Origin of the sequence: Janthinobacterium kochi (genome assembly GCF_051380715.1) — a bacterium.
GTDB lineage: Bacteria > Pseudomonadota > Gammaproteobacteria > Burkholderiales > Burkholderiaceae_D > Janthinobacterium.
Genome location: NZ_JBNYXO010000001.1, coordinates 453946 through 508909, shown reverse-complemented (window position 1 = coordinate 508909; position 54964 = coordinate 453946). Strand labels below are relative to the sequence as shown.

At 63.4% G+C, this 54964-nt stretch carries 53 protein-coding genes and 4 tRNA genes (1 of these 57 cut by a window edge); 17 read left to right on the top strand and 40 right to left on the bottom strand.

Going from position 1 to position 54964, the window contains the following annotated elements:
* Positions 1-120 precede the first annotated feature (120 nt).
* The 3 genes from ACQ4WL_RS02425 to ACQ4WL_RS02415 are packed head-to-tail and all read left to right on the top strand — an operon-like array spanning position 121 to position 2093.
* Entirely contained in the window at positions 121-885 is a 765-nt protein-coding gene (locus tag ACQ4WL_RS02425) for a CPBP family intramembrane glutamic endopeptidase (RefSeq protein WP_436507830.1), read from the top strand.
* A gap of 9 nt (positions 886-894) precedes the next feature.
* Positions 895-1545 (top strand): hypothetical protein, encoded by a 651-nt coding sequence (locus ACQ4WL_RS02420; RefSeq protein ID WP_436507829.1) that lies wholly within the window; start codon positions 895-897, stop codon positions 1543-1545.
* A 41-nt stretch (positions 1546-1586) separates the two neighbouring features.
* Positions 1587-2093, top strand: coding sequence for a P-loop nucleotide/nucleoside kinase family protein (locus tag ACQ4WL_RS02415; RefSeq protein ID WP_436507827.1), 507 nt, complete (start codon positions 1587-1589; stop codon positions 2091-2093).
* Here the strand turns inward: ACQ4WL_RS02415 and ACQ4WL_RS02410 are convergent.
* Both ACQ4WL_RS02410 and ACQ4WL_RS02405 read right to left on the bottom strand, forming a co-directional pair.
* Positions 2090-3235 (bottom strand): alpha-hydroxy acid oxidase, encoded by a 1146-nt coding sequence (locus ACQ4WL_RS02410; protein ID WP_436507825.1) that lies wholly within the window; start codon positions 3233-3235, stop codon positions 2090-2092. The two genes, ACQ4WL_RS02415 and ACQ4WL_RS02410, sit on opposite strands and share 4 nt — an antisense overlap.
* A 92-nt stretch (positions 3236-3327) precedes the next feature.
* Complete coding sequence (locus ACQ4WL_RS02405; RefSeq protein WP_436507823.1) at positions 3328-4284, bottom strand: phytanoyl-CoA dioxygenase family protein; 957 nt, start codon at positions 4282-4284, stop codon at positions 3328-3330.
* Between the two features lie 115 nt (positions 4285-4399).
* Here ACQ4WL_RS02405 and ACQ4WL_RS02400 point away from each other — a divergent pair, with 115 nt between their 5' ends.
* Positions 4400-5272: a helix-turn-helix domain-containing protein gene (locus ACQ4WL_RS02400; protein WP_436507821.1), complete on the top strand. Its 873-nt coding sequence runs from the start codon at positions 4400-4402 to the stop codon at positions 5270-5272.
* An 85-nt stretch (positions 5273-5357) separates the two neighbouring features.
* On the opposite strand, the gene ACQ4WL_RS02395 is transcribed toward ACQ4WL_RS02400, so the two are convergent.
* From ACQ4WL_RS02395 to ACQ4WL_RS02380, 4 genes are all read right to left on the bottom strand, one after another.
* Positions 5358-5434, bottom strand: a tRNA-Arg gene (locus ACQ4WL_RS02395).
* A 171-nt stretch (positions 5435-5605) separates the two neighbouring features.
* Positions 5606-5682: transfer RNA gene (locus tag ACQ4WL_RS02390), tRNA-Arg, on the bottom strand.
* Between the two features lie 78 nt (positions 5683-5760).
* Positions 5761-5837, bottom strand: a tRNA-Arg gene (locus ACQ4WL_RS02385).
* 82 nt (positions 5838-5919) lie between these two features.
* Positions 5920-5996 (bottom strand) — tRNA-Arg (locus ACQ4WL_RS02380).
* Positions 5997-6421: 425 nt separating this feature from the next.
* Between ACQ4WL_RS02380 and ACQ4WL_RS02375 the strand changes: the two genes are divergently transcribed.
* Positions 6422-8875, top strand: coding sequence for a hybrid sensor histidine kinase/response regulator (locus ACQ4WL_RS02375; RefSeq protein ID WP_436507819.1), 2454 nt, complete (start codon positions 6422-6424; stop codon positions 8873-8875).
* A gap of 312 nt (positions 8876-9187) precedes the next feature.
* Entirely contained in the window at positions 9188-10171 is a 984-nt protein-coding gene (locus ACQ4WL_RS02370) for a response regulator (protein ID WP_436507816.1), read from the top strand.
* A 75-nt stretch (positions 10172-10246) separates the two neighbouring features.
* On the opposite strand, the gene ACQ4WL_RS02365 is transcribed toward ACQ4WL_RS02370, so the two are convergent.
* The gene (locus tag ACQ4WL_RS02365; protein WP_436507814.1) at positions 10247-10642 is read right to left on the bottom strand and encodes a hypothetical protein; all 396 of its coding nucleotides are present in this window, start codon (positions 10640-10642) and stop codon (positions 10247-10249) included.
* Positions 10643-10949: 307 nt separating this feature from the next.
* On the opposite strand from ACQ4WL_RS02365, the gene ACQ4WL_RS02360 reads away from it, so the two are divergent.
* A complete protein-coding gene (locus tag ACQ4WL_RS02360) occupies positions 10950-11663 on the top strand; it encodes a sensor histidine kinase (RefSeq protein ID WP_436507812.1) in 714 nt (237 codons plus the stop codon).
* 18 nt (positions 11664-11681) lie between these two features.
* Here the strand turns inward: ACQ4WL_RS02360 and ACQ4WL_RS02355 are convergent, their stop codons facing one another.
* Positions 11682-12089, bottom strand: a complete 408-nt coding sequence (locus ACQ4WL_RS02355; protein ID WP_436507810.1) for a hypothetical protein — start codon at positions 12087-12089, stop codon at positions 11682-11684.
* A gap of 157 nt (positions 12090-12246) precedes the next feature.
* Here ACQ4WL_RS02355 and ACQ4WL_RS02350 point away from each other — a divergent pair, with 157 nt between their 5' ends.
* Entirely contained in the window at positions 12247-12762 is a 516-nt protein-coding gene (locus ACQ4WL_RS02350) for a DUF6265 family protein (protein WP_436507808.1), read from the top strand.
* A gap of 43 nt (positions 12763-12805) precedes the next feature.
* Here the strand turns inward: ACQ4WL_RS02350 and ACQ4WL_RS02345 are convergent, their stop codons facing one another.
* From ACQ4WL_RS02345 to ACQ4WL_RS02270, 16 genes are all read right to left on the bottom strand, one after another.
* Positions 12806-14104, bottom strand: coding sequence for an NAD(P)/FAD-dependent oxidoreductase (locus ACQ4WL_RS02345; protein WP_436507806.1), 1299 nt, complete (start codon positions 14102-14104; stop codon positions 12806-12808).
* Between the two features lie 15 nt (positions 14105-14119).
* Entirely contained in the window at positions 14120-14611 is a 492-nt protein-coding gene (locus ACQ4WL_RS02340; protein WP_436507805.1) for a hypothetical protein, read from the bottom strand.
* Positions 14612-14704: 93 nt separating this feature from the next.
* A complete protein-coding gene (locus tag ACQ4WL_RS02335; RefSeq protein WP_436507804.1) occupies positions 14705-14881 on the bottom strand; it encodes a hypothetical protein in 177 nt (58 codons plus the stop codon).
* 87 nt (positions 14882-14968) lie between these two features.
* A complete protein-coding gene (locus ACQ4WL_RS02330; protein WP_436507802.1) occupies positions 14969-16618 on the bottom strand; it encodes a methyl-accepting chemotaxis protein in 1650 nt (549 codons plus the stop codon).
* 191 nt (positions 16619-16809) lie between these two features.
* Complete coding sequence (locus ACQ4WL_RS02325) at positions 16810-18189, bottom strand: multicopper oxidase family protein (protein WP_436507801.1); 1380 nt, start codon at positions 18187-18189, stop codon at positions 16810-16812.
* A gap of 2 nt (positions 18190-18191) precedes the next feature.
* Entirely contained in the window at positions 18192-19562 is a 1371-nt protein-coding gene (locus ACQ4WL_RS02320; protein WP_436507800.1) for a TolC family protein, read from the bottom strand.
* A gap of 1 nt (position 19563) precedes the next feature.
* Complete coding sequence (locus tag ACQ4WL_RS02315; protein ID WP_436507799.1) at positions 19564-19929, bottom strand: hypothetical protein; 366 nt, start codon at positions 19927-19929, stop codon at positions 19564-19566.
* A gap of 114 nt (positions 19930-20043) precedes the next feature.
* Positions 20044-20478: a hypothetical protein gene (locus ACQ4WL_RS02310; RefSeq protein WP_436507797.1), complete on the bottom strand. Its 435-nt coding sequence runs from the start codon at positions 20476-20478 to the stop codon at positions 20044-20046.
* A 41-nt stretch (positions 20479-20519) separates the two neighbouring features.
* Positions 20520-21050 (bottom strand): hypothetical protein, encoded by a 531-nt coding sequence (locus tag ACQ4WL_RS02305; RefSeq protein WP_436507795.1) that lies wholly within the window; start codon positions 21048-21050, stop codon positions 20520-20522.
* Positions 21050-21187, bottom strand: coding sequence for a DUF2474 domain-containing protein (locus tag ACQ4WL_RS02300; protein WP_436507794.1), 138 nt, complete (start codon positions 21185-21187; stop codon positions 21050-21052). Before ACQ4WL_RS02300 ends, ACQ4WL_RS02305 begins: the two co-directional genes overlap by 1 nt.
* Positions 21187-22194, bottom strand: a complete 1008-nt coding sequence (gene cydB / locus ACQ4WL_RS02295) for a cytochrome d ubiquinol oxidase subunit II (RefSeq protein WP_436507792.1) — start codon at positions 22192-22194, stop codon at positions 21187-21189. Before cydB ends, ACQ4WL_RS02300 begins: the two co-directional genes overlap by 1 nt.
* Positions 22184-23599 carry a cytochrome ubiquinol oxidase subunit I gene (locus ACQ4WL_RS02290; RefSeq protein ID WP_436507790.1) on the bottom strand — a complete coding sequence of 472 codons (1416 nt, stop codon included), beginning with the start codon at positions 23597-23599 and terminating at the stop codon, positions 22184-22186. The genes cydB and ACQ4WL_RS02290 overlap by 11 nt, the downstream gene beginning before the upstream one ends.
* A gap of 141 nt (positions 23600-23740) precedes the next feature.
* On the bottom strand, positions 23741-25309 hold the full coding sequence (locus ACQ4WL_RS02285) for a diguanylate cyclase (RefSeq protein ID WP_436507789.1): 1569 nt from the start codon (positions 25307-25309) through the stop codon (positions 23741-23743).
* A 141-nt stretch (positions 25310-25450) separates the two neighbouring features.
* Entirely contained in the window at positions 25451-26008 is a 558-nt protein-coding gene (locus ACQ4WL_RS02280; protein WP_436507787.1) for an NADPH-dependent FMN reductase, read from the bottom strand.
* Between the two features lie 204 nt (positions 26009-26212).
* Positions 26213-27322: an alanine racemase gene (gene alr / locus ACQ4WL_RS02275; RefSeq protein ID WP_436507785.1), complete on the bottom strand. Its 1110-nt coding sequence runs from the start codon at positions 27320-27322 to the stop codon at positions 26213-26215.
* A 13-nt stretch (positions 27323-27335) separates the two neighbouring features.
* Positions 27336-28625, bottom strand: coding sequence for a D-amino acid dehydrogenase (locus ACQ4WL_RS02270; RefSeq protein ID WP_436507784.1), 1290 nt, complete (start codon positions 28623-28625; stop codon positions 27336-27338).
* A 106-nt stretch (positions 28626-28731) separates the two neighbouring features.
* On the opposite strand from ACQ4WL_RS02270, the gene ACQ4WL_RS02265 reads away from it, so the two are divergent.
* From ACQ4WL_RS02265 to ACQ4WL_RS02255, 3 genes are all read left to right on the top strand, one after another.
* A complete protein-coding gene (locus ACQ4WL_RS02265; RefSeq protein WP_034754979.1) occupies positions 28732-29232 on the top strand; it encodes an Lrp/AsnC ligand binding domain-containing protein in 501 nt (166 codons plus the stop codon).
* A gap of 148 nt (positions 29233-29380) precedes the next feature.
* The gene (locus tag ACQ4WL_RS02260; protein WP_436507782.1) at positions 29381-29728 is read left to right on the top strand and encodes a hypothetical protein; all 348 of its coding nucleotides are present in this window, start codon (positions 29381-29383) and stop codon (positions 29726-29728) included.
* 77 nt (positions 29729-29805) lie between these two features.
* Positions 29806-30666, top strand: a complete 861-nt coding sequence (locus tag ACQ4WL_RS02255; protein WP_436507780.1) for a tetratricopeptide repeat protein — start codon at positions 29806-29808, stop codon at positions 30664-30666.
* On the opposite strand, the gene ACQ4WL_RS02250 is transcribed toward ACQ4WL_RS02255, so the two are convergent.
* Positions 30643-31611, bottom strand: a complete 969-nt coding sequence (locus ACQ4WL_RS02250; protein WP_436508342.1) for a GlxA family transcriptional regulator — start codon at positions 31609-31611, stop codon at positions 30643-30645. The genes ACQ4WL_RS02255 and ACQ4WL_RS02250 overlap by 24 nt on opposite strands.
* A 142-nt stretch (positions 31612-31753) precedes the next feature.
* Here ACQ4WL_RS02250 and ACQ4WL_RS02245 point away from each other — a divergent pair, with 142 nt between their 5' ends.
* Together ACQ4WL_RS02245 and ACQ4WL_RS02240 are read left to right on the top strand one after the other, a co-directional pair.
* Positions 31754-32398 carry a cysteine hydrolase family protein gene (locus ACQ4WL_RS02245; RefSeq protein WP_436507778.1) on the top strand — a complete coding sequence of 215 codons (645 nt, stop codon included), beginning with the start codon at positions 31754-31756 and terminating at the stop codon, positions 32396-32398.
* 54 nt (positions 32399-32452) lie between these two features.
* Positions 32453-33013: a YdcF family protein gene (locus ACQ4WL_RS02240; RefSeq protein WP_436507777.1), complete on the top strand. Its 561-nt coding sequence runs from the start codon at positions 32453-32455 to the stop codon at positions 33011-33013.
* A gap of 30 nt (positions 33014-33043) precedes the next feature.
* Here ACQ4WL_RS02240 and glpK read toward each other — a convergent pair whose 3' ends face one another.
* The 8 genes from glpK to glpD form a co-directional block, all read right to left on the bottom strand.
* Positions 33044-34537, bottom strand: coding sequence for a glycerol kinase GlpK (gene glpK / locus ACQ4WL_RS02235; RefSeq protein WP_436507775.1), 1494 nt, complete (start codon positions 34535-34537; stop codon positions 33044-33046).
* Between the two features lie 80 nt (positions 34538-34617).
* A complete protein-coding gene (locus tag ACQ4WL_RS02230; RefSeq protein WP_436507774.1) occupies positions 34618-36345 on the bottom strand; it encodes an ABC transporter substrate-binding protein in 1728 nt (575 codons plus the stop codon).
* A gap of 72 nt (positions 36346-36417) precedes the next feature.
* On the bottom strand, positions 36418-36723 hold the full coding sequence (locus ACQ4WL_RS02225; protein WP_436507773.1) for a DUF2160 domain-containing protein: 306 nt from the start codon (positions 36721-36723) through the stop codon (positions 36418-36420).
* 1 nt (position 36724) lies between these two features.
* Positions 36725-37531 (bottom strand): carbohydrate ABC transporter permease, encoded by an 807-nt coding sequence (locus ACQ4WL_RS02220; RefSeq protein WP_436507772.1) that lies wholly within the window; start codon positions 37529-37531, stop codon positions 36725-36727.
* Entirely contained in the window at positions 37528-38412 is an 885-nt protein-coding gene (locus ACQ4WL_RS02215; RefSeq protein WP_034754965.1) for a carbohydrate ABC transporter permease, read from the bottom strand. Before ACQ4WL_RS02215 ends, ACQ4WL_RS02220 begins: the two co-directional genes overlap by 4 nt.
* The gene (locus ACQ4WL_RS02210) at positions 38412-39503 is read right to left on the bottom strand and encodes an ABC transporter ATP-binding protein (RefSeq protein WP_436507771.1); all 1092 of its coding nucleotides are present in this window, start codon (positions 39501-39503) and stop codon (positions 38412-38414) included. Before ACQ4WL_RS02210 ends, ACQ4WL_RS02215 begins: the two co-directional genes overlap by 1 nt.
* A gap of 1 nt (position 39504) precedes the next feature.
* Positions 39505-40599 carry an ABC transporter ATP-binding protein gene (locus tag ACQ4WL_RS02205; RefSeq protein WP_436507770.1) on the bottom strand — a complete coding sequence of 365 codons (1095 nt, stop codon included), beginning with the start codon at positions 40597-40599 and terminating at the stop codon, positions 39505-39507.
* Between the two features lie 74 nt (positions 40600-40673).
* Positions 40674-42245 carry a glycerol-3-phosphate dehydrogenase gene (glpD, locus tag ACQ4WL_RS02200; protein WP_436507769.1) on the bottom strand — a complete coding sequence of 524 codons (1572 nt, stop codon included), beginning with the start codon at positions 42243-42245 and terminating at the stop codon, positions 40674-40676.
* A gap of 194 nt (positions 42246-42439) precedes the next feature.
* On the opposite strand from glpD, the gene ACQ4WL_RS02195 reads away from it, so the two are divergent.
* The gene (locus ACQ4WL_RS02195) at positions 42440-43201 is read left to right on the top strand and encodes a DeoR/GlpR family DNA-binding transcription regulator (RefSeq protein ID WP_436507768.1); all 762 of its coding nucleotides are present in this window, start codon (positions 42440-42442) and stop codon (positions 43199-43201) included.
* A gap of 60 nt (positions 43202-43261) precedes the next feature.
* Here ACQ4WL_RS02195 and ACQ4WL_RS02190 read toward each other — a convergent pair whose 3' ends face one another.
* Entirely contained in the window at positions 43262-44266 is a 1005-nt protein-coding gene (locus ACQ4WL_RS02190) for a zinc-dependent alcohol dehydrogenase family protein (RefSeq protein WP_436507767.1), read from the bottom strand.
* A 124-nt stretch (positions 44267-44390) separates the two neighbouring features.
* On the opposite strand from ACQ4WL_RS02190, the gene ACQ4WL_RS02185 reads away from it, so the two are divergent.
* From ACQ4WL_RS02185 to ACQ4WL_RS02175, 3 genes are all read left to right on the top strand, one after another.
* The gene (locus tag ACQ4WL_RS02185) at positions 44391-45272 is read left to right on the top strand and encodes a LysR substrate-binding domain-containing protein (protein WP_436507766.1); all 882 of its coding nucleotides are present in this window, start codon (positions 44391-44393) and stop codon (positions 45270-45272) included.
* A 320-nt stretch (positions 45273-45592) separates the two neighbouring features.
* Complete coding sequence (locus ACQ4WL_RS02180; protein ID WP_436507764.1) at positions 45593-46093, top strand: MarR family winged helix-turn-helix transcriptional regulator; 501 nt, start codon at positions 45593-45595, stop codon at positions 46091-46093.
* Positions 46094-46172: 79 nt separating this feature from the next.
* Entirely contained in the window at positions 46173-47090 is a 918-nt protein-coding gene (locus ACQ4WL_RS02175; protein WP_436507762.1) for a pyridoxal-phosphate dependent enzyme, read from the top strand.
* 6 nt (positions 47091-47096) lie between these two features.
* On the opposite strand, the gene ACQ4WL_RS02170 is transcribed toward ACQ4WL_RS02175, so the two are convergent.
* The 6 genes from ACQ4WL_RS02170 to nirB all read right to left on the bottom strand — a co-directional run.
* Entirely contained in the window at positions 47097-49097 is a 2001-nt protein-coding gene (locus tag ACQ4WL_RS02170) for a diguanylate cyclase domain-containing protein (protein WP_436507761.1), read from the bottom strand.
* Positions 49098-49116: 19 nt separating this feature from the next.
* The gene (gene cysC / locus ACQ4WL_RS02165) at positions 49117-49647 is read right to left on the bottom strand and encodes an adenylyl-sulfate kinase (RefSeq protein ID WP_436507759.1); all 531 of its coding nucleotides are present in this window, start codon (positions 49645-49647) and stop codon (positions 49117-49119) included.
* 61 nt (positions 49648-49708) lie between these two features.
* On the bottom strand, positions 49709-52378 hold the full coding sequence (locus tag ACQ4WL_RS02160) for a molybdopterin-dependent oxidoreductase (protein WP_436507758.1): 2670 nt from the start codon (positions 52376-52378) through the stop codon (positions 49709-49711).
* 11 nt (positions 52379-52389) lie between these two features.
* Entirely contained in the window at positions 52390-53628 is a 1239-nt protein-coding gene (locus ACQ4WL_RS02155) for an NAD(P)/FAD-dependent oxidoreductase (protein ID WP_436507757.1), read from the bottom strand.
* Positions 53625-53978 (bottom strand): nitrite reductase small subunit NirD, encoded by a 354-nt coding sequence (gene nirD, locus ACQ4WL_RS02150; RefSeq protein ID WP_436507755.1) that lies wholly within the window; start codon positions 53976-53978, stop codon positions 53625-53627. Before nirD ends, ACQ4WL_RS02155 begins: the two co-directional genes overlap by 4 nt.
* A gap of 12 nt (positions 53979-53990) precedes the next feature.
* Positions 53991-54964, bottom strand: partial view of a nitrite reductase large subunit NirB gene (gene nirB / locus ACQ4WL_RS02145; protein ID WP_436507753.1) — the 3' portion only. It continues 1591 nt past the right edge of the window; only the last 974 of its 2565 coding nucleotides appear in the window; the start codon falls outside the window, past its right edge — the gene reads right to left on this strand; it ends in the stop codon at positions 53991-53993.

Here is a 54964-nt window from a genome sequence, read left to right as displayed (position 1 = left end):
TGGCAATTTTGTGACGATGCTTTTAATGTACTATGGCAATACTTTTCACCATATCATTGATGCAACTTCATGCTCCGCCCATGTACGCAGTAACCGACGCAGCCAACACCGAAGCCCACCATGTCCATCCCTAGAATCCACCTCACCATGCCGCTCGCCGTCGGCGCACTGTCCGTCTGGCTGTGCTTGAGCCTGGGCGGCCGCTGGCTGGAATCCGCCGGCTACGCCTTGCCGGGCGCAGCCGTCACCGGCCGTATCGGCCTGTCGTGGGCGCTGGCCGCGCTGTTCGCACTGGCGCTACTGCTGGCCTCAAGCCGGCGCCGTGCGGCGGGCCTGTGCGCACCGCCGCTGAAAACGCTGTGGCTGGTCTGGCCGCCCCTGCTGTATGCCTTGCTGATGCTGTTGCTGGCCTGGGCGGGCGGCTGGCCGCAGCCGCGCGTGCTGCTGATCGTGGCCTGCAATGCGGCGCTGGTGGCCATCTCTGAAGAACTGATGTTCCGCGCCATCTTGTTGCAGGGCATGCTGGACCGGTATGCCGTCTGGCCCGCCGTCCTGATGTCCTCGGCGCTGTTCGGCCTGGCCCATACGGCCAACGGCCTGGCCACGGGCGACGTCAGCGGCGCCCTGTGGCAAGCCGTCGCCGCCACCTTGCAGGGCATCGGCTATGCGGCCATCCGCCTGCGCACCCGTTCGGTATGGCCCATGGTGCTCGTGCATGGACTGTGGGACTATGCGCTGGTGACGGCCACCTTGCCGAACCCTGCCGAGTATGGCGTGTCCATCCTGCCGTATGTCGCCCTGCTGGCCGTGCTGCCCTTGTGCCTGTACGGCATCTACCTGCTGCGCCCCAGCCAGAGGGCGGCCATATCTCAACTGCAACCATAAAGAATCCGCATGGCGTTTTTTTCCCGTGATTATGAGGTATTCCTGCTGCTGGCCGCAACCGATGCGCCGCCGCTGTGGAATGCGGCGCAATGGACGCCGTTTGCCGCCAGCCTCGATGGCCTCATGGCGCGAGCGCGGAGCAAGGCCGGCGTGCGCAGCCATCAATACAATCCCAAGGGCAAACCGATTGCGTTTGGCCGCCTGGGCTGGGACGCCAAATCGCACGCGAAATGGACGCACACGGCGGCCACGACGCAAGCGCGCTTCATGAGCCTGGAAGCGTGGGCGCCCACCTGGACCATTTGCGAAAAGGACGACCAGGCGCCCGACCTGTTCCTCGCCCTGGCCAACGAATCGCTGCTGGGGCGGGCCGGCAAGCCCCTGCAATTTGGCCAACGCCTGGTGTGCGCCATCGCCACGGACATGGGCCCGGAAGCGGCCGCCACCTTGCGGCAATCCCTGGCGCAACTGGCCGCGCAGCAAGACGCCGTCGTCTTCGCCCATACGCGGCGCCAGTGGGGCCGCGCCGCGTACGGCGGTTTCACGGGGGCCATCCAGGATATGCTGATCGGCGGCCTGTTCCAGCCCGACGACCCGCATGCGCGGCCGCTCGATGCGGCCACATTCCGCGAGCCATGGACGCGCATCGGGCAGGCTTGACAGCGCGAACCAGGCTTTGTTTCTTTTTTTAGCGAGCGACCATGCCCCCTACTTCCAGCACCACCGCCCCCCCCACCCTGCACCTCGTGTGCGGCAAGATTGCTTCCGGAAAATCCACCTTGACCAGCCAGCTTGCGCAAGCGCCACACACCGTGCGCATCAGCGAAGACAGCTTGCTGGCGCAACTGTATCCGGGCCAGATTGCCAGCCTGGCCGACTACGTGGCCTGCGCGGCGCGGCTGCGCGCGGCCATCGCCCCTTTGGCCCTGCAGATGCTGCAGGCGGGCGTCTCCGTCGTGCTGGATTTTCCCGCGAATACGCCCGCCAGCCGCGCCTGGATGCGCGAACTGTTCCAGCAGGCGGGCACGCCGCACGTGCTGCACTACCTCGACGTGCCGGACGACGAATGCAAGGCGCGCTTGCGCCAGCGCAATGCCAGCGGATTGCACCCGTTCTCCACCAGCGATGCGCAATTTGATGACATCACGCGCCACTTCGTGCCACCACAGGCGTCGGAAGGCTTTGATATCGTGCGAATTGCCGTTTAAAACGTTCCCGGTAGCAGGATTTTTTTATCCACATGCTGCAGGTCGCGCAAGCCGCAAAAGGCCATCGTCAAGTCGAGTTCATTGCGGATGATGTCCAGGCATTTGGTCACGCCCGGGCCGCCCATGGCGCCCAGGCCATACAGGAAGGGACGGCCGATGTACACGCCTTTGGCGCCCAGCGCCACAGCCTTGATCACGTCCTGGCCCGAGCGGATGCCGCCATCCATGTGCACTTCGATCTGGCTGCCGACGGCGTCGACGATGGCGGGCAAGGCTTCGATCGACGATTGCGCGCCGTCGAGCTGGCGCCCGCCGTGGTTCGAGACGATCAGCGCATCGGCCCCGCTTGCCACGGCCAGGCGCGCGTCTTCCGGGTCCATGATGCCCTTGATGATGAGTTTGCCGCCCCAGCGCTGCTTGATCCACTCCACGTCCGCCCACGACAGGCTCAGGTCGAACTGCTGCTGCGTCCAGGCCGACAGCGACGACATGTCGGACACGGACGTGGCGTGGCCGACGATGTTGCCGAAACCGCGCCGCTTCGTGCCCAGCATGCCCGCCACCCAGCGCGGCTTGGTGGCCATGTTGATGATGTTGGGAATCGTCAGTTTCGGTGGCGCCGACAGGCCGTTGCGCAAGTCCTTGTGGCGCTGGCCCAGCACCTGCAAGTCGAGCGTCAATACCAGCGCGCCGCACTTGGCCGCCTTGGCGCGGTCGATCAGGCGGTTGATGAATTCGCGGTCCTTCATCACGTACAACTGGAACCAGAACGGTTTTGTCGTGTTCGCCGCCACGTCTTCGATCGAGCAAATGCTCATGGTCGACAGGGTGAACGGCACGCCGAATTTTTCAGCGGCCTGGGCCGCGAGAATTTCGCCATCCGCATGCTGCATGCCCGTCAAGCCCGTGGGCGACAGGGCCACCGGCATCGACACATGCTGGCCCACCATGGTCGAGGCCAGGCTGCGGTTTTCCAAGTTGACGGCCACGCGCTGGCGAAATTTGATTTTGGCGAAGTCGCTGTTGTTGGCGCGGTACGTCGATTCCGTCCAGGAACCGGAATCGGCGTAGTCGTAAAACATGCGCGGCACCCGTTTCTGGGCCAGCACGCGCAAGTCTTCGATGCAAGTGATGATACTCATGCGTTTCCTCGGTCGATGGCAAGTCGGACCATGATCGTGCATTTACCCGCAATTGTCTATCCAGCAGGCAAGACTGGCGGATGGAACGTGGCTTACCAGTCGCGCGCGCCGAGAATCTTCTCGCCCAGTTCGTTCAGGCGCGCTTGCGGATAGCGCAGCTTTTCCTTTTCCTCGGGGTCGCCGGGAAACGCGTAGCCCTGCGGCGCGCTGCGCTCGCGCCAGCTTTGCACGCGCCAGTCGCGCAAGGCTAGCTTGTCTTCCTGGGCTGGCGTGAAGGAAATATATTGCGCCAGGCGCACCTGGTCCGTGGAGGTATTCGGACGGATGCCGTGCGCCAGCAGGCTGTTGAAAATCAACAACTCGCCTTTCTTCATGGCGATGAATTCCATCGGGTACGGCACCGTCGCCAGGTCCGGCTGCCACGGGTTGCGGTCCTTGGGCGCTTGTGCGCGCCATGCCAGCAAGTTGTTGAACAGTTCTGGATAGCACTGGAAACCGCCGCTCTCGGGCGAGGTGTCGGACAGGGCCAGCACGCCTTGCACGTTGACGGGCAGCGGGTCGAGCGTGGTGTCCGCATCCCAGTGGATGAAGCCGCCAAACTTGCGCTTGCCGTTGTTCGGCGTGTTCAGGTTGGCGCGGTCGATGGTCACCCACAAATCTTGACGGTCCCAGATGTCGACGAAGGCGTCATATACCCGTTGGGTCTGGCGGTTATCCCACAGGGCCTGGTTGTGATAGGCCTCGACCATGCCGGAACCGTTGAGTTCCTTCATCGCGTGGTCGCGCAGCTGGTCCCGGTTCCAGGTGGCGGGGTCGTTCTGGTCGAGTCCCTGGAATTCCCACAGGAAATCCGTTGTGCGCCGTACTTGCTCGGGCGGCACGGCATCCTTGACGATCACGTAGCCATAGGTTTGCCAGTGCAAGAAGTCACTGTCGGACAGCACGCGCAGCGGCAGCTGTTTCTCGATGTCGCGCAACTGGGTCTGTTCCGTGTAGGCCACGGACGGGTTGCCGGGACGGCCTTCGCCGTATTGATATTTGTCTTGCATCGCTGTCTCCTGTGTTGGTGTGGGACAGATTGTGCGATGGCACTGCCAGCTGAAATGCGCGCCGAGCGGCCAATACTGATACCATCCTGACTATTCACGCCATCAGAACGTCACAATGACGCCTTTATTCGAACAAGTCACGATACCTGCCGGACACTCCTGGGGCTTGCTGTGGCGCGAACTCGACACCATTCCCTTCATCTGGCACTACCACCCGCAGTTCGAACTGACGCTGACGGTGAATGCCCGGGGACAACGCTACATCGGTGACCACCTGGGCGATTTCGAACCGGGCGACCTGGTGCTGCTGGGACCGAATTTGCCGCACACCTGGTCGGCCAGCGAGCGCATCGACAGCGCGCAGCCGATGCTGGCCGTCGTCGTGTGGTTTTCGCTGGAGTGGCTGGAGCAGTTGGCGGCCTGTTTTCCCGAATTGCACAGCGTGCGGCAACTGGCTGCCCGCGCCGGGCCGGCCCTGCACTTTTCGCCGGCAACGAGCGCACGCAGCGCGGCCAAACTGCTGCAATTGCAGGCCTTGCCAGTGCCGCAGCGCCTGCCGCTGCTGCTCGACGTGCTGCTGGATCTGGCGGGAGACACGGTGGCGCAGCCGCTGGCCTCGATGGCGCAGGCGCCGCTGCCCGATGGCCAGCACAAGCGCATGGCCAGCGTGTTTGATTTCATGCACGCGCATTTCCGGGAAGAAATCGCACTGGAAACGTTGGCGCAGCGGGCGGCCCTGTCGCTGGGCGCCTTTCACCGCTGCTTCAAGCGCCACGCGCACTGCACGCCGGGCGCGTACCTGGCGCGGCTGCGTATCGGCCGCGCCTGCCAACAGCTAATCGAGAGCAATCTCGCCATCGCCGTCATCGCGCAAGAGGCGGGCTACCGCAACCTGGCGCATTTCAACCGCCAGTTCCGCGCCGCCAGGCAAGTCACGCCGCGCGCGTTTCGCCTGCAGTACCGACTCGCTGGCAAGCGCATTGGATAAAGTGGCAGGAATCGCAAGAATGCGCCCATGCTGCGCGCACCAACGAAAAAGGGGATCAGATTTTACAATCTGACCCCCAATATTCTGGTGCGGCTGGCAGGAATTGAACCCACGACCCCTTGGTTCGTAGCCAAGTACTCTATCCAGCTGAGCTACAGCCGCCTAAGACAAGATTATAGCAGGGCTTTGCAGAATGGCAAAGGGCGTATCGGCACTATTTCACAATTGACGACCGCCCCTGTTTTTCAACAGCAGGCAGTACCGCTGCCGACCGGACGAACGAAAAAAAACCCGGAAAGTCACCTTTCCGGGTTTTTTCTTTACTGCTGATACTGGTGCGGCTGGCAGGAATTGAACCCACGACCCCTTGGTTCGTAGCCAAGTACTCTATCCAGCTGAGCTACAGCCGCAAACTCTGAAACACTTCGCCGAACGGCACGAAGCTTGAAACTTTCATCAAAACCAGGCAAACCTGATTTTGGCAATACTGGTGCGGCTGGCAGGAATTGAACCCACGACCCCTTGGTTCGTAGCCAAGTACTCTATCCAGCTGAGCTACAGCCGCAAAACTTCTACAACAGCTCCGATACGGCATGGAGGCAAAACTTTTTACAACAAAACCAGGCAAAGTCTGATTTTCAGTATTCTGGTGCGGCTGGCAGGAATTGAACCCACGACCCCTTGGTTCGTAGCCAAGTACTCTATCCAGCTGAGCTACAGCCGCGCAGGCAAACATTATAGCGTATTCATTTCGCTTTGAAAAGTTCGATTTTTCAATCGCTTAGCTGATTTTGCAGAATACCGCCCCGCACCATCAAGCCTCTTTTCACTGCCGAAAAGTCTACGCCTTTCATCGATGGACACACTTGCTTTCACAGTGGCATCCAGCGCCTCGAGAAGTTGCTGTCTCGAAAGAAGCGGGATTATAGGGACTGCCTTCCCGCCTGTCCAGTGCTATCTGCAGGCGGCACGCAAGCGTGCGGTGGCGGCGCGCCGCTTGGGGCTACAATACCGGCCAGACAGGGGCGCTTGTGCTTCCTCTCATGCATGACGGCAGGCAGTTCCATCATGCCCCACTCACTGCGCTTAGCGATGGCGGCCCGGCGGGGCAACAGCCTGTGCGGCAGACTCACCGTTGCAGGATTTCCGATGGCTATGCATGACCGCAAGCAAGATCTGCTACCCCCATCAGCGCCGCTGAGCCTGTCAGACGAGCGCCTGGCCAACTTGCTGGAGAGCATTACCGACGGCTTCTGCCTGCTCGACCACGACTGGACCATCCGCTACATCAATACGCGCGGCGCCGACATGCTCGCGCCGCAGCGTCCTCCTGGCAGCCAGCTGGCGGGCAGCAGCCTGTGGCAAGCCTGCCCCGACTTGCAGGGCACGGAACTGGAAGAGCCGTACCGGCGCGCCATGGCGCAGCAGCACAGCAGCAGCTTCGAGCTGCTGTATCGGCCACTGGGGCGCTGGCTGGAAGTGCGCATCTTCCCGTCCAGCGAAGGCTTGACCACGTATATCCAGGACATCAGCCAGCGCAAGGCGGCCGAGGAAAGCTTGCGCCAGCGCGAGGAAGACTTGCGCGCACTGGCCAATTCCATCCCGCAACTGGCCTGGATCGCCAGCTTCGACGGCACCATTGCCTGGTACAACCAGCGCTGGCACGACTACACGGGCACCAGCGCGGAACAGATGGCGGGCGAGGGCTGGAGCATTGCCTATGACGCGCAGTACCTGCCGCCCATGCTGCAAGGCTGGAAGGCTGCCTTGCACGATGGCACGCCCTTCGAAATGGAATTTCCCATCCGTGGCGCCGACGGCCAGTATCGCTGGTTCCTGACGCGCGCCAACCCCGTGCGCGACCAGGGCGGCCAGCTGCTGCGCTGGTTTGGCACGAGCACCGACGTCGACCAGGTCAAGCGCGCGCAGGAAGCCTTGCGCGACGAGACGCGCGTGCTGGAATTGCTCAATAACACGGGCGCGGCCCTGGCCGGCACGCTCGACTTGCCTGCCCTGCTGCAGGAAACCGTCGATGCGGCCACGCGCATCAGCGGCGCGCGCTTTGGCGCCTTTTATTATGACGATACGGGTGATATCCACCCCGCAGCGCGCGCCGTGAACGGCATCAGCCTGCACCAGGCCGATGCCATTGCGGTGGAACTGCGCCAGGGACCGGCCATGCGCCAGAACGACTTGCAGACCGCGCCCGACGCCTGCACCGACGGCGCGCCGCCGCTGCGCAGCTGCCTGAGCCTGCCCGTCAGCTCGCGCTCGGGCCTGTTGCTGGGGCGCTTGCTGCTGGGCCATCCGCAAACGGGCATGTTCAGCGCGCGCAGCGAACGCATCGTCTCGGCCATCGCGGCCCAGGCCGCCGTCGCGCTCGACAATACACGCCTGTACGCAGCCGCCACGCGCGCCGCCGACGAGCGCAAGGTGCTGCTCGACAGCGAACGCGAGGCGCGCGCCGAGGCCGAGCGCACGAATCAGCTGAAAGATGATTTTCTCGCTACCCTGTCGCACGAACTGCGCACGCCGCTGTCGGCCATCCTGGGCTGGGCCCAGGTGCTGCGGCGCGGCACGCGGGACCAGGCCGACCTGCACCGTGGTCTGCAAAGCATCGAACGTAATGCGCGCGCGCAGGCGCAACTGATCGAAGACTTGCTCGACATGAGCCGCATCACCTCCGACAAGGTGCTGCTGGACCTGCAAACCCTCGCGCCCGCCAGCGTCATTGCCTCGGCCATCGAAACCCTGCGCCCGGCGGCCGACGCCAAGCACATCGCCATCCACAGCAACATTGCCGGCGATGCGGGCAACATCACGGCCGACGCCGGGCGTATCCAGCAAGTGATCTGGAACCTGCTGTCGAATGCCCTGAAGTTCACGCCACAAGGGGGACGGGTCGATATCGGCGTGCGCCGCGAGAGCACCCGCCTGGCCATCACGGTGGCCGACAACGGCGTGGGCATCAAGAAAGATTTCCTGCCCCACGTATTCGACCGCTTCCGTCAGGCCGATGCCTCGACCACGCGCCGGCATGGCGGCCTGGGGCTGGGACTGGCGATCGTCAAGCACCTGGTGGAGCAGCATGGCGGCACGGTCACGGCCAGCAGCGCCGGCGACATGCAGGGCGCCAGTTTCACCGTGCGCCTGCCCCTGGACTCGCCGGCCGCTGCCGCGCGCCAAGCGGGCAGCACCCCGTCGGCCAGTCCTGACTTGCGCGGCGTCAGGGTGCTGCTGGTCGATGACGAGGCCGATGCGCGCGAACTGACGGAACGCATCCTGCGCGACAGCCACGCCGAAGTGCATGGCGCGGCCAGCGTGGCGCAAGCGCTGCAACTGCTGGAGCAGGTGCAGCCCCATGTGCTGGTCAGCGACATCGGCATGCCCGATGCCGACGGTTTCGACTTGCTGGCGCAAATCCACGCGCACGCCTCCCCGGATGCCGCCCGGCTGCCAGCGCTGGCGCTGACGGCGTTTGCGCAACCGCAGGACCGCCAGCGGGCGCTGGCCAGCGGCTTCCAGGCCTGGGTCTCTAAACCGCTGGACCCGGCCGAATTGGTGGCGACCGTGGCGCAACTGGCCGCGCCCTTAAAAAGATAATGTAAAGAAATACATAGTGCAGAACAAAATGACTATTTTTGTGGGTTGGCCTTCCTACTTTCAGACGCGGCACTGTCCTACAAGCAACTAAGCTGAAGTTTGCTACACTAAAATGCAGAAGCGCACCTGCACGGCAGGCAGGAAACAGGCAGCCTTGGCTGCCATTAGTGCCAGAAGCGAGTTCTAGCGCTGTTGTGCGCCCCATCTTGTTGCAAGGCGCTACTATCTCTTCCACCGCCGTCAGCCGCGCCGTTTGCCCATTCGCTGCGGCACAAGCCAGCGTTGCATAGACCGTATTAACCGAGACCCTACATGCCCAGCCAAGATGAAATTTTGAAAGCCAAAATTTTGGTCGTCGACGATTCGCCCGACAATGTCGACCTGATGCTGGAAATCCTGCGCGATGCCGGCTATACCAACGTCACGGCAACCATGCGTCCGGCCCAGGTCTGCCCCCTGCACCGGGAGCATTGCTATGACTTGATCTTGCTGGATCTGCAAATGCCGGAACTGAATGGTTTCCAGGTCATGAAAGGCTTGAAGGAAATCGAGCATGGCGGCTACCTGCCCGTGCTGGCCCTGACGGCACAACCAAGTTTCAAGATCGCCGCCCTGGAAGCGGGTGCGCGCGACTTCATCAGCAAACCCTTCGACCTGATGGAAGTGCACAAGCGCATCCACAACATGCTGGAAGTGCGCCTGCTGTACAAGGAACTGGCGCAATACAGCAAGCAGCAGCAGGAACTGGCGCTGCACGACCCCCTGACGGGCTTGCCCAACCGCCGCCTGCTGGAAGACCGCATCGAGCACACCTTGTTGCAATCGGCCCGCATCCGCGGCAAGTCGGCCATCCTGTACCTGGACCTGGACGGCTTCAAGGCCATTAATGACAGTTACGGCCACGGCTATGGCGATGAGATCCTGAAAATGGTCGCGACCCGCCTGGTGGGCGCGTCGCGCAAGGAAGATACGGTGGCGCGCATCGGCGGCGACGAATTCGTCATCGTGCTGGGCAACCTGGCCGGCAAGGGCGACGCGCGCGAACCGGCCGCCAAGCTGATCGAAGTCATTTCCGAACCGTATTTCATCAACGACCTGACCTTGCGCCTGTCGACCAGCATCGGCATCGCCATCTACCCGGACGACGCCAGTACCGTCGAATCCCTGCTGGGCGCGGCCGACACGGCCCTGTATGAAGCCAAGCGGGCCGGCAAGAACCGCTTTTGCTGCTGTCCCCACGAAGTGATCGCGTCGCAGGTGAACATGCAGAAAAACAGCATCCCCTCGATCGCCTGAATGTTTGCTGCGCGCGGCGCGTAAAAAAACCGGCAAGCCATCACGGCCAGCCGGTTTTTTAATGTTCAACAGGCTTTATTTCTTGCCTGCCGTCACTTCGTGCTGGCCCGCATGCTGGTGATCCGTTTGTGCATTCACGGTGTCCGGCGCCACTTCGATGCGCGTGATGCCGGCATCGACGGAAATCGGGTCGCTGGCGGGGAACGTCATTTCCACGGCGTCGTCGAGCAGCTCTTCCTTGGCCCGCTCTTCGCCGCTCATGCCCTCTTCATCGGCCAGGATGGCCAGCGCACTGGCCCATTTGACGAAATTGAGATTGGACAGTTCGCGCACGGTGTTCACACCAAACGCTTGCTGCAAGGCTTTGGCATCCTTGGCGCTGACGCCGCGCAGGGCGCTGATGGGGGCATTGACGATGTCGCGGAAGCTTTTGTCGGCATATTGCTGGTCGACGATGGTATCGATATTCATGGCATGTCCTTTCGTTTCGGTAAGCGGGCCGGTGCTGCACCCTGCGCCGCATGGCGGCTATGCTGCATGGGGATGCACAGCCCCACTATGGCAGCGTAGAGCGCCCCGGTATGTGCGCAGCCGTACGTAACGACAGGAAGCATGCCTGCTGGCGCAAACGATAATATTGTCTGTTGCATAAAAATGATGGAAGGAGATCAAAATTGCCGAAAAGACAGAAATTTTCCATCCATGCGCCCCGCGATGAAATCCTCATGTATGATCCACAACTTGAATTTGGTCCACCTTTCACCATTCACGGGGCGCTATGTCCGCACAAACAGATCCGAACAAGGAAGCGGCCCAGGCCGATGCGGAGCGCGCCGCCGATCTCAGCGAGTTGCTCGGTCATGTCAACACCAGCTGGGACAATGAACGGCGCGCCCTGTCGCGCCAGCTGCACGACAGCCTGGGCTCCTCGCTGACGGCGCTGACCATGCACTTGTCGCTGCTGACGCAAAAAATGCCGCAGGAAGCGGCCTTGCTCGACCGTGCGGCGACCATGAAGCAATTGCTGCTGAATGTGATTGAAACCAACCGGCAAATGCAGATGAAGCTGTGGAACGACAAGCTGGAGTTTCTCGGCGTGAATGTGGCGCTCGGTGAACTGGCCGCGCAATTTTCCGAACAGCACAAGATCACCGTGCGCTGCAGCCTGCCCGACGATGAACTGATTTGCCCGCGCAACGTGGGCGTGGCCCTGCTGCGTACCCTGGAAGAAGCGCTCAGCAACATCGCCACGCACGCCCATGCCACGCAGGTGGACATCATCATCGACGACAACGACGAAGCGCTGATGATGACCGTCAAGGATAACGGCCGCGGCTTGCCAGCCAGCGAATCCGTCGAAATGAGCAAGCACGGCCTGCGCTCCGTGCGCGAGCGCGTGCATTACCTGGGCGGCAGCCTGAGCCTGGCGGCCAACCCGCCAGGCGGCACGGCCCTGACCGTCGTCTTGCCACGCATAAATCCGAAAGAATAGGCAGTACCCTGCCCCGCCTCAAGGCCCGCAGAACGGCACGGGCTCTGGCGCGCCACCGGCCTGCCCATCTGTCGCAGCCCAAGTGGCGATCACTCCATGGAAAAATTCCTGCGCCGACAACGGCAGTGCGCAGACGAGCGCCACCATGCCGCCTTGCGCGCCAGACGCGTCCCGGCGCAAGGTCAAGAACACGTCAATATTGCCAAGTTGTACTGTTTCCCCGGGCGGGTACAGACCGTCCAGCGACAGCCTGAAAGCAGGCGGCGCTGGCGCCGCATCGCCGGACACCCGGCATTCCAGCCAGGCCTGCCCTTCCCCGCCCATCCAGGCGACACAGACAAGCTGGTTACCGCTCGCGTGCATGCTCCAATGGCCTTCGCAGCCCTGAAGGCCAGCGCTGCGCTGCTGTGTAAAAGAATCGTGCATGATTGCTCCCAGTATTGGATAAGCCAGTAATACCATTCCATAAAGTATAAGTCTTTTCGACATGCGGTTCAAACGGGCAGCGCGCCTCGGCTACACTGCGCAAGCGCACCGTCAATACCATTCTTATATCTGACATATTTCAAGGACAGGAGATCGTATGCAACGTCTTGCCACGACGTGGTTTGTAGTCCTGCTGGCCATGGGCGCCGCCCAGGCCGCCGAAAAGACCGTGCCGCCGCCGGAAACCGTGGACAAGCTGGCCTGGCTGGCGGGCTGCTGGAACGTCGACGGCGCCGAACCCGGTTCCGGAGAACAATGGAGCACGGCCGCCGGCGGCACCCTCCTCGGCGCCAGCCGCACCGTCAAGGGCGGCAAGACGACGGCCTTTGAATTCGTGCAGATCCGCCTCACCGAGCCGGGCCAGCTGGCCTACATCGTGCAGCCGGCGGGCCAACCTCCCGTGATCTTCAATCTGCTGCGCCAGGACAAGCCGAATGAATTCATCTTCGCCAACCTGGACAATGACTTCCCCAGCCGCATCATCTACCGTCACGACAGCGAACGCATCTTGCATGCCAGTATCACCGGTACCATGAAAGGCAAGCTCACCACCATCGATTTTCCCATGACGCGGGGCCGCTGCGAAGCAGCGCCCCTCGCGCGCGGCAAATAGAAAAGGGGCCTTGCGGCCCCTTTCTGATCGGATACAAGCTGAGTTAATGCAGCTTGACCTGCGGCGTGCTGCGCTTGATCAGGAAACGCCCCATGGCCATGACGGCCGTGCGCACGCTGCCAAGCACCGCATTGTGGTGCATCAGATGCAGGCTGACGTACATCATGCGGGCCACGAAGCCTTCCACGAACCAGCTCAGGCCCTTCAGCGAACCCATCAGGGTGCCGACCGAGGTGGTGCGGCCAAACGAGACAAGCGAACCGTAGTCCAGGTATTCATATGGTTTCGTTTGCGGCGGCTTGCCTTTGGCTTGCAACAGGAACGTTTTCAGCAGGTAATCGGCTTGCTGGTGGGCAGCCTGGGCGCGCGGTGGCACCAGCTTGCCGTCCGGCCCCATGCAGGCGGCGCAATCGCCCAGCGCGAAAATATTCGCATGGCCCTGCACATTGAGCATGCCCGTCACTTCCAGCTGGCCGGCGCGGTTGGTCGGCAAACCCAACGTCGACAGGAATTCCGGCGCGCGGATGCCGGCGGCCCACACGCAGATATCGGCCGCATAGCTGGTGCCGCTGGCCACGTCGACCTTGTCCGCGGCGATGGCCGTCACGCGCGTATCAGTCACCACCGTGATGCCGTGTTTTTTCAGCAGTTTCGAGGCGGCGATGGAGACCCGTTCAGGCAGCGGCGCCAGGATGCGCGGCGCCCCTTCGAGCAGGGTGATGCGCACGTCCTTGATGGCGTTGAGATTCTGGAAACCATACGCGGCATACACGCCGCTCGCTTCGCGCAATTCGGCCGCCAGCTCGACCCCCGTGGCGCCACCGCCGATGATGACGATGTCGACACCGGGATGGCCCGCATCGCCCTGGCGCTGCTCGGCCATGGCCAGCAGTTTCAACAGCGTCAGGCGGAAACGTTCGGCGTCTTCCGTGGCATTCAGGGAAATCGTGTTTTCCTTGGCACCGGGCACACCGAAGTAATTCGAGGTACTACCCACGGCCAGCACCAGCCGGTCGTAGTGAATTTGCCGTTGCGGCAACAATTGCTCATCCTTGTCGGTGGCGATGGCGCCCACGGTGAGGCTGTTCGACGCGGCGTCGAGCCCGATCAAGGGACCATAGACATAGGTAAAACCATTGTCATGCGCCAGCATCTGGTACGACAGGCCCTCTTGATGAATGTCCAGGGTGCCGGCCGCTACCTCATGCAGCGACGGCTTCCAGATATGGTACAGGCGGCTGTCGACCAGGATCACCTGGCCGGAGCCGAGCTTGCGGCTGAGTTTGCAGGCCAGCTCCAGGCCGCCTGCGCCGCCACCTACGATAACGATTTTACTGTGCAAAGATCCTCCTCCTTGTTAATCCCTGTGTCCGTTGCCATTGCCGTGACCGTTGCCATGGCCTTTGCCCGGCTTGTTGTCATGCTTGTCGCGCTTGTCATCATGCTTGTCAAAGTGCTTGTCATGCTTGTTATCCTGACGGCCACGGTCGCCGTAATCGGGACGGCCATGGTCGCCATGCTGCTGGCGGTAACGGGGCACATATTGGTTGTTATACCAACTATCCTGGACGAAATAGACCTCTTGGTTACAGGCATTATATTTGCGGCAGTGCCTGGACCAGTTTTTCGCATGGCCAGGCGGCACGCGCAAATAGATCGGACGGGCAGAATAGTATTGCGGGCGCTGCACAATGACAGGCTGGGCATAGATCAATTGCGGTGCAGGATAGTCGCCCACGTCGATGCGGCCGTAAAAGCCGGGCTGGCCAATGCTGACCGATACGCCGACCTGGGCGACGGCAGCGGTGGCGGCCGACAACAAGACGGCGGCAAGAATCAGGGTTTTCATGGGGACACTCCTTTTATCAGTTATGCGACAATTGTAGACCTTGTGCGCCACGCTGTTTGTTCGCAAGGACACATAAGGACTGCCGTGGCAATCTCACCACAGCTTGCCCAGAGACACGACCAAGCCACGCGGCAGGCCGATTTCGACTGCCAGCAGCAGCTGCGCCGTGGCGCCCCAGCGGTCGCTGACGGGCGTGGAAAAGGAGGTCGCCGGCCCGTTTGCGGCGCGCCATGGCGGCGCGCGCAGGCCTCGCCTTCGGGCTGCAAGCACGCAGACGCCATGGAAAACCCGGCAGTGGCAAACGCGCAATAGCGACTGCTACCACCGCCGCGCCGATTGCACCCGAGCCAGCCGGGTTCAGGCCAGGCGCCGCACGCCCTGCCTGGCCGTGGGCGCCGGCCGGCGCAGCGGCGTGACATTGCTGGCCGGCGCGACGGCCAGCTGTTGCGCCTGGGCATGCAGGCGGAACACGCCCACCAGTTCGGTCAAGGTCTGCGCCTGGTCTTGCAGCGATTCGGCGGCCGCGGCCGCCTCTTCGACCAGGGCCGCGTTTTGCTGCGTCACCTGGTCCATTTGCAGCACGGCCTGGTTGACTTGCTCGATGCCGGCGCTCTGCTCGGCGCTGGCGGCCGTGATCTCCTGCATGATGTCGGCCACCTGGCGTACGCTGCTGACCACTTCGTCCATGGTCTTGCCCGCGTCATGCACAAGCTTGGAACCGATTTCGACCTGCTCAACAGAGTCGCCGATCAGGGTCTTGATTTCCTTGGCCGCACTGGCAGAGCGCTGCGCCAGATTGCGCACTTCGGATGCCACGACGGCGAAACCGCGCCCCTCCTCGCCCGCCCTGGCCGCTTCCACGGCCGCGTTCAAGGCCAGGATGTTGGTCTGGAAGGCGATACCGTCGATGACGCTGATGATGTCGACGATCTTGCGCGAAGAGGCATTGATCGATTCCATCGTCTGCACCACCCGCCCCACCACGGCACCACCCTTGCCGGCCACATCGGAGGCGGCCCCGGCCAGTGCATTGGCCTGGCGCGCATTGTCCGCATTCTGCCGCACGGCCGACGTCAGCTGCTCCATCGAGGAGGCCGTTTCTTCCAGCGAACTGGCCTGCTCTTCCGTGCGTGACGACAAATCCAGGTTGCCCTGGGCGATTTCACCCGAAGCCGTGTTGATGGTATCCGTGCCCGAACGCACCTGGCTGACGATACCCACCAGCTTGTCGCGCATGGCTTTCATGGCAAACAACAGGCTGGCGTTATCATGGCTGGCCGTGCGGATATCCACGGTCAGGTCCCCCTCGGCGATGGCGCCGGCGATCTTGACGGCATACGCCGGTTCGCCGCCGAGCTGGCGCGTCAGGCCGCGCGTGATCAGCGCCCCCAGCGCCAGGCCGGCTGCCATGCTGCCCAGCACCAGCGCGAGCATGAAGCTGCGGCTGGCCTGGTACACGCCCGACGCCTGCTCGGCGGCCGCCTTGGCGCGCTCTTCCTTCTGCAGCGAGAGTTTATCGAGCACACCATCGAGTTCGTCCGCATGCAGCCGCGTCTTGTTGAGCAGTTCGACCAGTTGCGCGCTGCGCTGGGCCAGCGGCCCGGCCGCGGCCAGCGCCTGCTGCATGGTGACGACGTACTCGGCTTCGACAGCGGCGAAGCGGGCAAACAGCTCCTTGGCCGCTGGCGTGACGAACAGCGGTTGCGCCTTGGCCAGGTAGCTTTTATTCATATCGAGGAATTTGGCGATGTCGGCCTGGCGCGTGGCGCGCTCCTCGTCGGTGCTGGCCAGCAAGAAATTACTACGGGCGCGGCCCACCTTGATCAGCGCGATATTGGCTTCCTTGATGTGGGACAGACCCAGTAACTCATTGTGGTACATCTGCCCGGCCATGGCGTCGATCTTGCCCATGTTAAAGATGCCGATGCCGGCCACGATGGCCCCCATCAGCGCCACGCAAAAAAACGCCGCGATCAGGCGCGTGCCCACCTTCATCTGACTCAACATGATTCCCCCATAGTCCGGCCACCAGTGCTCGAAGAAGCAGCGGAATGTCTTGAATATAAAGAAAATAGCGGGGTAGAAATACGCGCATTGTCACTAAACGACAATAGCTTGATTTATAACAACAAGCATCAGGGCTTGCCGTGCTAGGCAAGCCCTTAATATTAATTTAAAACAATAATATTATTAAAACATTAATGATCGTACCTGAGCGGCTTGCGCACCGTCATCTCCACGCCGCCTTTCGCCGCCGCCTTGCCTGTACCCTGGCTGCGCACCGGTTCCGGCAAGGCGCCCGTCCATTCATACGCCACGCTTCCCGCCGGGTGCTTGTACCAGCCCGGATCGCGGTAGTCGCCCGGCTTCTGGTCCTTGCGCACCTTCACCGTGGTAAACATGCCGCCCATGCCGATGGCGCCGAAGGGGCCGTCGCCGGCCATCATCGGCAAGGTGTTGTCGGGGATCGGCATCTGCATTTCGCCCATGTCGGCCATGCCCCGCTCGCCCATCACCATGTAGCCGGGCACGAGCTGGTTGATCTTCGCCGCCACGCCCTGGTGGTCGACGCCGATCATGGTCGGCACGTCATGCCCCATGGCATTCATCGTGTGGTGCGATTTATGGCAGTGGAAAGCCCAGTCGCCCAGGTCGGTGGCCGTGAACTCCACGGCGCGCATCTGGCCCACGGCCACGTCCGTGGTGACCTCGGGCCAGCGCGACTCGGGGCGCGTCCAGCCGCCATCCGTGCCCGTCACCTCGAATTCATGGCCATGCATGTGGATCGGGTGATTCGTCATGGTCAGATTGCCCACGCGCACGCGCACCTTGTCGCCCTGGCGCACGACCATCGGATCGATGCCGGGGAAGACGCGGCTGTTGAAGGTAAACAGATTAAAATCCGTCATGGTCATGATTTTCGGCGTGTAGCTGCCGGGATCGATGTCGTAGTTGCTCAGCAAGAAGACGAAATCGCGGTCCACCTTCATGAAATGCGGGTCTTTCGGGTGCGTCACCCAGAATCCCATCATGCCCATGGCCATTTGCGTCATTTCATCGGCATGCGGGTGGTACATGAAGGTGCCGGGGCGCTTGGCAACGAATTCATAGACGAAAGTCTTACCGGGAGGAATGCCCGGCTGGGTCAGGCCCGTGACGCCATCCATGCCGTTGGGCAAGCGCTGTCCATGCCAGTGCACGCTGGTGTGTTCCGGCAATTTGTTGGTGACAAAGATACGCACACGGTCGCCTTCCACCACTTCGATGGTGGGACCGGGCGACTGGCCGTTGTAGCCCCACAGGTTCGCTTGCATGCCCGGTGCCAGTTCGCGCACGACGGGTTCGGCCACCAGATGGAATTCCTTGACATTGTTGTTCATGCGCCAAGGCAAGGACCAGCCATTCAGGGTGACGACGGGGTTGAATGGCCGCCCGTTCGGCGGCGGTGGCGGCGCCTTGGTATCGGCGCCAGCCATGCTGACAGCTTCCGGCAACGAGGCCGCCCCCACGCGGCTGACCGCTGCCGCACTCAGGGCGACGGCGCCCGCATTCATGAAAAAGTTTCTACGTGTAATCATCATTATTCCTTTGCCGCAGTTGCCACGCCTGGGCCGCTGCCATTGATGGCCGATTGCAATTCAGTTTGAGCGATCCAGAAATCGCGCTGGGTGTCGATGGCGCTATTGACGCTGGCGACTTGCTCGCGCGCATCGGCCAGCAGCTCGAACACGCTGGCCAGCATGCCGTTGTAGCGCAGCAATACTTCATGCGAGATCGTCTTGCGCAGCGGCACGACTTCATCGCGGTAGTGGCGCGCCAGGTCATACGCCGTGCGGTAGCTGGAATACGCCTCGCGCACTTCCGAGCGGGCTCGTACGGCCGTGCCCGCCGTGCGCTGCAGCGCCTGCTCGTACACGGCTTGCGCCTTGGCATTGCGCGCCGCGCCCCAGTCGAACAGGGGCAACTCCAAGGACACTTCGTAACCGTTTTCGCGTGGCGCCGCGCTGCTGCTCTTGTTGGTATAGCCCACGTCGAGCACATTGATGAAACCCGTCACCTTAGCCAGGCCCAGCGCGTCGGCCGTGGCATGCGCGTCAAGTTTCGCTCTTTGCACGTCGAGGCGCTGCTCCATCGCCTGCGCCTCGATATTGCCCGCCTCAGCGGCCATGGCTGGCAAGTCGGGCAGGCGCGACGGTAAACTAAACGCCGTCTGCTTGCCCCACAGGCCCAGCAAGCGTGTCAGGTGCTCGCGCGTGGCGGTGGCCTGGTGGCGCGCGCGCGCCAGGTCGCCGACGGCGTCCGCATAAAACACTTGCTGGCGCGCCTGGTCGAGGCGGCTCCAGTTGCCCGCCTGCTGCAAGCGCGTGGCCAGTTCGGCGCCCGCCTCGGCCGACAGCAACGCCCGCTGCATGAAAGCTTCCGTCTGCACGGCGGCCACGGCATTGAAATACGCGCGGCGCGTGTCAGACGCCAGTTGCACGGCGCCGATGGCTGCCTGCAGCTTGGCTTGCTCGAAACGGCCCTTTTCGATGTTCACGCGCAGGGGCATGGTCAGCAGGCCAGCCAGGTCGAAACTGACGCCGCGGTCGATTTCATTGCCGTGGCTGCCATGCGAGCGGCCGAACGACAGGCCGGGATTGCGCAAGCGCCCCGCTTGCACCAGGTCCGCCTCGGACGCGCCCAGTTCGGCCAGCGCCACTTTCATGCCATGGTTGTTCATCAGGGCGATACGCACGGCGCTGTCGGCGTCCAGGGGCTGGGCCAGCAGGGTAGCCAATTTTTCCTCGCCGCCCTTGTCCGCCAGTGCTGCGGGGGCGCCCGTGCGGGCGTCGGCCAGCGCAGACACCGTCTGCATGCCGCCATCCGGGCTGAAGCTGGCGCAGCCGCCCAGCAGCAAGACGGCCGCCAGCGCCAGCGGCGTCAGGCAAGTTGATTGTGTGAAGCGGGCCATGTCAATGTCCTTCATGCTGGTGTGGCTGATGTTGCTGGGCCGGCTGGGCGGCCGGCTGGGGACTGGGCTTATCCATTGGCATCTTGTGCCCTTCCATCTTGTGGCCTTCCATCTTGCGGCCTTCCATCTTCATCATGCCCATGTGGCCGCCGGCCTTGCCGACTTTCTCGTTGACGGCGCGCCAGGCCTGGTCGGGCGTGGCATCGTCTTCGGCGGCGGGACGGTAGCCGGCGAAGGCGGAGCGGTAGGTGGTGGCTGGCACGGGTGCTTGCGCCTCTTGCGGGGTGGGCGTGACGGCGGCGACCGGGCTGGTGGCATTGGCGGCCAGCGGCAGCGCCGCCAGCGCGAGGCTGAACAGGTGTTTCATGGTTTTCCTTGGTTGGCAGGGTATGGCGCGGCGGGCGCGCGGGTGGAACATCGGCGTGCGGCAAGCACGGCCGCGATGGACGTGCAGCAGCCACACCGCCGGGTTCACGGGCGGTCAGGCGGAGCGCGTGCTTCTCGGGGGACGTTCGGGACCAAGCGCGATATGCCCGGCGAACAGGGAATCGGGCGCCAGCGCCGGAGGCGGCGCGCGCAGGGTCAAGGCGTGCAAGGCGGGCATGCCCGGTGGCGCCGTGGCGCCCACCGTGCAAGCGCCATGGTTGCTGCAATCATGGCCATGGTGCGTGGCGTTGCCATCGTCCATGGCCATTGTCATCGGCTGGTCCGCCATCCGCATGTCGGCCAAGTCGCCCGTTTCGTCCATATTGTGGCACTGGGGTGCCTGCACCTGCACGACCGCAACGGTGACCGCTACCGCCAGCTCGTCCACGCAGCAGCTGCGCATGGCCGACGCAAAGCCCTGCAAGGGCAGCGTAACGGCCAGCAGCCAAAGCAGCGAGCGGGCAAGAAAGCGGAAAAAGGCACGATTCATGGCATGACTATAAACCTTCCCACGCGAGGAAGGTCAAGTCCCTATTTACCTTCGTTGCCATGCGTCAGCCAGATGATGTACGCGCCGTAGTAGCCCTGCCCTTCGAAAACGGCCAGGCCATCGGCAAACGACACTTGCTGCACTTCATTGACGGTGAAATAGGCGCGGCCATCGGCCGCCTCCACATCGCCCCTATGGCGCGCACGCGGTGGCCGGTAGCCGCTGGCGCGCCCGATGGCGGCCAGCAAGTCGCCGATCATAAAGTCGAGCAACATGTCGGCCAGCAGCGGCCGGTGGCCCGCCAGCATGGCCGTGATGTCGGGGTAGCCGGCTTCCTTGAGTTCGGGCAAGTCGCTTTCCTCATACTGCAGGTCGTCTTCGCGGCAGGTCTGCACGAAACTGTTGAACGGCGCGTCGAGCAGTCCCGCCAGCGCCACTTCCGGCACGCTCAGGCGGAACGGGTGCAGCGGCAGCGCGCAGCGCTGGCCGTAGTTGAGTTCGCGGCAGCCGAGGAAGGCCAGCGGATGGAGCTGGCCACCGACCTCGCAGTGCACGCCGGGCACTGGCGTCATCAGCTACCCATCCCCGCCGCCCGCATCAGCAGGCGCATCGCCCAGGCGGCAAGGCCCAGAGTGGCTACGCTCACCAGCCAGAGGCCGGCCATCCAGGTCAGTCGTTTCCACCATGTCGCTTGTCCTTGTTGTTGCATCAGTGATAGCCATCTTCCGGCAGGACTTTGCCACGAAACACATAATATGACCACACTGTATACATCAGGATGACGGGGATGATGAACAGCGCGCCCACCAAGGTAAAACCCTGGCTTTGCGGCGGTGACGACGCCTCCCATATCGATACCGACGGCGGGATAATGTTGGGCCACACGCTGATGCCCAGACCAGTATAACCGAGGAAGACAAGCGCCAAGGTGCACAGGAACGGCGCCACCTGCCACCCCTGCCGCAGGGATCGCAGCAGCAGCCAGCCCGCGCCCAGTACCAGCAGCGGCACGGGCAGGAACCAGAGCAGTTGCGGCAGCGCAAACCAGCGCGCAGCGATGGCCGGATCGACCAGCGGCGTCCAGACGCTGATGACGGCGATCACGCCCAGCAGCAGCCACACGAGCACGCGCGTGATGCGGCAAGCGCGCGCCTGCAGGCAGCCCTGCGTTTTCATGATCAGCCAGGTGCTGCCCAGCAAAGCATACGCTGCCACCAGCCCGGCGCCCGTGAACAGCGAGAACGGCGTGAGCCAGTCCAGCGCGCCGCCCGCATAACTGCGGCCCGCCACCGGCATGCCCTGGATGTAGGCGCCCAAAGTCACGCCCTGGAAGAAAGCGGCCGCCACGGAGCCGCCGATAAACGCCTTGTCCCACACATGGCGTTCATGCTCGCGCGCCTTGAAGCGGAACTCGAAAGCCACGCCGCGAAAGATCAGGCCCATCAGCATTAAGCTGAGCGGCAAATAGCAGGCGCTCAGCACCACGGAATAGGCGAGCGGAAAGGCGGCCAGCATGCCGGCGCCGCCCAGCACCAGCCAGGTTTCATTGCCATCCCAGACGGGTGCGACCGTATTCATCATCACGTCGCGCTCGCTCTTCTCCTGGAAAAACGGATACAGGATGCCGATGCCCAGGTCGAAGCCGTCCATCACCACATACATCATGATGCTGAACAAGATAATAATGGCCCACAGTAGTGGCAGATCAATGCCCATGCGAATTTCCTCCTTGTGCTGCAGACAGTGGCCGCGCGGGTGTGCGTTCCTGGCCCGGTCCGCCATGCTCGACGCGCTCGCCCTCGTGCGGCTGCGGCCCCACGCGGATCAGGCGCAGCAGGTAGCCGATGCCGGTGCCAAACACGGCAAAATAGATAACGATGAACAACACCAGGGTGATGCCCAGTTGCGTGGCGCCGTGCGCCGAGACGGCGTCCTCGGTGCGCAGCAAGCCGTACACGGTCCACGGCTGGCGGCCGATCTCGGTCGTGTACCAGCCGGCCAGCATGGCCAGCAAGCCGCTCGGCCCCATCCACAGGGCGCAGCGCAGGAAGGCGCGCGAACGCCATAAAGTACCGCGCCAGCGCAGCCAGGCGCTCCAGAGTCCCAGCGCAATCATCAGCATGCCCAGCCCCGCCATGATGCGGAAGGACCAGAACACGACGGGGGAATTGGGCCGGTCGCGCGGCGCGAACTCCTTCAGCGCGGGAATCGTGCCATTCCAGTCGTGCGCCAGGATCAGGCCGCCCAGGCGGGGGATCTCCACCTTGTACAGGGTTTCCTCGCGCTGCATGTCGGGCCAGCCGAACAGGATCAGCGGCGTACCCTCATTGCCCGTGTTTTCCCAGTGGCCCTCCATGGCGGCGATCTTCGCCGGCTGGTGCTCCAGCGTGTTCAAGCCATGCAGGTCGCCGATCACGGCCTGGATGGGCGCGACGATCAGCAGCATGGACAAGCCCATGCTCATCATCTTGCGGATGGCCGCATTGTCATTGCCGCGTAGCAAATGCCAGGCGGCCGACGCCACCACCAGCAAGGCCGTGGCGAGGAAGGCGGCCACGCTCATGTGCAGCAAGCGGTAGGGAAACGAGGGATTGAAGATGACGGCGAGCCAATCGACGGGCACCACGCGGCCATCAATGATTTCATGGCCTTGCGGTGTCTGCATCCAGCTGTTCGAGGAGATGATCCAGGTGGCCGAGATCAGCGTGCCCAGCGCCACCATGGCCGTGGCAAACATGTGCAGGCCAGGTCCCACGCGGTGCCAGCCGAACAGCATGACGCCGAGAAAACCCGCTTCCAGGAAGAAGGCGGTCAGCACTTCATACGCCAGCAGCGGTCCCGTGATGCTGCCGGCGTAGTCGGAAAAGAAACTCCAGTTGGTGCCGAACTGGTAGGCCATGACGAGGCCGGAAACGACGCCCATGCCGAAATTGACGGCGAAAATCTTCGACCAGAAGTGGTACAGGTCGCGATACACGCCATCCTGCGTGCGCAGCCACGCCGCCTCCAGTACCGTCAGGTAACTGGCCAGGCCGATCGTGATGGCAGGAAAAATGATGTGAAATGAGATGGTGAAGCCGAACTGGACGCGCGCCAGTTCCAGCGCAGTGAACCCTAACATGATGCCTTTCCCGACGTCTTGCGTCTTCAGTTACCCAGGCCTCCACTGTAGGCTCTGACGGGAAAACATAACAGACTCAGTATCGAGAGAAAACATAGGATCAGTTTGGCATTTCTCGAATGACAAGACGGCGCGCCACCCCTACGCCGGCTCCATCACGCCCACGCGGTTGCGTCCATTTTCCTTGGCCGCGTACAGGGCGGCGTCGGCCGCCTGCAAGATCGAAGCGACATCTCCCGCCTGCTGTTGCGACGACACCACACCCAGCGATATCGTCACGCGGCCCGCGCCGGCAATCTCGGTGGCGGCCACCCGGGCGCGCAGGCGCTCGGCCACCTGCAGCGCCACGTCGAGGTCGGCATCGGGCAACAGCATGATGAATTCATCGCCGCCATTGCGGCATAACACATCGGCATTGCGCGAACAGGCGCGCATCAATTGCGCCAGGCGCACGATGACCTCATCGCCGGCCGCATGGCCCCACTTGTCGTTGACTTGCTTGAAATGGTCGATATCCAGGGCAATCACGGAAAAGGGCCGCGCCTGCGCCTGCCAAGCCTCCAGCGCGGACGCCATGCCGCGCCGGTTGGCCAGGCCCGTCAGCGGGTCCGTCTGCACATCGAATTTCAGCTTGCCTATCTTTTGCTGCAACAAGGCCATGCCTACCAGCAAGGCACGCTTGATCTGCGACGCTTCCAGGTACCAGGCGCGAATGCCGCCGATGCGCTCGGCCATGCCGGGTGCATCCATGCGGCTGGCGCCTTCAGCCAGTTGCACCAGCGGTCGTGAAATGAGACGCGCCAGCCACCAGATGAGCGGCAGGCTGAGCAAGGCGATCGGCAGCGAATTCCACAGGGTGTTGCGCATCAGCTGGTTCAGCGGCGCCAGGGTGGCGTCCGTGGGCCGCTGGGCCACGATGCCCCAGCCCGTCGATGGCAGCACGGCATAGCCGGCCAGCATGTCCGTGCCCTGGCTGTTGATGGTGCGCCCGCTGCCGCTTTCCTGGCGCGCGATGGCATCGATGACGGTATTGCTGCCGGCCACTTCACCCAGGCGCGCAGGGTTGGGGTGATACAACAGGCGCCGGCTCTGGTCCACCACATACAGGTAGGAGCCGTCACGGTAATAATGCTGGCCAAGCAGGCTGAACAGGATATTTTTCTGCTTCAGGTAAATCGAGCCGCCCACATACCCCAGATAACGTCCACCGTGATCGAACACCGGATGGGAAATGAAGACCACCAGGTTACCCGCCGACGACATATACGGCTTGGTGATCAGCGCACGGCGTTCGCGCAGCGCCTGGCGCGCCCCTTCCGAAGCCAGCTGGCTATTCTTCAGGGCCAGTGTATCGGGCGACACGCCCAGCACCTTGCCCTCCGCGTTGACGACCAGCACGGAATTGAAGCTGTTGGTCTGGCCGCGCAAGCGTTCAGCCTCGGCCGTCAGGGCGGCCGGGTCGGCAAAATGGCGCGGCAACAGGCTGGCGCTGTACGCCAGTTGCTGCCGTGCCGCCTGCAGGAAGTCTTCCGTGCTGTTGGCCAGCTTTAAGGCATAGGCGTGATTGCTCTCCAGGGTCGTATCAATGAGCAACTGGCGCTGCACGCGATAGGTGGCAAAGAAAGCGTTGGCCAGGGAGATGACGGCACTGGCAAACGCCACGAGCACGATCAGACGGCGCAGATTGATGCGCAACACAGGTTGCTTCATGGGTGGTAACGGCATGGAGAAGACGATGGCAGCGTATGAGTACGCCTAAAAAAGCCATATTATACATATCCATACTGCAACAATCAGACCAATGCAAGCATTTATCGCCCTATGCGTGCTCGTGCGGCAAGGTCACGCCATTCAGGCATGTACGGCGTGCTTCCTGACCCATTCGACGTAGCGCTGCATCCAGCCCTGGAAGAAGCCGAGGCTGGCCGGACCGATGCCGCCATGCTCGTCGAACAGGCCTTCCTTGGCCTGGATAAACATTTCGGGCTGGCCCAGCAGGGGCACGTCCAGGTAAGCGAGCACATTGCGCAAATGCTGCTGCGCCAGCGCCGTGCCCGTGGCACCGACGGAAACACCGAGCACGGCGCCCGGCTTGCCGCCCCACACGCTCTGGCCGTACGGGCGCGAACCGTGGTCGAGCGCGTTTTTCAGCACGCCGGGGATGGAGCGGTTGTATTCGGGCGTAAGGAACAGCAAGGCTTGCGACGCGGCGATGTCCGTTTTCAGGCGCAGCACCTGCTCGGCTTGCGCGCCATCGTCGTCCTGGTTGTACAACGGCAAGTCGCCGATGTCGATGTGTGTGAAGGAAAACTCGGGAGGCGCCAGCTTGATGATGGCGTCGGCCAGTTTGCGGTTGAAGGAATCCTTGCGCAGGCTGCCGACGATGATTGCAACGTTATATTGACTCATAGAAATCCCCGATGATGGTTGAAAAAAAGCCCTGGAGTGAAGCTCACGCCAGGGCTATCTTGCCACACAATCATCGGTTTCGCGCTGCTTGGCGTGCGAAACCAGCGCGCCTGAAAAAATGCTCAGGGCTAGGCGCCTTGCCGAAGACAGTACGAATGTACGGCAAGGCAAGGCAACAACGCCATGGGCGTGTTGGCAGGTGCGCTAACGTGCCAGCCCTCGGTATTCGCGGTAATAGCGCCCGCCCAGGTTCGTCAATACCTCATAGCCGATGGTATTGGCCATGGCCGCCACGGCGTCGACCGGGTGTTCGGCGCAGATCAGGTCGACCAGGCTGCCCGGCACCACGCGCTCCTGGGCGATGGCGCTCACGTCCAGCGTGATGGAATCCATCGAGATGGCGCCGATCTGCGGCACTTTTACGCCATCGACGACGGCCAGGCCCTGGTTGCTCATGCTGCGCAGCCAGCCATCGGCATAGCCGACGGAGACGGTGGCCACCTGGCGCGGCTCGCTGGCCGTGTAGCGGCGGCTGTAGCCCACGTGGTCGCCGGCGGCGATCGTGCGCGTTTGCAGTACTTTGCCTTGCAGGCGCACTACCGATTGCAGGGGATTGGGCGCGTCGCCCTGCGGCGCGATGCCGTACAGGGCAGCACCGGGGCGCACCAGGTCGAAGTGATAGTCGGGCGACAGGAAGATGCCCGAGGAATTGGCCAGGCTGGCGCGGTACTGCGGCAAACGGGCGCGGATGGCGATGAAACGGGCCAGTTGCTCGCCATTCATGGGGTTGTTGCGCTCGTCGGCGCACGCCAGGTGGCTCATGATGTAGCGTACTTTGATGCCATCAAGAAAGTGCGGGTCCAGCAGCCAGCCATCGATTTCGCGCGGCGACAAGCCCATGCGCGACATGCCGCTGTCAACCTGCACGATGGCGTTCAGGGTGGTGCCCAGCGCTGCTGCATGCTTGCGCCAGCCCGCTACCTGCGGCTCGCTGTTGAGCACAGGTATCAAGCCATGGGCCGTGAATTCGCCTTCCGTATCAACGGGCGGGCCGTGCAGCACGAAGATCTCCGCATCCGGCGCCACGTGCGGGCGCAGGCTGATGCCCTCTTCCAGGTGGGCCACGAAGAAATGGCGGCAACCCTCTTCATACAGGGCCGCGCCCACTTGTGCGGCGCCGAGGCCATACGCGTCGGACTTCACCACGGCCGAACAGGCGGCCGGGTGCGCCTTGTCGCGCAGCAAGCGGTAGTTGGCGCGCACGGCGTCCAGATCCACCGTCAGGATGGCGCCGCTACGTTCCTTTGGAGGCATGCTGGCCGCCATCTCAGGCCACCGCGTGTTGCAGTTTGCCATTGGCCTGCGCGCCGCTGTAGCGGCTGACGGACAGGTCGTCTGCCAAAATGGCCGGCTGTTTCGACGACATCAGGTCGGCCAGCAATTGCGCCGAACCGCAGGACATGGTCCAGCCCAGGGTGCCGTGGCCCGTGTTCAGGAACAGGTTGCGCAGCGGCGTGCGGCCGACTATCGGCGTGCCGTCCGGCGTCATCGGGCGCAAGCCCGTCCAGAAGGTGGCATCCATCGTGTTGCCACCGCCGGGAAACAGGTCGTTGACGACCATTTCCAGGGTTTCACGGCGGCGCGGATTCAGGTCCAGGTTGTAGCCGGCGATTTCCGCCATGCCACCCACGCGGATGCGGTCGTCGAAACGCGTGACGGCAATCTTGTAGGTTTCATCGAGGATGGTCGACACGGGCGCCTTGGCCGCGTTGACGATAGGCACGGTGATCGAATAGCCCTTCAGCGGATACACGGGAATGTTCAGCAGCGGCTTCATGAAGCCCGTCGAGTAGGAACCCAGCGCCACCACATAGGAATCGGCCTTGACGATTTCCGCGCCGCACTGCACGCCAGCGATTTCATCGCCCTGCGTCAGCAACGCGTCGATGGACACGCCATAGCGGAACTTCACGCCCAGCGCCACGGCCATTTCCGACAGGCGCGTGGTAAACAGCTGGCAATCGCCCGTTTCATCGTTGGGCAGGCGCAAGCCGCCGAACAGTTTATCCTTGACCGCTTCCAGGGCCGGTTCGGCGCGCGACAGCTCGTTGCGCTGCAGCACTTCATACGGCACGCCTGCATCCTTGAGCACTTCGATATCCTTGGCGGCGTCGTTGTATTGCTTTTCAGTGCGGAACAATTGCATCGTGCCTTGCTGGCGGCCTTCATACGTGATGCCCGCCTCGGCGCGCAGCACCTTGAAGCAGTCGCGGCTGTACTCGGCCAGGCGCACCATGCGTTCCTTGTTCACGGCATACGCTTCCGGTGTGCAATTACGCAACATCTGCCACATCCATTTCAGCTGGGCGGCGCTGCCGTCGAGCGAGATGGCCAGCGGCGCGTGGCGCTGCATCATCCACTTCACGGCTTTCAGGGGAATGCCGGGCGCGGCCCATGGCGAAGCGTAGCCGGGCGAGATTTGCCCAGCATTCGCGAAGCTGGTTTCCAGTGCCGGGCCCGGCTGGCGGTCGATGACGGTCACCTCATGTCCTGCCTTGGCCAGATAGTAAGCACTGGTGACGCCGATGACGCCGCTACCCAGAATCACGATACGCATAGTTTCCTCATTATATTTTTTTAGGCTAGTGCCAGATTAACCGCTATCATATTGGGAAAGAGCCAGTATTTGTTCACGTATAAATCGAGATATTCAGCAATAAATCATGAGAATCCTTAAAGAATCGGCACGTGGCCTCGACAAGCTGGACCGCCACATCCTGCGCATCCTGCAACAGGATGGCCGCATCTCGATGAAAGACCTGGGTGAACAAGTGGGCCTGTCCATCACGCCCTGCATCGAGCGGGTCAAGCGCATGGAGCGCGACGGCGTCATCACGGGCTACCATGCCAAGGTGAACCCGGCCGCGCTGGGCGCCAAGCTGCTCGTCTTTGTGGAGATTACGCTCAATCAAAAATCGGCGTCCGCCTTCGAGCAATTCCGCCGCGAAGTGCTGCAAATTCCCGAAGTGCAGGAATGCCATCTGGTGTCGGGCGATTTCGACTACCTGATCAAGGCGCGCATCCATGAAATGGCCGAATACCGCAAGCTGCTGGGCGACATGCTGTTGCAGCTGCCGGGGGCCGCGCAATCGAAGAGCTATGTGGTGATGGAAGAAATCAAGGAAACCCTGGCGCTCTCGACCGACGTCTTGCAGAGCCGGTAAAAGTACTGCCAATCAGTACCGGCGGCATCGAAGCCTGCGCCTTTGTATAATCTTGTAGCACATTCGTGGCGACGCAAGCACACTCCCATCCTGACATCACGCCCGTCCCCTCTGAGATTGGAAGCAGTGATGCACACTGGGAGTCCATATGAACACATTGATAAAACTGGCAGCTTCCTGCCTCGCGGGCCTGGCCGTGGCCATGTGCACCGCCAGTGAATACAAGGTCAACCGCGCGCCGGCCAACGGCGCCATCTATCAAAACATCACGGTAGGCAAGACCACCCGCCTCGACCTCGACGCGGCGCTGGGCAACGCCACCGTCGTCAGCTTCGATCCCGGCTATGAAGTCTGGGTCTACAAGAACCAGCTGCAAGCGCCCAAGGTGACGCGGCTGATCCCGTTGCTGGGCGAAAAAGGCACGCGCGAAGTGGCAGTCATGTTCGACCAGGCGGGCGTCGTCAGGAAATTCCGGATACACGAGCCGCGCAAGTAGGTCGCACAAGCAAGCCACGCGGACGCGCCCGTCGCGTCCGCTTGTTCTACACTGGCGCTTTCTCTTCCGGTGCCCCCATGCAATTACCCGCAAGCCTCGCGCACATCTCGACAGACCAGGACTGGCGACACACGACAGCGTACCCACCGCTCGGCTTCACCCCGTTTTCCGAAGGCGCGCTGGGCAATGGCGACACCTTCGGCCTGTACTGGCCCATCGGCCGCGAAGCATCCGAACCGATCGTCGTCGAAACCTGGCACGACGAGTGGCGTATCCAGCCGCACTTTTCCAGCCTGCCGGCGTTTTTGCACGCCCATGCGGCTGCGGAGGACGAGTACGTCGCCACGCCATCGCTGGCCGACGACCCCGCTTCACCGCGCGCCGCCTTTCTGGAAGCCAAGGAACAGATCGCGCAACGCAACCCGGACGCGGCCATCGCCCTGCTGGAAGCGGCGCTGGCCATCGTGCCCGAATATACGGATGCCCTGGTGCTGCTGCATGGCCAGTATGTGCGCGCGGGACGAATCGATGCAGCCGTCAAGGTAGCCATCCAGGCGCTCATTTCGCCACCGTCATTTGGCGGCCCGCCACTCAAGGCCTTGCAATGGCTGCGCAGGCAGGCGGTGCCGGAGGAAGAACCTGACCCCATCTGGCGCGCCTGCAAGCAGTTATCGTTCAACTTTGGCGGCAGCAAGGAAAACGGGGATTATCCCGTGCTGCTGGCCGCCATCGATACCTATCTGGCGCACGGCAACTACCGTTGCGCCTCGACCCTGATGCAAACGTATGCGGAACTGATGAGCGCGGAAACCGTGTCCTTCCAGGAGCGCTACGCCTTCGAGCCGGCCGCCTTCATTGCGCGGCAAATCGCCGTCAGCGAGAAGCTGGCCAACGGTAGCCGGGACACCTCGACGCTATGGCTGCCCGACCTGGCCTGATTGCTGCCGGAACAGCTTGCGATACGCCGAGGGCGACGTCTGCAGGCTTGCGCGGAAATGCTGGCGCAGCGACAGGGCCGTGCCGAAGCCGGCTTCTTGCGCCACGACATCGATCGACGCCGCACTCTTTTCCAGCAAACCTTGCGCATGCGCCAGGCGCTGGTTCAGCAGCCACTGCTTGAACGACGTGCCCATGGCCTGGCGGAAATGGCGCGTAAAATTGCGCCGGCTCATGGCAGCCCGCTCGGCCAGCGCGTCGATGCTGTGCGCCATGCCCAGGTTGGCCGTCACGCAAGCGAGCACTTCGGCAAAACGCCCTTCGCTGCCGGATACGGGTAGCGGGCGCTCGATGAATTGCGCCTGCCCGCCCTGGCGGTGCGGCGCCACCAGCAGGCGGCGCGCCACCCGGTTGGCCACCTCGGCGCCGGCCAGCTGGCGCAGTAAATACAAGCAACAATCGAGGCCGGCCGCCACGCCGGCCGACGTCAGCACGCCGCCATCGTCCACGTACAGCACTTCCCGGTCCACCCTGACCTTGGGATAACGGGCCGCCAGCCGGTCCGCCATGCCCCAGTGCGTGGCCGCGCTCTTGCCATTCAACAAGCCTGCCTGCGCCAGGGGAAACGCGCCCAGACACAGGCCCACCATGCGCGCACCGCGCCGGCTGGCTGCCTGCAGCGCCGCGACCAGGGGCACCGGCGCGTCGCGGCAATCGTCGTGCCAGGCCGGCATGATGACGATATCGGCCCCCTCCAATCCTTCCAGTCCGAACTCGGGCGTGATGCCGAAGCCGGCCGCCGTGCGCAAGGGTGCGGGATCGGCGGCGCACACGCGCACATGGAAAGGCGGTAGATCGGCCTCGTCCGTCTGGGCGCCAAACACGAGGCAAGGCACGGACAAGTGAAATGGCGTCATGCCGTCGAAGGCGATCACGGCCACGCTCAGGGAAGCGGAAGATGCAGGAGAAATAGGCATGGCCCGATTTTATCGCATATCGGCCTTCAGGCCACTTTTTGTTTGCACCGCGCGGGCCGAGAATGGCTGTATCGGGGAAGCCCTTCCTCTTTCAACCGTTCCAGGAGAACCCATGTCCACCGAAATTTCCACCGCGCCGCGCCGCGCCCTGCTCGTCATCGATGTACAAAATGAATACTTCACGGGCGACATGCCCATCGAATACCCGTCCGTCGACATCTCGCTGCCGAATATCGTCACCGCCATGGCTGCCGCCCGCGCCGCCGGCGTGCCCGTGATCGTCGTCCAGCACGATGCGCCGGAAGCCTCCCCAATCTTCGCCAGGGGCAGCAATGGCTGGCAATTGCATCCGCAAGTGGCCTCCTTTGCTGCCGACCACCGCATCAACAAGACCATGGGCAGCGCCTTTGCGGGCACGGACTTGCGCGCCTGGCTGGAAGGCCACGGCATCGACACATTGACGGTGATCGGCTACATGACGCACAACTGCGACGCCGCCACCATCTACCACGCCGCGCACGACGGCTTGCAAGTCGAATTCCTGCAGGACGCCACCGGCACCCTGCCCTACGCCAATGCGGGCGGCACGGCCAGCGCCGAGGAAATCCACCGCGTCTTCAGTAGCGTGTTTCATTCGAATTTCGCCGCCGTCGTCAGCACCGAGGACTGGCTCGATGCCGTGCGCGAAGGCAAGCCACTGGAAAAGGATAATATTTATCTGTCGAACCAGCGCGCGCGCAAGGCGCAGGAAAACTGACGCTGGCAGGAATGGACGGGTATCATGCGTCCATTCCTTACTCGATGATGAACGATGCGAAAAATAACTGTGCTCGGTTCAAGCGCTGTTGCTGTTTTCCTGCTGGCCACCGCCGCGCTGATGCTGGCGGGACTCAACGACCAGCTGGCCCCCGCCGACGTGATCGTCGTGCCCGGCAATACAATCCTACCCGATGGCACGCCCAGCCCCCGCCTGCAGGCGCGGCTCGATGTGGCCCTGAAACAGTTCCAGGAACACAGGGCGCCGCACATCCTCGTCAGCGGGGCGACGGGCAAGGAAGGTTTTGACGAGGCCGCAGCTATGGCCCGCTACCTGCAGTCACGCGGTGTGCCGGCCGGCGCCATCATCGAGGATAATCAAGGCTGGACCACGGACGCCACGGCCCGCAACGCGGCGTTTCTCATGCGCCAGCACGGCTGGAAGACAGCCATGGTCGCCACGCAATATTTTCATGTGCCTCGCTTCCGGCTGGCTTTGGAGCGGGCCGGCATCGATGTCAGCGGCCAGGTGCACGCGCCGTATTTTGAACTGCGCGACCTGTATTCCGTGCCGCGCGAAACGCTGGGCTACGCCGTATATTTCGCGCGGCCCTGATTCCCGCTGATTCCCCGGCTTTTTCCCAACTTACTCGCTCCAGTCGCGCGAGCGTTCCACGGCGCGCTGCCACTTGTGCAGCCGGCTCAAGCGCTCGTCGGCCGCCATGGCCGGTTCGAAACGGCGCCCCACCTGCCACTGGGCGGCGATCTCTTCCTGCGATTCCCAGAAACCCACGGCCAGGCCCGCCAGGTAGGCGGCGCCCAGGGCCGTCGTTTCCGTCACCACGGGACGCACCACGGGCACATTCAAGATATCGGCCTGGAACTGCATCAGCATGTCGTTGCGCGCCGCGCCGCCGTCCACGCGCAGCTCGCTCAAGGCGATGCCCGCGTCATCCTGCATGGCGGACAAGACGTCCACGTTCTGGTAGGCCACGCCCTCCAATGCCGCGCGCGCGATGTGCGCCTTGCCCGTGCCGCGCGTGATGCCGATCAGGGTGCCGCGCGCGTACGGGTCCCAGTACGGCGCACCCAGGCCCGCGAACGCGGGCACGAAAACCAGGCCGCCCGAATCGGGCACGCTGGTGGCCAGCGCTTCCACTTCGGACGCGTCGCGGATGATGCCCAGCCCATCGCGCATCCACTGCACGGCCGCGCCCGCGATAAAGGCGCTGCCTTCGAGCAAATAATCGGTCTTGTCGCTGCCCGTGCCCAGGCTCCAACCCACCGTCGTCAACAACCGGTTTTTCGAGGGCAAGGGGCGCTTGCCCACGTTCATCAGCATGAAGCAGCCCGTGCCGTAAGTATTCTTCGCCATGCCCGGTTTCAAACACGCCTGGCCAAACGTGGCGGCCTGCTGGTCGCCCGCGATGCCGGCAATGGGAACGGATATGCCCAGCAGTGCCGCATGCGTGTGCGCCGCCACGCCGCTCGATGGCACGACGTCGGGCAGCAGCGAGGCGGGAATGTCGAGCAGCGCCAGCAGATCCGTGTCCCATTGCAGAGTATGGATATTGAACAGCATGGTGCGCGCCGCGTTGCTCGTGTCCGTCAAGTGGGCGCCGCTCATCTTGTAGATCAGCCAGCTGTCGACCGTGCCGAAGGCCAATTCGCCCCGCTCGGCGCGCGCGCGGGCACCTGGCACGTTGTCGAGCAGCCATTTGAGTTTGGTGGCGGAAAAATAGGCGTCCAGCACGAGACCCGTCTTGCGCTGGATCAAGTCTGCCTTGCCCTGCTCGACCAGTTGCTCGCAGTAAGCCGCATTTCTGCGGTCTTGCCAGACGATGGCGTTAGCGACGGGCTCGCCCGTGGCGCGGTCCCACAGCACCGTCGTTTCACGCTGGTTGGTCACGCCGATGGCAGCCACCTCGGATGCGGCTACGCCGCTGTCGCGCAGCACCTGGTGCAGCACGCCCTCTTGCGAGGCCCAGATTTCACCCGCGTCGTGTTCGACCCAGCCTGGCTGGGGAAATATCTGGCGGAATTCCTGCTGCGCGCTGGCGTGCGGCCGGCCAGCATGGTCAAACAGGATCGCGCGCGAACTGGTGGTGCCCTGGTCTAAAGCAAGTATGTATCTGGTCATGGTCGCTACTACGTCTATACAGTGAAGAGGCACGGGCAAGCACCCGTGCCCCGGGACAACGGCGGCAGAAGTTTACACGACTACCTTACCTTGCCTTCTTTCCACGCCTGCAATAATTTATCGTAGGCAATCGTTTCACCCTTCGGCTTTTCATTCGCCAGCTTTTTCCATGGAGCATGCTGGTCCGACAGATACTGGTTCGGGTCACCCTTGGCATTAAGCTTGGGCGCGCACGCCTTCATGCCCGCCCGCTGCAGGCGTGCCATGACCTGGTCCATTTCCTCGGCCAGGTTATCCATGGCGGCCTGTGGCGTTTTTTCCGCCGTGATGGCCGTGGCCACGTTTTTCCACCACAGCTGCGCCAGCTTCGGATAGTCGGGCACGTTGTTGCCCGTCGGCGTCCACGCCACGCGGGCGGGGCTGCGGTAGAACTCGATCAAGCCGCCGTACTCGTTCGCGTGTTTCGTGAAGTAATCGTGACGGATATCGGAATCGCGGATGAAAGTCAGGCCGACGATGGATTTCTTCAGCGACACGGTTTTCGAGGTGACGAATTGCGCGTACAGCCAGGCGGCGGCCTTGCGGTCATCCGGCGTGGACTTGAACAGGAACCAGGAACCGACGTCCTGGTAGCCATTCTGCATGCCCTCTTTCCAGTATGGGCCGTGCGGCGACGGTGCCATGCGCCATTTCGGCGTGCCGTCCTTGTTGACCACTGGCAAGCCCGGTTTCGTCATGCCAGCCGTAAATGCCGTGTACCAGAAGATTTGCTGGGCGATTTCGCCCTGCGCCGGCACGGGGCCCGATTCCGAGAAATTCATGCCGTTCGCCTGCGGCGGCGCGTATTTCTTCATCCAGTCGATATATTTCGTCAGCGCAAAGACGGCCGCCGGCGAATTGGTGGCGCCGCCGCGCGACATGGACGCGCCCACGGGCGTGCACTTGTCGGCCGCCACCTTGATGCCCCACTCGTCGACCGGCATGCCGTTCGGAATGCCCTTGTCGGCTGCGCCAGCCATCGACAGCCACGCATCGGTGAAACGCCAGCCCAAGGATGGATCTTTCTTGCCGTAATCCATGTGGCCATAGACTTTTTTGCCGTCCAGTTCCTTCACGTCATTCGTGAAGAACTCGGCGATGTCTTCATACGCGGACCAGTTCTGCGGCACGCCCAGCTCGTAACCATACTTGGCCTTGAACTTGGCTTGCAAATCCTTGCGCGCGAACCAGTCGGCACGGAACCAGTACAGGTTGGCAAATTGCTGGTCGGGTAATTGATACACCTTGCCATCGGGCGCCGTGGTAAAGCTGATGCCGATGAAATCTTTCAAGTCCAGGCCGGGATTGGTAAATTCCTTGCCCTTGGCGGCCATGTAGTCGGACAGCGGTTCGACGGCGCCGTAGCGGTAATGCGTGCCGATCAAGTCAGAATCGGAAATCCAGCCGTCATAGATGCTCTTGCCGGACTGCATCGACGTCTGCAGCTTTTCCACCACGTCGCCTTCCTGGATGATGTCGTGGCGCACCTTGATGCCCGTGATTTCCTCGAAAGCCTTGGCCAGTGTCTTCGATTCGTAGACGTGGGTATCGATGGTTTCCGAGACCACGGAAATTTCCTTGATGCCCTTGGCTTTCAGCTTGGCCGCCGCATCGATGAACCACTGCATTTCAGCAAGCTGTTGCTGCTTGCTCAGGCTGGATGGCTGGAATTCCTTGTCGATCCAGGTTTGCGCCTGTTTGGCGTCGGCCAGGGCCGCATTCGACACGAGCATGGCCGCAGCCGCGAAGACCGTGAACTTCAATTTCATCGTGAATCTCCTTTTATTTTATTGCCGGCCGCCTGCTGACGGTCCGGCCTCCATCAACACCGGCAAGCCGGCTCACCCCCAACGCATTACCACTAATAAAAGTACAAAACTGATGACAGCCCCGATGGCCTGCTGCATTTCCGTGAATCCCGCCCACGCCAGGTTGACATACGCGGCCGTGAGCAAGCCGATGAACAAACGGTCGCCACGCGTGGTCGGCATGGGCAAGAAGCCCTTGCGCGCGATGCTGGCCGAACGGATTTGCCACACCGTCATGCCCGCCAGCATCAAGCCGATGCAAATGAAGAAGATGGCCACTTCCGGCGTCCAGGCCATCCAGCCGAACAGGCTGGCTGTGCTATCGCTGGTATTTTCCATGTCACACCCTCCCCATCGCGAAACCCTTGGCGATGTAATGGCGCACGAACCAGATCACCAGCGCGCCGGGCACGATGGTCAGCACGCCAGCGGCCGCCAGCACGCCCCAGTCCATGCCGGCCGCCGACACGGTGCGCGTCATCGTGGCGGCAATCGGCTTGGCATTGACGGAAGTCAAGGTGCGCGCCAACAGCAGTTCCACCCAGCTGAACATGAAGCAAAAGAAGGCCGTCACGCCCACGCCCGACTTAATCATCGGCAAGAAGATGCGGATGAAGAAGCGGGGAAAGCTGTAGCCGTCGATATACGCCGTCTCGTCGATTTCCTTGGGCACGCCGGACATGAAACCTTCCAGTATCCACACGGCCAGCGGCACGTTGAAGACCATGTGTGCCAGCGCCACGGCCAAATGCGTATCCATCAAGCCCACCGTCGAATACAGCTGGAAGAAGGGCACGAGAAAGACGGCGGGCGGCGTCATGCGGTTGGTCAGCAGCCAGAAGAACAGATGCTTGTCGCCGACGAAGTTATAGCGCGAGAAAGCATACGCGGCCGGCAAGGCCACCGTGACCGACATCACCATATTCAAGGCCACGTAAATCATGGAATTGAGGTAGCCGCTGTACCACGATGGGTCCGTAAAGATGGTTCTGTAGTTGGCGAACGTCAGTTGCTCGGGCCACAGGCTCAGCACGCCGACGATTTCCTCGTTGGTCTTGAGCGACATGTTGAGCATCCAGTAGATGGGCAACAGGGATGCCAGCAGGAAGGCAACGAGGATGGCACTGCTCATTTTCTTGTGCATCATTTCTGGTCTCCCGTGCCGACGCGCTGCATCCACGTGTACAGCACAAAGCAGAACAGCAGGATGATAAGGAAATAGATCAGTGAGAAGGCGGAAGCCGGCCCCAGGTCGAACTGGCCCACGGCCTTTTGCGTCAGGTATTGCGACAGGAACGTGGTGGCATTGCCCGGCCCGCCGCCCGTCAGCACGAACGGTTCCGTGTAGATCATGAAACTGTCCATGAAGCGCAGCAAGACGGCGATCATCAGCACATTGCGCAGTTTCGGCAGCTGGATGTAGCGGAACACGGCCAGGCGCGAGGCGCCGTCGATGCGCGCCGCCTGGTAATACGCGTCGGGAATGGCGCGCAGACCCGCATAGCACAGCAGCACGACCAATGGCGTCCAGTGCCAGATATCCATCACCATCACCGTCAGCCAGGCGTCGAGCGAGTTGCCGTTGTAATTGTAGTCAAATCCCAATTGATTCAAGGTGTAGCCCATCAGGCCGATGTCGCCGCGGCCAAAGATTTGCCAGATGGTGCCCACCACGTTCCAGGGAATCAGCAAGGGCAGAGCGATCAGCACCAGCGCCAGCGACGCCTTCCAGCCATCGGCCGGCATGCACAGGGCGATCAAGATGCCCAGCGGAATCTGGATCGCCAGCACGGAGCCGGAAAACAGCAGTTGGCGCAGCAAGGCGCTGTGCAAGTCGCCGTCCAGCATGACCATGCGGAACCACTCCGTGCCCACAAACACCTTTTGCGTGGGGCTCAGGATATCCTGCACGGAATAATTCACCACCGTCATCAAGGGCAGGATGGCGGAAAAGGCCACGCACAGCAGCACGGGCAAGATCAATAGCCAGGCGCGGCGGTTGTTATCGGTTTTACCGTTATGTATCATCAGGCCACCCGCTTATCGTTGACATAGAAAAGGGTGCGTTGCGGCGGAAAGCGCAGCCGCACAGCATCACCGGGCACCGCTTCGATGGCGCGCAGCTTGGCCGCCACCGTGGCGCCGCCCAGCTGGAATTCCGCCAGGTAATGCGTGCCCATGTTGCGCACGGCCGTGACCGTGGCATCCAACGTAGCCTCGCCACCCTCGCCTGCTTGCCGGCATTCGACGAATTCCGGCCGCACGCCGAGCGTGATCTTGCCTTGCGCGCCAGCCAGGGCCGCGCGGGTTGCCGCGGTCACGGCCAGTGCCTGCCCCGCCACGCGCACGCCGCCATCGTCCAGGGTGCAATCGAGCAAGTTCATGCCCGGATTGCCGATGAAGTAGCCGACAAACGTGTGCTCCGGTTCCTCGAACAGCGCTTGCGCGCTGCCCGTCTGCACCACTTCGCCCTGCGTCATGACGACCACCTGGTCGGCAAAGGTCAGCGCTTCCACCTGGTCGTGCGTGACGTAGATCAATGACAATTTGAGTTCGTGGTGGATTTCCTTGAGTTTCCTGCGCAACAGCCATTTCAGGTGCGGATCGATCACCGTCAGCGGTTCGTCGAACAGCACGGCCGCCACGTCGGGACGCACGAGACCGCGTCCCAGCGAAATCTTTTGCTTGGCGTCCACGGACAAGCCACTGGCGCGCAATTTCAAGTCGCCCGTCAATTCCAGCATCTGCGCCACCTGCTGCACGCGCTTTTTCACCTCGATCTCTTTCCAGCCGCGATTGCGCAGCGGGAAAGCCAGGTTGTCGTGCACGGTCATGGTGTCGTAGATGACGGGAAACTGGAACACTTGCGCAATATTCCTCGCCTCGGTCGGCAGCTGCGTGACATCCTTGCCGTCGAACAACACCTTGCCATGCGACGGTTTCACCAGGCCGGAAATAATATTGAGCAAGGTCGTCTTGCCGCAGCCAGACGGCCCCAGCAAGGCATACGCGCCGCCGTCATGCCACGCCATGCTCATGGGCCGCAGCGCATAGTCGTCGGGTGCCGCCGGGTTCGGTTTATAGGCGTGGGCCAGGTCGACCAGTTCGATGCGCGCCATGTCACACTCCTCCTTGCACAGGGGCAAACAGCAGGCCGCCATCGTCCGCAAAAATCAGCAAGGCATGCGGCTGGCAATACACAGTGCAGGCGCTGCCGATCTCCAGGTTGTGCACGCCGCCAAGCTGCGCCACCAGAGCCAGCTCGCCGCGGCGCGCATGCACATAGGTTTCCGAGCCGCTGATTTCCGCCAGGTCCACCGTAGCTGCGATGGCCACGTCGCCATCGGACTGGGGCGATAAATGCAGGCTGTGCGCGCGCACGCCGAGGATCACCTCCGTGCTGTCGCCCAGGCGGGCGCGCTGTTCGCCGCTCAGGTGTATCGCCAGGCCATCGGCCGCCTGCGCCACGCCGGCAGCATCCACGCGGGCGGGGATCAGGTTGATGGGCGGGTCGCTGAAGGTGCGCGCCACGGCGATGGAATTGGGGGCGTTGAACACGTCGAGTGTCGGTCCCTGCTGCAACAAGCGTCCCTCGTGCAGCACGGCCACGTGGCCGCCCAGCTGCAGCGCTTCCAGCGGTTCCGTGGTCGCGTACACGACCGTCGTGCTGCCGCTGGAAAACAGTTCCGTCAATTCGCGGCGCAACTCCTCGCGCAGCTTATAGTCGAGGTTCACCAATGGCTCGTCGAGCAGCAGCAACGATGCATCCTTGATCAGCGCGCGCCCCAGCGCCGTGCGCTGCTGCTGGCCGCCCGACAGTTCTCCCGGCGTGCGCTGCAGATACGGCGTGATATGCAGGCGTTCGGCCAGCGCCAGCACTTTCATCCGTATCTGTTCCTCGGGCACCTTGCGCAAGCGCAAGGGCGAGGCGATATTGTCGTACACGGTAAAAGCCGGATAGTTGATGAATTGCTGATACACCATGGCCAGGTTGCGCTTACTGACGGGTACGCCCGTCACATCGACGCCATCGGCCGTAACGGTGCCCCCGCTGGGCTTGTCCAGGCCCGCCATCACGCGCATCAGGGTCGTCTTGCCGGCACGCGTGGTGCCCAGCAAGACGTTGATGGCGCCCGGCACCAGCGCCAGCGACATCGGATATAAATAATCGTCAGCCCCCTGCTTCCTGCTGATCTTGTCCAGTACCAGTTGCACGCGCGTCTCCTCCAGTGATGGTTTCTTATTCTTCGCCGCACCCTCTGCGGGGCGCGGTCGCCAACGTGTTCTTCCTACGGCAACACGGGATGCTGCAACAGCCACACATCGAGCCTGCCCGCCGTCTCGCGCGGCAGGTGCAGGCCCAGCTTGGAGCGCCGCCACAGGATGTCGGCCGCGCTGACGGCCCATTCATGGCGCCGCAAATAGTCCACTTCCGCCGCGTACAGGCCGGCGGCGATTTCCTCGCCCATGGCCGCCACCTCCTTGCGCCCATCGAGCAGCACATGGATGCGCGTGCCGTAGGCGCGCGCATAGCGCGCCACCAGCGCCGCCGGCAGCCACGCGTACTCGCGCTGCAAGCCTTGCACGAACTGGCCGAATTCGCGCACGGACCGGTTCTGCGGCGTGCTGCCGAACACGTCGCCACCGGGCAGGCAGGCGTTGGCCGTCCAGGCTGGCCGCGTATTGCCCAGCAAGGGCGCCAGCAAATCCAGCGCTTCCTCGGCCAGCTTGCGGAAGGTGGTGATCTTGCCGCCGAAAACACTCAGCAGCGGCGCCCCTTCCTGGTCCAGCTCGAAGCGGTAATCGCGTGTGACGGCCTTGGCGTCGGCGGACGCGTCTTCCACCAGCGGACGCACGCCCGCATACGTCCAGACCACGTCGGCAGGATTGATGGGCTTGCTGAAATAGTAACTGGAAAGCTCGCACAAGTAACGAATTTCCTCGTCATCAATTTCCACCTTGCCGCGCTCGCCGTGGAAGTCGAGATCGGTGGTGCCGATCAAGGTGAAATCGTGCTCATACGGAATGGCAAACACGATGCGCCCGTCCGGATGCTGGAAGATATACGCATGATCATGCGCGAACAATCGCTTGACGACGATATGACTCCCCTTGATCAGGCGCAAATGCCGGCCCTGTCCGCCGGGCGCTGCCTGTTGCAGGAATTCGGCCGTCCACGGCCCCGCCGCATTGACGACGCTGCGCGCGCGCACGGCCAGTTCACGTCCATCGCGTTGCAGCAGGGTCGCCTGCCAGGAAGCGTCCGCACCCGCGCCGTCGCGCCGCAGGGCCATGCAGCGCGTCTGCGTCAACACGTGCGCGCCCTTGTCCGCCGCGTCGATGGCATTGAGCACCACCAGGCGCGCATCGTCGACCCAGCCGTCGGAATATACGAAGCCGCGCTTGAACTGGGGTTTCAACGGTTTTCCCGCCGCGTGGCGCTCAAGGTCAATGCCGTGCGAGGCTGGCAGGATTTCCCGCTTCGCCAGCATGTCGTAGAGAAACAGGCCGGCGCGTATCAGCCAGGCCGGGCGCTGGCCCTGCGCGTGCGGCATGACGAAGCGCAGCGGCCACATGATGTGCGGCGCCGAGCGCAGCAGCACTTCGCGCTCGATCAGCGCCTTGCGCACGAGGCCGAATTCATAGTATTCAAGGTAGCGCAGGCCGCCGTGTATCAGCTTGGTGGACGCGGACGAGGTGTGCGCAGCCAGGTCGTCCTTTTCGCACAGCACCACGGACAAGCCCCGCCCGGCCGCGTCGCGCGCGATGCCGGCGCCATTGATGCCGCCACCCACCACCAGCAGGTCGCATTCCATCGCAGACTCCGGCACTGCGTCGATTCCCTGCTGTACTAAGGCCATCGGGACTCCATCGTTATCAAGGACAGGCGACCAAGAAAGACTAGGCACACCCGGCGACTGTGGTTAAGATCAATACGGATGTAATACGAATGCAATATGGATAAGATTACGCCATAAATCGAACTCATAGCAACATGTTTTCACCCATATTTGTTCGATTTTGTTCGTTTGTGGAATTTTAAAGAGACACGCCCATGAATTTGAATCCCCGCCAGCGCCGCTTGCTTGAAGTGGTGCGCCAGAAAGTCACCATGTCGGTCGAGGAACTGGCCCAGCAACTCGACGTCACGCCGCAAACCGTGCGGCGCGACGTCAAGCAAATGGAAGAAGCGCGCCTGCTGGCCCGCTATCACGGCGGCGTGGGCTTGCCCTCGTCCGTGGAAAACATCGATTACAACCAGCGCCAGGTATTCAACAGCGAAGCCAAGCGGCGCATCGCCACCGCCGTGGCGGCGCAAGTGCCGCAAGGCTGTTCGCTCCTGATCAATATCGGCACCACCACCGAGGAAGTGGCGCGCGCGCTGGGACGGCACACGGGCTTGCATGTGGTGACGAACAACCTGAACGTGGCCGCCATCCTGGCCGACAACGCCGCCTGCGAAGTCATCGTGGCCGGCGGCGTGGTGCGCGGGCGCGACCGCGGCATCGTGGGCGAAGCGACCATCGACTTCATCCGCCAGTTCAAGGTCGATATCGGCATCATCGGCATTTCCAGCATCGACGAAGACGGCAGCTTGCGCGACTTCGATGCGCGCGAAGTGAAAGTGGCGCAAGCCATCATCGAGCAGTCGCGCGAAGTGTGGCTGGTGGCCGACCAGCATAAATTCGGCCGCAAGGCGCTGGTGCGCCTGGCCGACCTGGCGCAAGTCGACATCCTGTTTACGGATGCGCCGCCGCCGGCCCGCTTTGCCGAAGTATTGTGCGACGCGGGCGTGAAGGTGGTGGTGGCCGCCTGAGGCCGAGCGTCCCACGGCTGGTGGCGGGCGCCATCGCCGGGCAAGACCTGGCCTCCCGCCTCAGTGCGCGATGGCAAGCTTGCCGAAGTGGCGCCCGCCGGCAGCCAGCTCCGCATACGCCGCAGCCGTGTCGTCGATGCTGAACACGCGGTCGATGACGGGCACGATGCCATGTGCGGCGATGGCCTGCGCCGCCTGCGCCAGATCGGCCACGGAACCGGTGTTGTTGCCGACGATGCGCAAGGCCTTGACGATGACGGGCAGCAAGTCGATGTTGGCGGCCGTGCCGCCGACAAAGCCCACGGTGAAGACCGTTCCGCCCACCGCCGCCGCATTGAGCGAGCGCACGATGGTGGCGCCGCCCACCGTCTCGACCACCAGGTCGGCGCCCCGCCCACCGGTCAGTTTCAGCACTTCCACGTCCCAGGCGGGCGTGGCCCGGTAGTTGATCAGGTGATCGGCGCCCAACTGGCGCGCCCGTTCCAGCTTTTCATCGCTGGACGACGCCAGGATCACCATGGCGCCCGACGCCTTGGCGAACTGCAAGGCAAAGAGGCTGACGCCGCCCGTTCCCAACAACAACACCACCGATCCGGGGCGCACTGGCGCCGAACGCACGGCGTTCCAGGCCGTCGTCGCCGCGATGGGCAGCGCCGCGCCCTGGACAAAATCAAGGTGGGCCGGCAAGGCGACCAGGCTGGCAGCGGGGACGGCTACGTACGCGGCCAGCGAGCCCGGCAAGGTAACGCCGCGCATCGCACCCACGTTGTGCGGCGTGATGGCGCCGCCCTGCCAGTGCGGCATGAAGTGCGGAATGACGCGGTCGCCGACGGCCAGGCCGCTGACGCCCTCGCCCAGCGCCGCCACTTCACCCGCACCGTCGGCGACGGGGATCAACGGAAAGGCCGCGCCGGCAAAATTGCCCGTCGCAATGGCCACATCCAGGAAGTTGAGTGTGGCGGCGCGCAGGCGCAGCAGCACCTCGCCCCGGCCGGCCTGGGGCTCGGGCAGCTCGGTCGGGCGAAACGCGGTGAGGGAAGGAGCGGTCAGTTGTATGGCTTTCATGGTCGGTTCTCGGGCGATGTGTGTCAGGATGGCCGCACGCTGGCGGGAAAAACATCAGTGTCATTTAAAATAATTAATAGATAAACTATGATTTTATTCAATGATTTGACACTGAGGATTGCCAATGGATTTGCTCGACAGCATGAAGGTGTACGTACTGGCCGTTGAGAAAGGCAGTCTGAGCGCTGCTGCGGCAGCCAGCGGAATCTCCTCGACGATGGCCGGCAACCACCTGCGGACACTGGAAAAACGCCTGGGCATGCAACTGCTCCAGCGAACCACCCGACGCCAGCACCTGACCGCCTTCGGCGAGGATTACTACGCGCGCTGCAAGGAAATCCTCAGGCTGGTGGCCGAGACCGATGTCCAGGCGCAAAACCTGCAACTGGCGCCCGCCGGCAAGCTGCGCATCACGGCACCCCTCACCTTCGGCGCGGAAGCGCTGATGCCCGCCATGGCCGTGTACCTGGAGCGCTATCCCGAGGTGAGCATCGATGTGGCCCTGAGCGACCGTGTGGTCGACCTGGTGGAGGAAGGCTTCGAGGCCGCCATCCGTATCGGCCAGCTGCCCGATTCGTCGCTGATCGCCAGGCCGCTGGCCCCCTACCGGCTGATGATCTGCGCCTCTCCCGACTACCTGGCGCGCAAGGGAACGCCGCGCCAGCCGGCCGACCTGAGCCAGCACGAATGCCTGTCCTTTTCTCCCGCCGCCCTGGCGCACTGGCGCCTGACAGGCGACCAGGACGACGTCTGCAGCGTGCCCGTCTCGGGTCGATTGCAAGTCAACCACGGCCAGGCGCTGCGCGTTGCCGCACTACATGGCATGGGCATCGTCCTGCAACCGACCTTCCTGCTGGAAACGGACGTGCGGGCGGGCCGCCTGGTCCAGCTGTTTCCCACGCATGCACTGCCCAGCCGCCCGCTCAGCGTGGTCTACCTGCCGGACCGCTACCGCTCGCCCAAGTTGCGCAGCTTCGTCGATTTTCTGGTGGAACGGTTCAACTGATGGGCGCCGCAACAGGCATGTGCCAGTCGACATCGATCGCCGTTGAAATATTTATCAATTCAGCAAAAATCATGTTACCATTGATGCAACATGAGTTATTTTTTTAATCTTCCTCTCCAGCAATACGATTATTTGCTTGATATTGCTTTTTATCTATCCAGAGCAAGAAAAAAAGGAAAACCTCTTTGCCGATCAGTGATTTCCTGTGAAAACAGTGTTAGAACTACCTCAAGCACGATGATTGTTCCCAAACAAACCACTCGACAGCAAGCGTGAAGGCCATAACCATGCCGGCAACGCCGCCCAGTGAAGGAAAAGAAATGAGCCACACTTTTGAAACGGCCGCCACGCAAGCTGCCCATCCCAACAGCGTTCCCGTCAGCGAGTTGGAAGCCCATCTCGGCTACTGGCTGCGCTTCGTGTCCAACCACGTTTCCCACAGCTTCCAGAAAAAAGCGGAAGCCAACGGTGTGACGGTGTCCGAATGGGTGGTGCTGCGCGAAATGTTCCGCCTGGGCTGCACCTCGCCCACGGTGCTGGCGCAAGTATCCGGCATGAGCAAGGGTGCCGTATCGAAGCTGATCGACCGCCTGGAAAGCAAGGGCATGGTCAGCAAGTCGATCCTGCTGGCCGACCGCCGCCAGCACTCGATCGAATTGACCACGGAAGGCGAAGCGCTGGTGCCCGTGCTGGCCGAGATGGCCGACCAGAACGACGAGGAATTCTTCGGCAAACTGCCGCGCCAGCTGCGCGACGACCTGCTCGAGGCGATGAAGGAAGTAGCGCGCACGCATCAGCTCAAAAGTGCGCCCTTGAATTAAAGCAGCTTGCGGCAAGGGTAAGACGGTGGCACGGGCGCTTCGGCTATGATGCTGGCCTGACCGTCTACCAGGAACACGCATGGCCCTGCACATCGAAACCCCTCTGCTCAACTCGCGCGCCCTGAGCCTGCACAGCGACCGCGCCATCTGGCTCAAGCTCGAAGCCTTGCAGCCGCCCGGCTCCTTCAAGATCCGCGGCATCGGCCTCGCCTGCGAAGAATACACGCGGCGCGGCGCCAGCCGTTTCATCTCTTCTTCCGGCGGCAATGCCGGCATCGCCGTGGCCTACGCGGGACGCCAGCTGGACATTCCCGTCATCGTCGTGGTGCCGGAAACGACCAGCGCGCGGGCCAGGGCCCTGATCGCGCAGGAAGGCGCCGAAGTCATCGTGCACGGCGCCGCCTGGCAAGACGCCAACGCGCTGGCGCAAGCCATGCTCACGCCGCAAGACGCTTTCCTGCATCCCTTCGACGATCCGCTGCTGTGGCAGGGGCATGCCGGCATGATCGATGAAGTAGCCGGCGCTGGCCTGAAACCGGACGCGGTGGTGTTGTCGGTGGGCGGCGGTGGCTTGCTGGCCGGCGTGGCCGAAGGCTTGCAGCGCAATGGCTGGGACGACGTGGCCCTGGTGGCCGTGGAAACGCAAGGTGCGGCCTCACTGGCCGCCGCCGTGGCCGCGCACGAACACGTGGCCCTGCCAGCCGTGAGCAGCATCGCCACCTCGCTGGCCGCGCGCCAGGTTTGCGCGCAAGCCTACGCCATCAGCCAGACGCGCCGGCTGCACAGCGTGGTGGTCTCGGACCGGGCCGCCGTCGATGCCTGCCAGCGTTTCATTACCGACCAGCGCCTGGTGGTGGAGCCGGCCTGCGGCGCGGCGCTGGCAGCCGTCTACGACAAGGTGCCGGAACTGGCGCCCTACCGCAAGGTGCTGGTCATCGTCTGTGGCGGCGTCACGGCCACCACGCAGCAGCTCGACCACTGGAGCGCCACCCTGTAACTCCGGCTACGCCGCCGCCTCGAGCAGGGCCACGCCATCGCGGCCCTGCCCCTTGGCGGCATACAGGGCCTGATCCGCCAGGTCCAGCAACTGCGCCGGCGTCAGCGCGCCTTCGCGGAAGATGGCGATGCCGATGCTGGTCGTCACCGGCAGCGGGCCGCTGGCCAGGCTGAAGGGCTGGCGGATGGCGTCGATGATCTTCGCGCCGATCTGGCGCACTTCGGCCGCGCTGTTCACGCCTTCGAAAATGATCACGAATTCATCGCCGGCCAGGCGCGCCACCAGGTCGCTGGCGCGCACGCTGCGCACCAGGCGCGCAGCAAATTCCTTCAGCACTTCGTCGCCCGCCTTGTGTCCCAGGCTGTCGTTGATGGCCTTGAAGCGGTCGATATCGAGATAGGCCAGCGCCATCGGCGCGCGCACGGCGCGCGTGCGCTGCATGCTTTGCTCCATCTGTTCGTCGAAGCGGCGGCGGTTGGCGATGCCCGTCAGCGTGTCGGTGGCGGCGGCAAACTGCAGCGCCGTATGCTCCGCCTTGGTCTTGGTGATTTCGTGGATCAGGCCATATACGCCTTCCACCGTGCCGCTCTCGCCCACATCGGGCACATAGCTGGTCTGGAAGGCGCGCCGGCCCGCCTCCCCCTCGCCGCCGATGCTGAATTCATATTCGACCTCCTCGCCTGCGAAGGCGCGCTGCAGGTACTCCTCGCGCAGCTGGTAGGCTTCCTCGCCCAGCACGTCGCGTATCGACTGCATCATGCTTTCCTTGCGCGACCGGCCGAACCATTTTTCAAACGTGGCGTTGATGAACTGGTAGCGGTGCTCGCGGTCGATGTAGACGATCACCACGGGGACATGGTCCGTCAGCAGCTTCAAGCGCCGTTCGCTGTCGCGCGTCTGCGCCTCGGCAATTTCGCGCTCGGCCACCAGCGAGTAAAAATCGCGGCTCAAGTCGCCGATTTCGTCGCGCCGCTCGATTTGCAGCGCCTCGATGCCCAGACGCTGGCGGCGGATCTGGTGCACCTGGCGGCGCAGGCGTTCCAGTGGCTGCAGCAGGCGCAGCACCACGCGCCAGCCGGCCAGTCCCGCCAGCACCGCCAGCAGCACGGCGGCCAGCAATATCTTGCTGCGCATCGCATGCAATGGCGCGAAAGCTTCATTCATCGGATAAACCGAGGCCAGTATCCAGCCCGTGGCGGCAATGCGGTGGTAAGCGAACAAGGCATCGACGCCTTGCGTGGTGGTGCCCGTCAGCCAGCCCTCGAAGCCCTGCATGGCGCGCCGCGTCGGTTCGCTGACGGCGCCATGGGCTTCGATATGCTGCATGATGCGCGACTTGTCGGGATGCTCGACGATGACGCCTTCGCTGGTCATGATGTACAGATAACCACCCGTGCCCGGCTTGAGCGCGCCCAGGCGGCCCAGAAAATCGGGCTGGCGCAGGTTCACGCTGGCCGCCAGCACATAGCGCACGGCGCCCTGCGCGTCGAACACGGGCTGCGTCACCACCACGATGGGCATGCCCGAAATGCTGCCGTTGAGCGGCGCGGAAATCACCGAATGCCGGGTCGCCAGCGTCTGGTCGAAATACGGGCGGCCTTTCACGTTCATCCCCGCCTGCGGCTTGACGGGGCCCATGCTGGCCAGCAGGGAGCCATCGGTGGCCGCCACGCCGGCCGTGTAGAACTCCTTGCCCAGCACCGTTTGCGCGGCCAGGAAACGCTGCAGGCTGGCGCCGTCGTGCGCGCCGCTGGCCGCCAGGCTGTCTGCCATCGTGCGCAGCACATTGCGCTTCGCGTCGAGCTCTTCATCGATAAAGACGGCGGCGCTGGCCAGCGATACATACTGCTGGCGTCCCGTCACGTCGCGCATGCCGCGCTCGGCCACGCTCAGGGTGGCCAGCGCCAGCGAGGCCACGGCCGCCAGCACGAGCAGGAAGACGACCACGCTCATGCGCGCCTTCAGGCTGGCCGGCAGGCGCCGGCGCAGCAATTTGCGCAATCTCATACGCATCGCCACGACGCCGTCACAGCCGCTGCTGCATATGCCGGCACAGACGCTCGACCGATTCTTCCAGCGCCAGCGTGCCCGTGTCCAGGGTCAGCGCGGCAGCCAGTGGCGCTTCATACGGAGCGGAAACGCCCGTGAATTGCGCCAGATGCCCCGCGCGCGCCTGCGCATACAGGCCTTTCGGATCGCGCGCCTCGCACTCGGCCAGCGGCGTGCTGACATGGACTTCGATGAAATGCGCCGCACCGATGATGTCGGCGGCCATGGCACGGTCGGCGCGGTACGGCGAAATGAAGGCGGCGATGACGGTCAATCCCGCCGCGTTCATCAGGCGTGCCACTTCGGCCGCGCGGCGGATGTTTTCATGCCGGTCTTCCGGCGTAAAACCCAGGTCGCGGTTCAAGCCATGGCGCAGCTGGTCGCCGTCGAGCAGCGCCACGGCGCAGCCCTGCGCCTTGAGCTGGCGCGCCAGCGCGTCGGCGATGCTGGACTTGCCGGCGCCGCTCAAGCCCGTCAGCCAGACCGTGTCGTGTTGTCCTGCTGTCATCACACTGCCTCCCCTTGTAGAGCTGGCAATATAACAAAGCCGTGCCGGAAAGGACAGATTTTCAGGCCGCGCTGCGCGCATCAAACAGCAACTGTCGTATCTCGGGTACGCAGGAGCCGCAATTGCCGCCCGCCTTGACGCAGGCCGTCACCTGCGCCGTCGTCGTCAGCTTTTGCTCCACGATGGCAGCGCAGATGGTGTTGCGCCCGACGCCAAAGCACGAACACACGGTGGGACCGGCGTCGACGCCCTTGCCGATGGGCTGGCCCAGCAGCACGCCGGCGCGGTCCGCCGCATCCATTTGCGCATGCGCAAACAGGCCCGCCAGCCAGCTGCGCGACGGCAGGTCGGGACGGGGCGAGACATACACGCATTGCGCGATGCGCCCGTCGTCCAGGTGCACGGCGCGGTACACGCCGGCGCTGGCGTCCGCATAATCGAGCCAGTCGGCATTGTCGTCCGTGACGCCGAGCAGCGCGCGCGCCCAGGCGCCCAGGTCCCCGATGCGCTGGCGGCCCGCCAGTTCGTAGCGCAAGAACTGCTCGCCCTGAATGCGCGTCCAGTGCGCCACGCCATCAAGCTCCAGCGGCGTGCGGCTCAGGACAAACGCATGCCAGTGCACGCGGAACTGCTCGATGCGCACGGGCGTGTGCTTGAATTCGGGCTCGCCCGAGACAGGGTCGACCACCGGATTGACGACGGCGCCCACGCGCGCGTCGGAGGCATTCGCGTCGCTCCAGTGGATCGGCACGAAGACCTGGCCGCGCGCGATGCCGCCGCCGTGCACGACGCGCGCCACCATGGCGCCCCAGGCGCTGGAAATGCGCGCCAGCTCGCCCTCGCGCACGCTGTACAGCAGCGCATCCTGCGGGTGGAGGTCGATGAACGCTTCGGCGACATGGCCCGACAGTTTTGCTGCCTTGCCCGTGCGCGTCATCGTATGCCACTGGTCGCGCACCCTGCCCGTGTTCAAGATGAGCGGATAATCTTCATCGGGCGCGTTGCGCGGTGCGCGCGGCGGCGTGGGCACGAAACGCGCCCGCCCGTCCGCATGCGCAAAGCGGCCGTCGCCGAACAGGCGCGCCCGGCCCTGCGGCCACTGCTGCGGCGCCAGGGCATCGTATTGCGCCGCATCCAGCTTGTCCAGGCCCGCCAGATTGAACAGGCGCGCCTGCTCGCCCACATTGCGGAAGGTGGACAGGCGCGCATGCTCGTCGAAGATGGCTTGCGGCGACGTGAAATCAAAACCGGCATAAGCCATGCGCCGCGCCACGTCGCACAGCACGTCCCAGTCGGCGCGCGCCGCGCCAGGCGCCGGCAAGAAGGCGCGCTGGCGCGAGATGCGCCGCTCGGAATTGGTCACCGTGCCATCTTTCTCGCCCCAGCCCAGGGCCGGCAGCAGCACGTCGGCATGCGCGTTCGTATCCGACTGCGCGCTGATGTCCGACACCACCACCAGCTCGCACTTGCCCAGCGCGCGGCGCACCTGGTCGGCGTCCGGCATGCTGACCAGCGGATTGGTGGCGATGATCCACACGGCCTTGACCTTGCCCGCTTCGATCGCGTGGAAAAGTTCCACCGCTTTCAAGCCCGGTTTGTTCGCCATGCGCGGAGAGTCCCAGAAGGTTTGCACGGTGTCGCGGTGCAGAGGATTATCCAGTTCCAGGTGCGCCGCCAGCATGTTGGCTAGCCCCCCCACTTCACGTCCGCCCATGGCGTTCGGCTGGCCTGTCAGCGAAAACGGCCCCATGCCGGGCTGGCCGATGCGCCCTGTCGCCAGATGACAGTTGATGATGCTGTTGACCTTGTCCGTGCCACTCGATGACTGGTTCACGCCCTGCGAAAACGCCGTGACAACCTTGCGCGTGGCGGCAAACGCCTGGTAAAACGCCAGCAAGGCGTGCGGGTCCACCTTGCAGATTCTCGCCACCTGCACAGGATCTGAACAGTCGACATGCGCCGCGGCCAGCGCTGCGTCGAGTCCCGCACTGTGCTGCGTGACGAAAACGTCGTCGATCACGCCTACACGCGCCAGGTAGCACAATAGCCCGTTGAACAGCCACACGTCGGTGCCCGGTTTCACGGGCAAATGGACATCGGCCAGCTCGCAGGTGGCCGTGCGGCGCGGGTCGATCACCACCAGCTTCATCTCCGGCCGGCTTTCCTTGAGGCGCGCGATGCGCTGGAACAGGATGGGGTGGCACCAGGCCGTGTTCGAACCGACCAATACGATCATGTCGGCCAGTTCCAGGTCTTCATAGCAGCCCGGCACGATATCCTCGCCAAACGCGCGCTTGTGGCCCGCCACGGCCGACGACATGCACAGGCGCGAATTGGTGTCGATGTTCGCGCTGCCCACATAGCCCTTCATGAATTTATTGGCGATGTAATAGTCTTCCGTCAGCAGCTGGCCCGAGACATACAGGGCAACGGCGTCGGGGCCGTGTTCATCGATGATGGCGAGCAAGCCGCCAGCCACCTTGTCCAGCGCCACGTCCCATGAAGCCGGCTGCAAGACGCCGTCGACGCGCACCTGCGGCTGCAGCAGGCGCTTGTCGATATCCAGGGTGTCGCCCAGGGCCGAGCCTTTTACGCACAGGCGCCCCAGGTTGGCCGGGTGGCTGCTATCGCCGGCGATGCGGATGGCGCCGTCGGGCAGGCGTGTCGCTTCCACGCCGCAGCCGACGCCGCAATACGGGCAAGTTGTTTTTACGGGCGTGCACGTGGTCATGGAGTGTCCTATCAGGCGGCCTGGCCGCACAGGGCCTGGCCAAACAACAAGTGGGAGCGCAGCTTGCTGATGTCGCGGCGCTGCTGGATCAGGTCGAAATACCAGGGACCGTCCTGCACGTCGCCATACAGCACGGCGCCCACCAGGCGGCTGCCCTGCACCACCAGGCGCTTGTAGACACCGCGGCGCGGATCGCGCAGCACCAGGTCTTCGCTGCCCTCGCCGCCAATGATGTCGCCGGCCGAGTACAGGTCGATGCCCGTCACTTTCAATTTGGTGGCGCTGGCCTGCTGCACGTAGCGCCGGTGTCCCGCGCCGGCCAGGTGCGCGCCGCACACGCGCGCCTGCTCCCAGATGGGCGCGACCAGGCCGAAGGTGGCGCGCCGGTGCTGCACGCATTCACCCACCGCGTACACGCGCGGGTCGTAGCTTTGCAGGCAGTCATCGACGACGATGGCCCGCTCGCAGTGCAGGCCGGCCGCTTGCGCCAGCGCGATGTTGGGGCGCACGCCGGCCGTCATCACCACCAGGTCGGCCGGGATCGACGTACCATCGGCAAAGCGAACGCCCTGCACCCGGTCGGTGCCGAGAATTTCCGCCGTTTGCGCCTGCATCAAAAACCGCAGGCCGCGCGCTTCCAGCGCCGTTTTCAGCAGGACGGATGCGGGAGGATCCAGCTGCTGGTTCATCAGGGCGCCGCTCATGTGCACCACGGTGACGTCCATGCCCTGGCGCTGCAAGCCGTTGGCCGCTTCCAGGCCCAGCAAGCCGCCGCCGATGACCACCGCGTGGCGGTGCGTGCGCGCCGCCTGCAGCATGGTGTCGACGTCGCTGATGTCGCGAAAACCGATCACGCCGGGCAGCGCGTGGCCCGGCACGGGCACGATGAACGGCGTCGAGCCGGTGGCCAGCAGCAGGCGGTCATAGGCAACCGTGATGCCGGACAGTGATTGCACGGTGCGCGCTTGGCGGTCGATGCGCACGACGGGGTCGCCCGCGTGCAGGGTGATGCCGTTTTGCGCATACCAGTCGCGCGTGTGCAGCATGATGTCGTCCACCGTCTTTTCGCCGGCCAGCACGGGCGACAGCAAAATGCGGTTGTAATTGCCGTGCGGCTCGGCGCCGAACACGGTGATGTCATACAGGTCCGGCGCGAGTTTCAACAGTTCCTCGACAGTGCGCATGCCGGCCATGCCGTTGCCGACCACGACCAAAGAGGGGCGCGCAGTTGCCTTGGCTGGCCGGTTCACAGGGCCACCCACACCATGCCGCCGAACACGCGCGTAGGCCAGGCGGCGACCGAATGCTCGGGCGCTTCCAGGCACTCGCCGCTGGCCAGGTCGAAGTGCTGCTTATAGACGGGCGAGGCGACGACGACGCGCTCGCCGATGCTGCCCACGAGGCCTCGCGAGAGCACGGAAACGCCCGCGTTCGGGTCGACATTGTCAATCGCGTACACGCGCGGCGCGGCATCGCCAACGCGGAACACGGCCACGTGGCGCCCGTTCAGCAGCGCGCACACGCCCGTGTCGGGCACGATGTCGGTCAAGGGGCAGATGGCCACCCAGTTGTCGGCGCTGGCGCCGGAAAGTTCATTCATCGCATTCATGGCTCAAGCCTCCACTGCCAGGATGGGGATCACGGTGCCGCGGCGTTCATCTGGCGTGGCGGGCCGGATCTGGCCCCGCTCTTCCACGAACACCACGTTTTCATCGTGCTTCTCGCTGTTGACGAAATGGCGGAAACGCTGGCGCACGGCGGGGTTGGAGACGGCTTCCTGCCACTCGCAGGCATAGGTGTCGACCACGTGCTGCATGTCCGCTTCCAGTTCGTGGGCGATACCCAGGCTGTCGTCGAGGATGACGCGCTTGAGGTAATCGAGGCCCCCTTCCAGGTTGTCGCGCCACACGCTGGTGCGCTGCAGGCGGTCGGCCGTGCGCACGTAAAACATCAGGAAGCGGTCGACATAGCGCACCAGGGTGGCTTCATCGAGGTCGGCCGCCAGCAGTTCCGCGTGGCGCGGCTTCATGCCGCCATTGCCGCACACGTACAGATTCCAGCCTTTTTCCGTGGCGATCAGGCCGATATCCTTGCCCTGCGCCTCGGCGCACTCGCGCGTGCAGCCGGACACGCCGAACTTGATCTTGTGCGGCGTGCGCAAGCCCTTGTAGCGGTTTTCCAACTGGATCGCAAAACCCACGCTGTCGGCCACGCCATAGCGGCACCAGGTGGAACCAACGCATGATTTGACCGTGCGCAAGGATTTTCCGTAGGCGTGGCCCGACTCGAAGCCGGCCGCGATCAGCTCTTCCCAGATGGCCGGCAACTGGTCAACGCGCGCGCCGAACAGGTCGACCCGCTGGCCACCCGTGATCTTGGTATACAGCCCGTATTTTTTCGCCACCGTACCGACGGCGATCAAGCCGTCGGCCGTCACTTCGCCGCCGGGCATGCGCGGCACGACGGAATACGTGCCATCCTTCTGGATATTGCCCAGGAAGTAATCGTTACTGTCCTGCAGGCTGGCATGCACGGGAGACAGGACGAAATCGTTCCAGCACGAAGCGAGGATATTCGCCGCCACGG

Excerpts from the sequence above, each read along its gene's own strand:
- ACQ4WL_RS02360 (WP_436507812.1), top strand. The coding sequence starts at position 10,950 with ATGTCCGCACAAACAGATCCGAACAAGGAAGCGGCCCAGGCCGATGCG.
- ACQ4WL_RS02325 (WP_436507801.1), bottom strand. The coding sequence starts at position 18,189 with ATGATTACACGTAGAAACTTTTTCATGAATGCGGGCGCCGTCGCCCTG.
- ACQ4WL_RS02340 (WP_436507805.1), bottom strand. The coding sequence starts at position 14,611 with ATGAAAACCCTGATTCTTGCCGCCGTCTTGTTGTCGGCCGCCACCGCT.
- ACQ4WL_RS02315 (WP_436507799.1), bottom strand. The coding sequence starts at position 19,929 with ATGAAACACCTGTTCAGCCTCGCGCTGGCGGCGCTGCCGCTGGCCGCC.
- glpK (WP_436507775.1), bottom strand. The coding sequence starts at position 34,537 with ATGACCAGATACATACTTGCTTTAGACCAGGGCACCACCAGTTCGCGC.
- ACQ4WL_RS02290 (WP_436507790.1), bottom strand. The coding sequence starts at position 23,599 with ATGTTAGGGTTCACTGCGCTGGAACTGGCGCGCGTCCAGTTCGGCTTC.
- ACQ4WL_RS02420 (WP_436507829.1), top strand. The coding sequence starts at position 895 with ATGGCGTTTTTTTCCCGTGATTATGAGGTATTCCTGCTGCTGGCCGCA.
- ACQ4WL_RS02270 (WP_436507784.1), bottom strand. The coding sequence starts at position 28,625 with ATGCGTATCGTGATTCTGGGTAGCGGCGTCATCGGCGTCACCAGTGCT.
- ACQ4WL_RS02365 (WP_436507814.1), bottom strand. The coding sequence starts at position 10,642 with ATGAATATCGATACCATCGTCGACCAGCAATATGCCGACAAAAGCTTC.
- ACQ4WL_RS02230 (WP_436507774.1), bottom strand. The coding sequence starts at position 36,345 with ATGAAATTGAAGTTCACGGTCTTCGCGGCTGCGGCCATGCTCGTGTCG.
- ACQ4WL_RS02185 (WP_436507766.1), top strand. The coding sequence starts at position 44,391 with ATGGATTTGCTCGACAGCATGAAGGTGTACGTACTGGCCGTTGAGAAA.
- ACQ4WL_RS02170 (WP_436507761.1), bottom strand. The coding sequence starts at position 49,097 with ATGAGATTGCGCAAATTGCTGCGCCGGCGCCTGCCGGCCAGCCTGAAG.
- ACQ4WL_RS02355 (WP_436507810.1), bottom strand. The coding sequence starts at position 12,089 with ATGCACGATTCTTTTACACAGCAGCGCAGCGCTGGCCTTCAGGGCTGC.
- ACQ4WL_RS02225 (WP_436507773.1), bottom strand. The coding sequence starts at position 36,723 with ATGGAAAATACCAGCGATAGCACAGCCAGCCTGTTCGGCTGGATGGCC.
- ACQ4WL_RS02160 (WP_436507758.1), bottom strand. The coding sequence starts at position 52,378 with ATGACCACGTGCACGCCCGTAAAAACAACTTGCCCGTATTGCGGCGTC.
- ACQ4WL_RS02175 (WP_436507762.1), top strand. The coding sequence starts at position 46,173 with ATGGCCCTGCACATCGAAACCCCTCTGCTCAACTCGCGCGCCCTGAGC.
- ACQ4WL_RS02375 (WP_436507819.1), top strand. The coding sequence starts at position 6,422 with ATGGCTATGCATGACCGCAAGCAAGATCTGCTACCCCCATCAGCGCCG.
- ACQ4WL_RS02280 (WP_436507787.1), bottom strand. The coding sequence starts at position 26,008 with ATGAGTCAATATAACGTTGCAATCATCGTCGGCAGCCTGCGCAAGGAT.
- ACQ4WL_RS02215 (WP_034754965.1), bottom strand. The coding sequence starts at position 38,412 with ATGATACATAACGGTAAAACCGATAACAACCGCCGCGCCTGGCTATTG.
- ACQ4WL_RS02320 (WP_436507800.1), bottom strand. The coding sequence starts at position 19,562 with ATGGCCCGCTTCACACAATCAACTTGCCTGACGCCGCTGGCGCTGGCG.
- alr (WP_436507785.1), bottom strand. The coding sequence starts at position 27,322 with ATGCCTCCAAAGGAACGTAGCGGCGCCATCCTGACGGTGGATCTGGAC.
- ACQ4WL_RS02260 (WP_436507782.1), top strand. The coding sequence starts at position 29,381 with ATGAACACATTGATAAAACTGGCAGCTTCCTGCCTCGCGGGCCTGGCC.
- ACQ4WL_RS02240 (WP_436507777.1), top strand. The coding sequence starts at position 32,453 with ATGCGAAAAATAACTGTGCTCGGTTCAAGCGCTGTTGCTGTTTTCCTG.
- ACQ4WL_RS02190 (WP_436507767.1), bottom strand. The coding sequence starts at position 44,266 with ATGAAAGCCATACAACTGACCGCTCCTTCCCTCACCGCGTTTCGCCCG.
- ACQ4WL_RS02305 (WP_436507795.1), bottom strand. The coding sequence starts at position 21,050 with ATGACGCCAGTGCCCGGCGTGCACTGCGAGGTCGGTGGCCAGCTCCAT.
- nirD (WP_436507755.1), bottom strand. The coding sequence starts at position 53,978 with ATGAATGAACTTTCCGGCGCCAGCGCCGACAACTGGGTGGCCATCTGC.
- ACQ4WL_RS02210 (WP_436507771.1), bottom strand. The coding sequence starts at position 39,503 with ATGGCGCGCATCGAACTGGTCGACCTGGCCCACGCCTATAAACCGAAC.
- ACQ4WL_RS02400 (WP_436507821.1), top strand. The coding sequence starts at position 4,400 with ATGACGCCTTTATTCGAACAAGTCACGATACCTGCCGGACACTCCTGG.
- cysC (WP_436507759.1), bottom strand. The coding sequence starts at position 49,647 with ATGACAGCAGGACAACACGACACGGTCTGGCTGACGGGCTTGAGCGGC.
- ACQ4WL_RS02195 (WP_436507768.1), top strand. The coding sequence starts at position 42,440 with ATGAATTTGAATCCCCGCCAGCGCCGCTTGCTTGAAGTGGTGCGCCAG.
- ACQ4WL_RS02370 (WP_436507816.1), top strand. The coding sequence starts at position 9,188 with ATGCCCAGCCAAGATGAAATTTTGAAAGCCAAAATTTTGGTCGTCGAC.
- ACQ4WL_RS02245 (WP_436507778.1), top strand. The coding sequence starts at position 31,754 with ATGTCCACCGAAATTTCCACCGCGCCGCGCCGCGCCCTGCTCGTCATC.
- ACQ4WL_RS02300 (WP_436507794.1), bottom strand. The coding sequence starts at position 21,187 with ATGCAACAACAAGGACAAGCGACATGGTGGAAACGACTGACCTGGATG.
- ACQ4WL_RS02405 (WP_436507823.1), bottom strand. The coding sequence starts at position 4,284 with ATGCAAGACAAATATCAATACGGCGAAGGCCGTCCCGGCAACCCGTCC.
- ACQ4WL_RS02425 (WP_436507830.1), top strand. The coding sequence starts at position 121 with ATGTCCATCCCTAGAATCCACCTCACCATGCCGCTCGCCGTCGGCGCA.
- ACQ4WL_RS02410 (WP_436507825.1), bottom strand. The coding sequence starts at position 3,235 with ATGAGTATCATCACTTGCATCGAAGACTTGCGCGTGCTGGCCCAGAAA.
- glpD (WP_436507769.1), bottom strand. The coding sequence starts at position 42,245 with ATGGCCTTAGTACAGCAGGGAATCGACGCAGTGCCGGAGTCTGCGATG.
- ACQ4WL_RS02415 (WP_436507827.1), top strand. The coding sequence starts at position 1,587 with ATGCCCCCTACTTCCAGCACCACCGCCCCCCCCACCCTGCACCTCGTG.
- ACQ4WL_RS02220 (WP_436507772.1), bottom strand. The coding sequence starts at position 37,531 with ATGATGCACAAGAAAATGAGCAGTGCCATCCTCGTTGCCTTCCTGCTG.
- ACQ4WL_RS02310 (WP_436507797.1), bottom strand. The coding sequence starts at position 20,478 with ATGAATCGTGCCTTTTTCCGCTTTCTTGCCCGCTCGCTGCTTTGGCTG.
- ACQ4WL_RS02330 (WP_436507802.1), bottom strand. The coding sequence starts at position 16,618 with ATGTTGAGTCAGATGAAGGTGGGCACGCGCCTGATCGCGGCGTTTTTT.
- ACQ4WL_RS02350 (WP_436507808.1), top strand. The coding sequence starts at position 12,247 with ATGCAACGTCTTGCCACGACGTGGTTTGTAGTCCTGCTGGCCATGGGC.
- ACQ4WL_RS02180 (WP_436507764.1), top strand. The coding sequence starts at position 45,593 with ATGAGCCACACTTTTGAAACGGCCGCCACGCAAGCTGCCCATCCCAAC.
- ACQ4WL_RS02285 (WP_436507789.1), bottom strand. The coding sequence starts at position 25,309 with ATGAAGCAACCTGTGTTGCGCATCAATCTGCGCCGTCTGATCGTGCTC.
- cydB (WP_436507792.1), bottom strand. The coding sequence starts at position 22,194 with ATGGGCATTGATCTGCCACTACTGTGGGCCATTATTATCTTGTTCAGC.
- ACQ4WL_RS02255 (WP_436507780.1), top strand. The coding sequence starts at position 29,806 with ATGCAATTACCCGCAAGCCTCGCGCACATCTCGACAGACCAGGACTGG.
- ACQ4WL_RS02265 (WP_034754979.1), top strand. The coding sequence starts at position 28,732 with ATGAGAATCCTTAAAGAATCGGCACGTGGCCTCGACAAGCTGGACCGC.